Raw genomic sequence first — 55,080 nt, 5'->3', positions numbered from 1 at the left:
CATGAGCCTGGCCGCATTCGAAGGAATGCGAGAGGGGAGCCTCTATCTCAGCACGGGCGGGGGATGGTCGCCGACGACAGAAGCCGCGGTTCGCGTACTCGCCGCACGCCCCGGCGCGCAGCTCGTCGCCGCCACGGATGCCAACAGCCAGGGCGAGGCCTTTGCCGCCCGCCTCCGCGACATCGCCGAAGATGCCGGCTGCGACTGGTTCCGCCTGACGCCGCCGGCCGAGGACTGGAACGACGCATTGCGGGAGAGAAGAGGGCAAGAAAAGGAAAAATGGGAGAGCAGGAGAGGCCTGCCGCATGCCCGCCGGCCACGTCAAGGGTGAAGCTTCGCCCGGCTTTGCCGGCCCTTGACTCGGGCCGTCGGAGAGGCGGCCGCGGGGGAGGGGTCAGGAAGGGCTGAAGAGAAGATGGCGCCATCGCAAAGATGAGCCGCGCTCCAGCCCGACGAGGCCAGAAGGAGCCCATCATGAACCTCTCTCCCATCCGTAAAGTCTATCAGGGCATCGCCGATCGCCGGCAGATGTTCCGCATGTTCGACCGTCATGCGCAGCGCCCGAACCGGTGGGAGGGCGACGACAGTGCGCTTTATCGCGGCGAATGGTTCGAGATCGGTGAGGCATCCCACGATTACATGTTCGAGATCCTGCCTCCGCTCTGGATGAAGGCAGAGATGTTCGCCATGCGCGAGTTCCTGACCGATTCGATCACCAGCATCTTTTTCACGCTGTCGATCGACGGGCGCATCCGGCGCTTCCACGGTTATTGCGACCTCGCCGACAAGGGTTCGCCCGAACGCATGCGCGAAGCCATCGTCGAGCGTGAATCCCGTCCCGTCCGGGCGATGACGCGCGAGGAGAGGCTGGAACACATCTGGAGCAGCACGGCGGACGATTATCGCGGCTACTCCGGCGAGCGTTGGCCAGAGGCTGATCGCAGCAAGCGCACGGTCATGTTCTTCACTAGGGCAGGCGGCACCACATGCAAGCTGCTGGACGACCTGACGGACGTGGAGATCGCGGCGAAGCTGCCGGTACATCTGCGTTACCTGCCCGAGCGACAAGCGGCGTGAGGGAGAGTGGCATGTTCACTTTCTCTCTCACGGACATTTGCGCCGTGCTGGCGCGTGGCCGTGTCGACGCGGCCGCAAACGGCGGCTTTCGGATTCCGTATCAGGGAATATCCCCTCAAGCCGAGGCCAGAGCCGGCCTGTGGCTGGTCGGTGACGAGGGCGTCTACCTTCTCTCGAACGGAAAACTCGCTGAAGGACAACGGCCACTCGTCATCTATGCCGAGGAATGCGATCCGAAGACCAATCCGGATTACTGGCATTACAAGAGACGATATTTCGGGGGCGATGACGGGGTCGAATTCATCGACGCCGTCGAACTCGAAAAGCTCATCGCGGCTCAGCCCGAGGCGACGCACCTTCGGATCGTGATGGACGACACTTCCTTATCGATCAGCCTGATCCGCCGCTGACGCGGCGCGCCCTTCCAACAACTTCACGACCGTCCCGCCCGCAGGTCACATCCAGCGGAACGATGGCGCTCGCCCTTTTCCAAGGAGAGCATTTTCATGTCCTACGATCCTTTTTCGCTTGATCCGTCTGGCACCCTCGACATGTTCGGGAATACAGCCCTGTCCTCGCGCTTAAATCTCGGCGTGACGACATCAGGTGGTTTCGCACCCGAGGCAGCCAATGACGACGATCCCGATCCAACGCCCCCGGCGCCCGCACCGGCGCTGCCGATTGTACCGCCCCTGCGGTCAGCACCACGCCGGCAGGGGGAGCGCACGAATTTCTATCTCGATGACGGCGAGGATCGCGGCCTTGCCGCCTCGTGGAAAGAGCGGGCCAAAGCCAACGTCGCTGCCATCCTTCTTGCCGCTGACATCGAGAAGCAGGAGCGGCCCGCCACGAGAGGCGAGCAAGCGAAGCTTGTCCGGTTCACCGGCTTCGGCGCCTCCGCGCTGGCGAACGGCATGTTCCGCCGTCCGGGCGAGATGGGGTTTCGGGATGGCTGGGACGATCTCGGCTCGTCGCTCGAAAGTGCGGTGTCCGAGAGCGACTATTCCAGCCTGTTGCGTTGCACGCAGTATGCGCATTTCACGCCGGAGTTCATCATCCGGGCGATTTGGGCGGGATTGCTGCGCTTAGGTTGGCGTGGCGGTCGCGTGCTGGAGCCGGGCATCGGCACGGGCCTGTTTCCGGCGCTGATGCCGAGGGCGTATCGCGACAACGCTCACGTGACCGGTGTCGAACTCGATCCGGTGACTGTGCGAATCGTAAAGCTCCTGCAGCCGAAAGCCCGGATTATACGAGGGGATTTCGCGCGCACCGATCTTTCGCCGATCTACGACCTTGCCATTGGCAATCCACCGTTTTCCGATCGCACCGTGCGGTCGGACCGGCAATATCGCTCGCTTGGTTTGCGTCTGCACGACTACTTCATCGCGAGGTCCATCGATCTCCTGAAGCCCGGCGCCTTCGCGGCCTTCGTCACCAGTTCCGGCACGATGGACAAGGCGGATGCGACAGCCCGCGAGCACATCGCCAGATCGGCCGATCTGATCGCCGCCATTCGTCTGCCCGAAGGCAGCTTCCGCCGCGATGCCGGTACCGACGTCGTCGTCGACATCCTGTTCTTACGCAAGCGCAAGACTGGAGAAGCTGAGGGCGACCAGACCTGGCTCGACCTAGATGAAGTCCGCCCGGCAACAGAAGACGAAGGCGCCATCCGCATTAACAGGTGGTTCGCACGGCATCCTGATTTCGTGCTTGGCGACCACGCCCTGACGTCGGGCCCGTTCGGCGAGACATATACGTGCCGTGGTCGCGCCGGCGTCGATCTCGAAGTGGCGCTCAGTGCCGCCATCTCTCTTCTTCCGGAAGATCGCTACGACGGCGAGCCGTCAGCAATTGACATCGACCTGGAGGGCGAACTCGGGGAGATCGTCGATCTTCGCCGCGGAGACGGACAAGTTCGCGAGGGCAGCTTCTTCATCGACGCCAGGCACGGCCTGATGCAGATGGTCGACGGCTCTCCGGTTCCGATCAAGGTTCGCAAGGGGCGGTCTGCCGAGAGGCAGCCAGGCGAATGCCTGTCCGGAAAGCATGTCCGCATCATCCAAAAGCTGATCCCGGTCCGGGACGCGGTGCGCGACGTGCTGAAGGCCCAGGAGCAGGATCGCCCTTGGAAGGATCTGCAGGTACGCCTGCGCATTGCCTGGTCGTCATTCGTCCGCGACTTCGGCCCGGTCAACCACACGACGGTTTCGATGTCAGAGGATACCGAGACTGGTGAGGTGCGCCAAACCCATCGGCAACCGAACCTTCAGCCCTTTCGCGACGATCCCGATTGCTGGCTGGTCGCTTCCATCGAGGACTATGACCTTGAGACGGATACCGCCCGTCCCGGTCCGATCTTTTCCGAACGGGTGATCTCGCCACCGGCAGTCCCGGTGATCACATCGGCGGCCGATGCGTTGGCCGTGGTGCTCAACGAGCGCGGCCGCGTCGACGTCGACCATATCGCCGAAGTCCTGCATCGTGACCCCGATGCGGTGATCGCTGAACTGGGTGACGCGATCTTCCGCGATCCGACCGATGGCTCTTGGCAGACCTCAGACGCCTACCTTTCCGGCCCGGTCCGCACCAAGCTTGCGGCCGCGGAAGCCGCCGCTGCGCTCGATCCCGCTTTTGAGCGTAATGTCCGGGCGTTGCAGGAGGTGCAGCCGGCCGATCTGCGCCCGTCCGATATCACCGCTCGACTCGGAGCTCCGTGGATCCCGGCCTCCGACGTCGTCGCCTTCGTGCACGAGATGATGGGGGCGGAGATCCGCGTTCATCATATGCCGGAACTGGGATCATGGACGGTAGAGGCTCGGCAACTTGGTTATAGCGCCGCCGGCACTTCGGAATGGGGCACGAGCCGCCGCCATGCCGGCGAACTGCTCGCCGATGCGCTGAATTCCCGGGTGCCGCAGATCTTCGACACCATCAAGGACGCCGATGGCGAGCGGCGGGTGCTGAATGTCGTCGATACCGAAGCGGCGCGCGACAAGCTCCAACGGATGAAGGAGGCGTTCCAGACCTGGGTCTGGTCTGATCCCGATCGCACCGACCGGCTGGCCCGGGTCTACAATGACCGCTTCAACAACATCGCGCCGCGACGGTTTGACGGCTCCCATCTGCAGCTTCCCGGCGCCTCGGGCGCTTTCGTTCTTTATGGGCATCAGAAACGCGGCATCTGGAGGATCATCTCCTCCGGCTCCGCCTATCTCGCCCATGCCGTCGGCGCCGGCAAGACGATGACGATGGCGGCTGCGATCATGGAGCAGCGTCGGCTCGGCCTGATCGCCAAGGCGATGCTGGTCGTTCCCGGCCACTGCCTCGCACAAGCCGCGCGCGAGTTCCTGGCGCTCTATCCCTCGGCGAACATTCTCGTCGCCGACGAGACCAACTTTACCAAGGACAAGCGCCAGCGTTTCCTGTCGCGGGCGGCCACGGCGGTCTGGGATGCGATCATCATCACGCACTCTGCCTTCAGGTTCATAGGCGTGCCCTCCGCGTTCGAACAGCAGATGATCCGCGACGAGCTGCAGCTCTACGAGGACCTGCTGACCAGGGTCGATGATGAGGACCGGGTTTCGCGCAAGCGGCTCGAGCGGCTGAAGGAGGGCTTGCAGGAGCGGCTGGAGGCGCTTTCTACCCGCAAGGACGATCTGCTGACCGTCTCCGAAATCGGCATCGACCAGATCGTCGTCGATGAGGCGCAGGAGTTCAGAAAACTCTCCTTCGCCACCAATATGTCGACGCTCAAGGGCATCGATCCGAACGGGTCCCAGAAAGCTTGGGACCTTTATGTGAAGAGCCGCTACATTGAGACGAAGAATCCCGGCCGCGCCCTGGTGCTGGCTTCGGGCACGCCGATCACCAATACGCTCGGCGAAATGTTCTCGATCCAGCGGCTGCTTGGCTACGAGGCGTTGCGCGAGCGCGGGCTGCATGAGTTCGACGCCTGGGCCTCGAACTTCGGCGATGAGCGCACCGAACTGGAACTCCAGCCCTCCGGCAAATACAAGCCTGTGTCGCGCTTTGCCTCGTTCGTCAATGTGCCGGAGCTGATCGCCATGTTCCGGGCCTTCGCCGATGTGGTGATGCCGGAGGATCTTAAAGCGCATGTCAAGGTGCCGGAGATCGCCACCGGCAAGCGGCAGATTCTGACCGCGGCACCCACCCCCGCCTTCAAGGCTTATCAACAAATTCTGGAAGGCCGCATCAAGGCGATCGAGGAACGTGATCGTCCACCCGAACCCGGCGACGACATTCTGCTCTCCGTCATTACCGACGGCCGCCATGCGGCGATCGATCTCCGCCTGGTGATGCCGGCGATGGATGACGAGCCGGATAACAAGCTCAATCTGCTCGTTCGCAATGCCTTCCGCATCTGGAAGCAGACCGCGGAAAACACCTATCTCCGCCCGGACGGCAAGCCTTACGAACTTCCCGGCGCGGCGCAGATGATTTTCTCCGATCTCGGCACGATCAATGTCGAGAAGACAAGGGGCTTCTCTGCCTATCGCTGGATCCGCGACGAACTGGTCCGCATGGGCGTGCCGCCGTCGGAAATCGCCTTCATGCAGGACTTCAAGAAGACCGAGGCAAAGCAGCGCCTGTTCGGTGACGTGCGCGCCGGGAGGATCCGCTTCCTGATCGGGTCATCGGAAACCATGGGCACGGGCGTCAATGCCCAGCTCAGGCTGAAGGCACTGCACCATCTCGACGTGCCTTGGCTGCCGTCGCAGATCGAGCAGCGCGAGGGCCGCATCGTTCGCCAGGGCAACCAGCACGACGAGGTCGACATCTTCGCCTACGCCACGCAAGGCAGCCTTGATGCCACGATGTGGCAGAACAACGAACGAAAGGCGAGGTTTATTGCCGCCGCACTGTCCGGGGACACTTCCATCCGCCGGCTGGAAGATCTGAACGAAGGCCAGGCCAATCAGTTCGCCATGGCCAAGGCCATCGCCAGTGGTGACGAGCGCCTGATGCAAAAGGCGGGGCTGGAGGCCGACATTGCTCGCATCGAGCGTCTGCGCGCCGCCCATGACGACGATCTCTTTGCAGTTCGCCGGCAGCTTCGCGATGCCGAGCGCGAGATCGAGACGGCGACCCGCCGCATCGGTGAAATCGGACAGGATATCGAACGGCTGGTCCCCACATCGGGCGATGCCTTCACGATGATTGTGATGGGCAAGCCGTACACGGAGCGGAAGGATGCCGGTCGGGCGTTGATGAAGGAAATCCTCACCCTCGTCCAGCTCCAGAGCCAAGGTGAAGTCCACATCGCATCGATCGGCGGCTTCGATCTCGTCTATGACGGCGAGCGTTTTGGCCGGGGCGATAGTTACCACTATCAGACACTGCTCCGGCGCACCGGCGCCGATTACGAGATCGATCTCGCCGTCACTGTCACGCCACTCGGGGCCATCTCCCGCCTCGAGCACGCGCTCGACGGGTTCGAAGGGGAACGGGAGCGTTATTGCCAGAGGTTGGCGGAGTACCAGCGGCGGCTTTCCTCCTACCAGTCGCGGCACGGTGGCACCTTCGCCTTTGCCGACGAACTGGCTGAGAAGCGCCAGAAGTTGCGTGAGGTCGAGGAGGCGCTGGCGAAGTCTGCGCGCGATGATGACGAAACGCAAAGCGTCGTGGCCTGACCCGCTCTTGCTGGTACAGCGCCGGGACCAGCTCGCCTATGTGTCGGTTGTGATATTCAGCCGGTAGCGCGTCGCCTTGCGCTCGCCGGTGCGCAGCAACGCGCCTTTCTCGACCAGGTCGGAGAGGTCGCGGGTTATGGTCGAGGGTGGAGCGCCGGTGATTGTCGCGTAGTTGCCGGCGCTCAAGCCCCCGGTGAATCCTTCTGGCCCCTCGGCCAGCATCCGCAGCAGCACTTTTTCCTGTCGCTCGTTCAGCGCGCCACGCAGCCTGTCCATAAGCCGTGTCTTTTCGATCAGAAAGCGGACCAATTCGTCCGCGGACTTCTGGGCTTCGAGCGCCCGATCCGCGAACCATGAGAGCCAGTCATCGATGAAGAGCGTGGAGCTCGCCGCCTCGAGCATCGCGTAATAGTCCTTGCGGTGTCTCAGCAGCGATTTCGATAATGCGCTGAACGTCGGAGTGGAGATCGCTCGTGCAAGCGCGCTTTCGGCGATCGCACGGCCGATACGGCCATTTCCGTCCTCGAAAGGGTGGATGCTCTCGAACCACAGATGCGCGATGCCGGCGCGGGTAAGGGCAGCATGCGGGTCCGGTCCTTCCGGAGTGGTTTGTTGAAGCCATTCGAGAAGCCGGCCCATCTCGACCGCCAGGCGCTCGGATGGGGGTGCTTCGAAGTGTACGCGCTGGCGGCCGAAAGCGCCTGAGACGATCTGCATCGGTTCGTCATGACGGCGATAGCTGCCGATGTCGGCAATGTCCCGGCGGCCGTTCATCACCATCCGGTGCCATTCGAACAGCCGCTCCTCGGTGATGGGGTCAATCGGGTGGCGGTAGAGGTCCGCCATCATCTCGGCAATGCCTGCCTCTGCCGGACTGCTGCGGAGAGGTGCCGCAGACAGTCCGAGTTGCCGCCGAAGGGACGATTGAACGCTGTCACGGTCGAGGACTTCCCCCTCGATGGCTGATGTGCTCAAAGCATCGGAGCTGAGAAGCTCGATCACGACGTCCTCGCGATCATTCTTCCCGAGATGGCGCATGGTGCCGACGGCGATAGCTGCATTCTCCATGAATCCCTGCTCCCTGTCCCGCAGAAGCTCAGGGTTCCACTCGAACTTCGGCCACCCCGCCAATTCCCAATTCCACGCCATGGGCTATAAACTCCCTGTTTATCGCTCACAATGCCGCAATAATGTGAGCGATAAAAGCACTATGTTTCGCTCATCGCCCCAAAGCGCTTAAACGGGGCAGGGGATAAAGAAAAAGGAAGAGGAAAATCCCTTTCGCAGACCGGCCATCCCGTCGCCGCTTCCGCTCAACCGCCCCCTCCGCACCCCCAGCCGGTCGTTCTCGCAAGGCTTCGCCCCGCTCGCCCTGACCGGCAGGGCCGCTCGGGCGCAGTTGCGCCGGTCCGCCCGCCCTGCGGTCCGGGAAATGTCTTCGGAAAGACCTGAAGACGGACAAGAGCCGGCGATGCGCCGGTTCCGAAACCCCGGAAGGAGCAAATCCCATGCAGATCCTCAAACTCGATCCCCGCGCGCTGAAGGACAATCCCGACGACGCGCGCCGTTCCAAATCATCGCCGCAGGCTGACGCACTGCTTCTGGCGACGGTGAAGGCGGTCGGCATCATCCAGCCGCCGGTCGTCTCGCCGCAGACGGATGGCGGCAACGGCTATATCATCCAGGCTGGCCATCGTCGTGTGCGACAGGCGATTGCCGCCGGCCTCGAGGAAATCGAGGTGATCGTCCGCGAGGCGGCCAACGATAACGGCGCCATGCGCTCGATGGTCGAGAATATCGCCCGTGAACCGCTTAATCCTGTCGACCAATGGCGCGGCATAGAACGGCTCGTTGCGCTGGGCTGGACCGAGGAAGCGATCGCTGTCGCACTCGCTTTGCCGGTCCGGCAGATCCGGAAGCTCAGGCTGCTCGCCAATGTGCTGCCGGCCATGCTCGATCATATGGCGCTCGGTGACATGCCGAACGAGCAGCAGCTCCGCACTGTCGCCGCGGCTTCGCTCGACGAGCAGAGGCAGCTGTGGAAGGCGCACAAGCCGAAGAAGAGCGAGCGGGCCGACTGGTACAACATCGCCCGGGCGCTCACGAAGACGCGCATGTATGCGAAGGACGCGAGCTTCGGTGACGATCTCGCCGCGGCCTATGGCATCGAGTGGGTCGAGGACCTGTTTTCGCCGGCTGACGAAGATACGCGCTATACCACCAATGCCGAGGCTTTCCTTGGCGCCCAGCAGGAATGGATGACCAGCAATCTTCCGAAGAAGGGCACGATCGTCGAGGTCAACAACTGGGGCCAGCCGGAACTGCCGAAGAAGGCCGAACGCGTCTACGGCAAGCCCTCAAAGTCCGACCATGTGGCCATGTATCTTGACCGTGACGGAAAGGTGCAATCGGTTGCCTTCCGTATGCCGGAGGACAGGCAAGCGAAGGGCAAGGGCGGCGTCTCCGCGACAGGCGGGCAGGGCGATGTCCACGACGGCAGGGTCATCGACACGCCGAAGCCGCGCCCCGACGTCACCCAGAAGGGCCATGACATGATCGGCGATTTCCGCACCGACGCGCTTCACGAGGCGCTCGGCCGCGCGCCGATCGAGGACGACATGCTGATCGCCTTGCTCGTTCTCGCCTTTGCCGGCCAGAATGTCCGCGTCGACTCTGGCTCCAACGACAATGTGTTCGGACCGAAGCGTTTCCGGCGCCATGCCGCGCGTCTGTTTTCCCAGGACGGAAAGCTCGCCTTTGATACGGAGACGGTGCGCGTCGCCGCCCGCTCCATGTTGATCGACGTCCTGTCGTGCCGCCGTGGCATGTCGAACAGCGGCGTCGTTTCCCGTATCGCCGGCGATGCCATCGGCGCCGACGGGTATCTCACGAACATGGGCTCCGAAGATTTCCTGTTGTGCCTGTCGCGGCAGGCGCTCGAATCGGCGGCGAAGGAGGCCAATGTCCTGCCGCGTCCAAAGGTGCGCGAAACCCGTGCGGCTCTGGTCGACCACTTCAGGCAAGGTCATTTCGTTCATGCGTCGGCGCTCTTCGCCCCCGATCCGAACGACGTCGCCGATCTGATCAAGCATGCCGACACTCTCGGCGACGAGGAAGCCCAGGTTGACGCCGCAGAGAATGGCTTCGACGGCGCGACCATTGAAGGGGCGGCCTTCGATACGGAGACGGATGGAGATACTGGTGAAGGCGCTCCGGTTGGTGGGAGCGTCGTCGATGAAGGTGAAGCTCTCGATCCGTTCGAGGGTGAAGAGGATGTGCCCGACACCTTCGAGGACGCTCAGGCGGCAATCGATCCCGACGATGCGCAGGAGGCCTATCGCGTCGCGGCGGAATAGCCGCCCCCGCACTTTCCTTTCGGATGATGTTCTGCCGCCGGTGATCTCCATCGGCGGCGGTTTCGTTTTCGCAACCCCTCGAAACTTAGGGAGAACGTGCATGTCCGCGCATATCGCATTTACGGCACCCATCGGCTCGATCATCGCCTGGTCGGACGGCGCGCCGCGCCCGCCCGAACGCCATCGCAGGGAGCTGTCCGCATGGCAGACCAATAACAGCAGCGGCCGCCTGATCCGCAAACAGGGCGAACTTGGCTCAGGCAGCATCATCCTGCCCGCGGGCATCACGCTTCATGAGGCCGACCAAGGTGCTGCCGGCGTCATCACAATCCGCGTTCATCGGACCTTCTCGCTGGAGACCCGTCTGACGTTCACGATTGTCGAACGCCCTGCCATTGGCAGTTGCCGCGTGTTCGATCGCGCCGGCGACTATGCCGAGCTCGTGCATCTCGCAGCGAACCGCCAAGCCGCAGAGGAATGGCTGTCCCGACACGGCTACCCTCATGCCGTGCTGGAGGTCGTCACGGCGGACGAGGTCGCAGCCGACGTTGTGGAAGGGAGGGCGGCAGCATGAACACCAGCCCTGTCATGACCGAAGCCAATGATACCTCCGGATATCCGAAGGTTTCTTTTGGGCGATCCGCTGATGGCTTTCCGGTCGCCCGTGTCGCCGATACGGCGTTCGCAATGTTGCCCGGCCGTAATGGGCGGCACTATCTTGGCCTCGGTGGTAAGATCGCCCGGCCGCTCGCCGAGTGGAAGCGATCCGACTTCCACGGCCATTCCGGCGAACTCGCCGACGAGGCGGCGTTTCATGCATGCGTAATCGAGAACGCCGAACATCAGCGCGAACGACAGGCGCTCGGCCGCTGCGAGATCTTCACCCGTGTCCATACGCCCTGGGGAATGTCACAGCGCACGACCGTCTATGCGGAGGGCGTTGAGTGCCATTCCACCGCCGGGCACGGCGGCTTCAAGCTCTCGGCTGAGCGCAACCGAAAGGTTCACCCGCTGCTGCGGTCGAAGGACGGCTTCTATGAGGAGGACTCCGCCTGGGCGATCGTGGCGATCACGTTTCCGCATCTGTTCACCGGGTTTGAGCGGCGCTGCGCGGAACGGTCCGTCAAGGATTGGTGGCCCGACGCCTGGGAAATGATCTTCGTCACGACCCTGGAGCCCGGTGAATCCCATGTGAAGGACCGTCGCGCTTTCGAGGCGGCCCATGCCGATGACTGGATCGTCATCTCCGCCCTTCGCTCCGATCATCATTCCGGCATGATCGAAGTGATCGCCACGCGCGGCGGGAAGCGAGAGCACAATGCCGGGGAACGACATTTTCTCGTGCGGTCTTCCGAATACGAGCCGGGCCATTTCGGCTTCGTAATCGATGTCGATCGTCATCGGTCCTATGACGGGCCATCGAGCTTTGTCGTCTGGCAGGGGAGGGACTCATGACCCGGTCCCCGGAACGTCAGGCGTTGCTTTTCCGGATGGAAGAGGCCCGCCGCCAGACTCAACGCCAGCTCGACATGATCGAGCGGCAGATTGCCGCCAAGATGACGGCTCTCGTCCCGTCGCTCGGACGGCGCCGAAGCGGATACCGGCGGGGTAAACCGCCCGCGCCGGAAGCCTTCCTCGCCCGCTATCGCTCCAGTCTGGCGGCGACCACCGCAGAACGGCAGCCGGAGATCGATGCTCTTTCCCGCAAGCTCGCGCGCCAGGAGGCGGCCATTGCCGCTTTCCAGACGCGACCGGAATGCGGCGCTTCCGTTCGGGATCCGGAACGAGGATGCCGTCATCACCGTCATGAGAGGAGCGCGCCATGAGGCGCTTCGAGACCGAGCCGCTTCCACCTCTGACCGAGGAAGAACTGAATGCCCTTCAGGATTATGCCGCCAGACACGGCCGTTCGTGGAAGCGGATCCTGAACAACGCCTGGATGGGCGAAGCGCCTCATGACGATGGCGGGATATTGCGCCGACTTCGCAACACGCACGGCCCCACTTGGCTTGATCGTTACCGCTTGCCCAAACGGTAGCGCACCCCGTCAGCGCTTGCGCACGAATTCCGTGCGCAGGACCAGCCCCTTGATCGCGTCGTGGCGGCAATCGATCTCTTCCGGATTATCGGTGAGCCGGATCGACCTGATGACGGTGCCCTGCGTCAGGGTCTGGCCGGCGCCCTTGACCTTCAGATCCTTGATCAGCACGACGGAGTCGCCGTCGGCGAGCACATTGCCGGAGGCATCGCGGACTTCGGCGGCCTTCGCCTTCTCCGCGGCAAGTTCGGAGGCCGGCCGCCATTCCCCGGTTGCTTCGTCATAGACGTAATCGTCGTTGCTCTGGTCGCTCATCTGGAGCGCCGCCGAGAGCAAACCGCCGCCGCTTTCCCATCGAGAGCGCCCCGCAGACCAGCGGACATCAGGAGGGCGTCAAAGCATTCCGGCCCTGTGGGCGAAGCTCTTCCGACAGATGGGGAACTGGTTTGGCGCGGGCCTTGCCTGGTTTCCTCTTCGGCGCTGGCATCCGATGTCGATCCCCTTGGCCGGTCTGCCCTTCGGTTTCGTTGCGGTCTGAACCGGCTGCCGGTCGTTTCAAGGCCGCTGTCGCGCCGCGGGGCGGCCGGTCATGCCGCTTGTCGCAGAGCAGGAACGCGGGCCTCGCAGGTCTCAAAGACCCGCTTGCTCGCGCACCGGCTCCGCTCGATCTGGCCTGCCCGGACCCTGAACCGCCCGGCTTGCGCCGGCTCCTCTTGACCGCACCGAAGGGCAGATCGGCCAAGGGGCCGGAACCGCTTCGGGAAAACCGAAAGGAAACATCATGGCAAAGCCCGCAACCCAGTCCCGCCAATCCGCCCGCGTCCTCCAGCTCCGCAAGGGCGCCACGATCGAAATGGTCCGCCTCACATGCCCCGATGAAGCGCAGGCGCTCCGGATCGCCGAAAGCTTCGGGACCGCCATTCTCGACAGCGACGGCATCCGCGACATGCACGAGCGCCTGATCGTCGAGACCGCCACAGGCCTGTCCGACGGCTTAAGCGAACGGGCGATGCAGATCCATCTCCAGCGCATCGTTGGAGCGTATGTCGGATCCGCTCATGGCGCCGGCCAGTTCTACAGCCGCGCTGTCACAGAGGCGCGTGACGCCACCGCCAAGGGAGCCGCCGAAGCGCGCGACGAAGATCTCGACGGTCCCGTCGGCTATGACAGCGCCGCCCAGCGCAAGCGCGAGTTCGCGGCCGACATGGGCGTTCAGGCGCACGCGCTCAGGATGGCCGCCGAAGGTGCCGTCGCCGCCTACGAGCAGATCGTTGGCGAAGCATGGAAGCCCTTCGACCGGCCGATCGACAATCCGGGCCAGTCCCTCGACCGCAAGGCGGCCGCGGCGCAAATGTCGGCTTTCGACTGAGCTGTCACATCGCAATTCTGCATCGAGGCCGTCTCCGCCGGAGGCGGCCTTTTCGCGTGTCAGGCACGCGAGACGGCGGGAGGAAAGCGGCGAAAAAAGAAGAGGCGGAAAAACGCCCCATCGCAGCCCCGTCCCGTCCGTCGGTCCTGCAGGAGCCGACGGCAGGCGCAACGGCTACGCCGCCCTTCTCTTCGTTCCGGCCGTTCCGGTGCGAATGCCGTCTGACCGCCCCTGCCATCGGCCCTCCGCGACGGGGCCGCGATGGGCGCGGCCTCACACGGAGGTCAGAAGAATGAGCAGGAAATCAGAAAGCGCGAGGATCGACATCTATGCGCGGATCACGGACCGCATTGTCGCCGATCTGGAGAAGGGCCTGCGCCCGTGGGTGCAGCCCTGGAGTGCCGGCAATATGGCCGGGCGGATCACCCGGCCGCTGCGCCATAACGGACAGCCATATACGGGGCTGAATGTCCTCCTGCTCTGGTCGGAGAGTATCGCGTGCGGTTTTACGTCGGCCACATGGATGACCCTTCGGCAGGCGAACGAACTTGGCGCCCATGTGCGCAAGGGTGAGAGCGGTGCGACCGTCGTCTACGCCAGCCGCTTCACGAAAACAGAGAAGGATGCCGGCGGCGGTGAAGTCGAGCGCGACATTCCGTTCCTCAAGGCGTACACGGTGTTCAATTGCGATCAAATCGGGGGGCTTCCGGATCACTACTATCGCCGCCCGGAACCGGTCGCAGAGCCGCTCGAGCGCATCGAGCACGCGGACCGCTTCTTCGCCAATACCGGCGCGGTGATCCGGCATGGTGGGTCACAGGCCTTCTATCAGCCATCCAGCGATAGCATTCAGATGCCGGGTTTCGAGACGTTCCGGGATGCCGAAAGTTATTACGCCGTCCTCGGACATGAGGTCACCCACTGGGTTGGCGCAAGCCACCGGCTGAATCGGGATTTGAGCCGCTATCACAAGGATCGCACGGATCGCGCGCGCGAAGAGCTTTGTGCCGACATAGGGGCATGTTTCCTCTGCGCCGATCTCGGGATCGTCCCGGAACTGGAGCCGCGGCCCGATCACGCCAGCTATGTGGCCTCGTGGCTCAAGCTGCTCGACGGAGACCGCCGGGCAATCTTCCAGGCGGCCGCGCATGCGCAACGCGCGGTCGCCTATCTCCATGATCTCCAGCCCAAGGTGGAGGAGCGGCAGGCCGCCTGATGCCTTTCACCCCTAAGGTCGAAGGGGAGGGCGAGACGCCTTCCCCGGTCGGCGGTGCGACCTACGTGTCCCCGTTGGAGGAACCTTGCAGATATGGGCGAGGCGATCTACATTATTTTCAGAATTTATCTACATGGAGTTGCCATGCCGATCAACGTCAACAATCCCGAAGCGGACGCGCTCACGCGCAAGTTCGCGCATATGGCCGGCGTCAGCATTACCGACGCGATCGTGATTGCCATGAAAGAGGCGATCGAACGCCGCCGTCGCGAGGAGACCCCGCTGCAAACCGCCGCGCGGCTCCGCAAACAGCACGGCGTCGAACTCAGCACCGCTGCAAGACAGCCGCTTCCGCGCGAAGCCTATGACGAATTGTGGGAAAGCTGATGTTCGTCGATGCCTGCGCCATCATCGCGCTCCTCTCCGACGAGCCGGAAGCGGAGCGTGTCTCCGATGCGATCGCGTCGGCGAAGGCCGCCTTCACCTCCCCGGTCGCCGTGCTTGAGGCTGTGCTCGGTCTTGCCCGCCCCGACAAGTTCGGCCTCACCGTGGCGGAGGTGGAACCAATCGTCATCGAGTTCCTCGATGAGCGCGGGATCGAAATCCGCGATCTTCCGCCCGCGGCCGCGACGACCCGGATCGCTCTTTCCGCCGCGCATCGTTATCGCGCGGGTCGCCGGGGCCTCAATCTCGGCGACTGCCTGCATTACGCATGCGCCAAATATTACAACGTACCCATACTGGCGACGGCGGATGAGTTCAGACAGACAGACATCGACACCGTGCCCTGACGCGGCCAGCCACGACGGCTGGTTCCGGGCGAAAGTGCAGGCAGCTCTGGAAGATTCCCGGGCCGACACGCCCGACGAACAGGCCGAAGCACATTTCGCCGAGCGACGTCTAAGGGCGCGTTGCAGCGTCGGCGAGCGGCACTTGTAGGCCTTTCTGATCGAGCGGGCGCAGTCGGCAGGCACGCGGAACGAGCCCCGCCGCGCGACGGCGGATCAGGTGTGGTCGATATAGGCACGTCGCGAGCCTGTTGGTTTCGAAGCGCTCCCATCCTTTCTTCTCGACCGGCCTCCAGGGAGGTGCGGTGAGACCTCGGTCGCCGGCTTGTCCGAGAATACGCGGCCGATGCAACAGCCGTTATGCGATCGGCGCCGGTCAGCGCGTTTGCCATTGACATAATGCGGATGGGGCGTCGGTGAGGGATCGACTGACACGGCGGGCCGTGCAGACGGGAGCCATCGTGAGAGAGCGGTGCCATCACCGCGGTCGCCGTCGGGGATCGCCGATGAACTCCGGGCCATAAGCCGGGTTCCTTCCCGATTGAAGCGGGGCGCACCCGCGCAGACCTCGATGGATTGGGTGTGACCGAAGGACGACTTCGTCTCGATCGCCATCCCGCAACGGCCATCCGCAACTTTCTTCCCCAGCGAACTGCGTTCGCATTCCTCGCGGTCCAAGAAAGCCGCTCCCGGCCGCCCTCCACTTCGTTTCGGCCCAGAGGGTGCAGTGTCGATCGCCCCCGGTTCTTACACCGCCATCGAGGCCGCGACAGGCGCGGCCCGAACAAACCGGAAAGGATCACGACAATGGCAGTCATCGGCGAATTCACCACCAACGGCAACAACTCGATCATCGGCAACGTCCGCACGCTCACGGTCAGCATGAAGGCCCGCCTGAACCCCATCGAGCGCGTCTCGCGCGACGCCCCGGACTTCCGCATCACCGCCGGCAACGGCGTCGAGGTCGGCGCGGGCTGGAAGGCGGTCTCCAACGACGGCGAGGAATATATCTCTGTCAAGCTGGACGACCCGAGCTTCAACGCCCCGATCACCGCGGCGCTGTGGCCGAGCGAGAAGGAAGGCGAATACGCCCTCATCTGGAACCGCCCGAAGCGGGAAGCCTGATCCAACCCCGAGGAGCTCCGCCGGCAGGCGGGGCTCTTCTTCTCCCGGATGAGGAAGCCGGTCGCGGGCCTCGAACCCGCTTCCGGCTTTTCGGGTGTGATACGGAGAGGTGGGGGTCTGCTCAGAGCGCCCGAGGATGCCATGGCGGACCGAAGGCGTCCAGCACGAGCGGTACCCCCAAAATGCTGGCGCATTTCGGCTCCCCCGCTCGCCGCTTCCAGCGGTCGCGTTCCGCGCTCCTTGACTCCTCCGCTCCGCCATGACGCGCGGCGTCGTCTTTCACAAACGTCAAGGAGACGACGATGACGATTTCCCACGAGCAGCAAGTCGAAGAGCTTCGGGCCGAGCTCAGGGCGGTTCTGGACGCTGACGAGCGCCGCCAGATTGCCGCGGAACTGGAGATGGCGCTGGCCGACATTGCCGTCATCGAGGCCGAGCAGGACGGCCGCATCAGCGGGGAGCCTCCTTTCTAGGAGACTTCCATTGGGTTACCGATCTCAGCAGCCCACTCGCCTCAGCCGTTCAGTGCATCCTTGACAGCCTTGCCCGGCGTGAACGTCAGCTTCTTCGAAGCGGCGATTTTGATCGTCGCACCGGTTGCTGGATTGCGGCCATCGCGCTCCGGGGTTTCCTTGACCTTGAACTTTCCGAAGGACGGAATCGACGTTTCCGCACCGGCCTTTGCTGCCTCTGCGATCTGGCTGAACACACTTTCGACGATGGCCTTGGCCTGCGCCTTGGTCAGGTTCTGCTCGGATGCAATCTTGTCGGCGATTTCGTTGGTGGTGGTCATGAAGGACAATCTCCTCTGCTCATGGATGTCCTTCAGCTATGACGATGAAGGTGCGGCGCCGATAGAGGTGCGAATGCTGGAAGTGTTGCCAGACGCGAGAAAACCACAGGAAACAGCAGGCCCGGGATGTTCAGGGTCTGTTATTTGGCGCGGTGGGCGTCGCGATAGCCCCGCTTTCGTTTCGTGCGCTCCAGGCGCGATAGCGCCCTGTCTGCATCCTCCTGGCCGTCGAAGGTTTCCATCATCGTCTGGCCGTTAGATCCGATCCGGCCCCAGTTGCGGATGATGGAGGCGCCACCAAACAGGGTCGGCTGGATCGTGAGCGTATAGAAGCGACGCATGTTCTGGGCCGCGTCGATGCGGTGAAGATTAGCCTGGCCTGTCCCCTCGTTTTCCATGATTGGATTCTCGCTTCGTTTTGAAGCAGCGTCCAACGACTTCCATGAATCGATCCCGCGTGATTGATTCATCTCGCTGATGGTTTTCCCCCTGGAGGAAATAGGGAGTGGGCGAGGCGGCTTTGCCGCACGGCTCTATGCGCTGAAGCGCACCGAACCCGCCAAGCGGTTTCGTCCCATGCGGGTTGCGATCCTCCCGCGGACCGGCTTGCAGCCGGCACATGCAAGCCCCTTCGATCGGGGCTCTCATCCACCTCTCTCTTCTTCGCGATGAAACCTGTTTTGCCCGACACAGGCCTTCATGTCCTCACGCCGGAACCAGATCGCGCGTCCGCATCTGAGCGGTGGATTGCCTGCGGTGAAGACGATCTGTTCATCACTGCGCATGCGCAGGACCTCGTGCGGCATGATCAGCGGCCGACGGCTGAGCTGCTTCGAGTGCGATCGCGACGATCCCTTCATTCCGGTGGAGTGGTTTGTCTGGTTGACCTCGACCGTGGTGTCGCCGCAGCGCTTCGAAATGTACTCCGCCGTGTCCGGATCATTGATCGCGGCGAACGAAATCCACGATGCGGATTCGAACCATTTGCTGGTTGCGTCACGACCGCCATAGGCCTCGCGCATCTGGCCGATTGACTGGAAGATCATGGTGAGCGTGATGCCGTATTTGCGGCCGGCGTCGCGGGCCGTTTCGAGGATGCGCAAATAGCCGAGGCGGGCGACCTCATCGAGCAGGAAGAGCGTGCGTCCCTTGACCTCGCCATTGCGGTTATAGATGGCGTTCATCAGCGAGCCGATGACCACGCGTGCCAGTCCCGGATGCGCCTCCAGCACCTTGAGATCGAGCGCGATGAACAGGTCCGCTTCGCCCTCCGCGAGATCGTCGGTCGAGAAACTGTCGCCCGACACGAGCGCCGCATAGTTCGGGTAGGACAGCCAATGCGTTTCCTTCACAGCATTGGCATAGACGCCGGAAAACGTCTCCGGCGTCATGTTGACGAAGACGGCGACGTTCTCTTTCACGAAATCGGATTCCGACTGCTCGTAAATGCGCGTCAGGCGCTCGCGGAGCTTCGGCTCCGGCTCCGAGAGATTTGACCGGACGCGGCGCAGCGTCTGGTCCTTCTCGTCCGTATGCCCCGACAGGCAGACGTCGGCGATCAGCGCCGTCAGGAGCTGCATGGCGGATGCCCGGAAGAAATCGTCGCGGGCCGACGCGGTGCGCGCATTGTCGGTCATGATCCACGTCGCCACCGCGACAATATCCTCTTCTTTCGTGTTGCCGTGGCGTCCGATCCAGTCGAGCGCGTTGAAACCGATCGAGGGCGTGGCCGGATCGAGCACGATCACGTTGCGTCCGGCTTTGCGCCGATGATCGACGACCGTCGGCGCAACCTCGCTCGACGGATCGAGCGCGACGAGGCCGCCGCCCCATTTGAGCGCTGTCGGGATCGTCACGGATGTCGTCTTGAAGCCGCCAGACCCGGCAAAGACGATACCGTGCGAGGAACCGAACGAGCCGTCGAAGCACAACAAGGGGGACTTGCCACCGGCGCCCCAGCTTTGCGTTTCATCGGCGCGAAACGGTATGGCCGCCACGCTGTCCTTGTCGACGCGATACTGTTCACCGATCACGATGCCGCTGGCATCGGGAAACAGCCGGGCGGCGTCTCCCATCTTCATCCAGTCGGCCTCGCCATGCACGGCCCGCTTTCCAATGATCCGCCGCGGCGATGCTTTGGCAAAGGCGGCGTTTCCCTTGATCGCGACGCGCAGCGCGAAGACCCCGCTCAAAACGGCGGCGCATGCGCCGAGCGATGCCGACGGATCGGTATAGGCGAACACCGACTGGCCTTGAGGCACCCGGTCGGTAAGAGCAAAGAGCCGCCACCCTTCCCGTGCGATCGCTGCGATGCAGACGACTGAAGCGCCTGCCAGTACGCTCCAACCGGCGGTCTTGATGTTTGCTGCGCCCGCCGTCGCGAACAGGAAGATGACGCCGACCGCCGCCGCCGCGGTGTAGGGCAGGGCGAGGCCGATCCGTCCGAGCATGAGCTTCGCCTGAGGCGATGTCCCGAAACCCGAGAGCCAGTTCTCGATGCCGAACATCGCGAGCATTGCTGCGATCATGAATGTGGCTGGCAGGATTGTAAGAAGGAGCCTATTCATTGTTGCGACCGAACGCCTCCGCGCCGATTGCGGCCAGGCGCAATCGCTCGGTTTCGTCACCGCGGATGCGCCAAGCGGCATCGATCAGCAGCCCGAGCAACAGCGCCCGTTTTTCGCAGCGCAGTCCGGCTTTCACGATCAGGCCGCCCAGCTCGATTTTTTCGCGCGTGTCCTTCTTACGGGCATCGCTCGAATTGGTTCGCCGCATCCGCTCAAGCCTCGCCAGCGTCGCCCGCATCCGCGCCAGGCGCGACCGCTGCGGACGTGTCGCCGCCGGTCCTGTCGTCGCCGGCATTTCTTCTTCCGGTCGCAGCTCGCGTTGTTGCTCCTTGGCCTCCGCGAAACCGCCCGGCGATGTCTTCGAACGCTGCCTGAAGTGCGGCTTCCTCGATCTCGATTTCGCCGAGACCGGCCTTGAGCGCGATCCTGCCAATGCGCTCCGCCTCGCGTGTCTCGGCCGCTTTGAGCTGATCCTGCAATCTGGCGATTTCTTCCCTGATCTTCGACGACGGCTTCTTCATTCCGGTGGCACTCCCTGGCTGTCTTGGCGTTGCATGCGCGACGCCAAAACTCCTCCGGATGCATGCTCAAGGAAATGTGCAGATTTGCACGTCGGCAAGGCCGACACTTTGGAGGATGATCCCGGCCGTTCCGAAGGAGCGGTTCCAAGGGCGCAATTATACGTCGCGATGCGACGTGTTGCTTTCATGCCCTGGCGGGGCCCAGTGGCCTCAGCCGCTCCCGACGAACGCAATTCGAACCGGGAATTTTGTCGCCGTGGCCATCGCCCATTTCTCAGCCAGCATTGTCAGTCGCGGTGACGGCCGCAGCGCCGTGCTGTCCGCGGCCTACAGGCACTGCGCGAAGATGGAATACGAGCGCGAGGCCCGCATCATCGACTACACCCGCAAACAGGGACTGCTGCACGAGGAGTTTGTCCTACCGGCCGATGCCCCGAAATGGGTACGGACGCTGATAGCCGATCGCTCGATTGCCGGTGCTTCGGAAACCTTCTGGAACAAGGTCGAGGCCTTCGAGAAGCGCTCCGATGCCCAGCTCGCCAAGGATCTGACCATTGCCCTGCCGCTGGAGCTGACGCCCGAGCAGAACATCGCGCTCATACGGGACTTCGTGGAGAAGCACGTCCTGTCGAAGGGCATGGTCGCGGACTGGGTCTATCACGACAATAGCATTTCCAGTGGCGCCGATACCTTTGGTTCTCATCACGATGCGAACCGGATCGGCGCGCGCAACCCGCACATCCACCTGATGACGACACTGCGTCCGCTGACCGAGAACGGTTTCGGCGCGAAGAAGGTCCCGGTTCTCGGCGAAGACGGGCAGCCGTTGCGCAACAAGGCGGGGAAGATTGTCTACGAGCTGTGGGCCGGCGGGACGGATGATTTCAATGCCTTTCGTGACGCCTGGTTCGAGCGTCTCAACCATCACCTGGCGCTGAACGGGATCTCGCTGCGCGTCGATGGGCGATCCTACGAAAAGCAGGGCATCGATCTGGAGCCGACCATCCATCTCGGTGTTGGCGCCAAGGCCATCGGGCGGAAGGCGGAGAAGCAGGGTGTCCGGCCGGAGCTGGAACGGATCGAGCTGAATGAGAAACGCCGCAGCGAAAACGCCCGCCGCATTCTTCGAAACCCTGGGATCGTGCTCGACCTGATCACGCGGGAGAAAAGCATTTTCGATGAGCGCGATGTTGCGAAGGTGCTGCATCGCTATATCGATGATCCGGCCGTGTTCCAGCAGCTTCTGGCCCGGATCATCCAGAGCCCGGAGGTGCTGCGTCTCCAGCGCGACACAATCGACTTCGCGACCGGGGAAAGAGTGTCGGCCCGTTACACGACACGCGAGCTGATTCGGCTCGAGGCGGAGATGGCGCGTCGGTCGATCTGGCTCGCGGGAAGGGCGTCGCTTGGCGTCTCGGACAAGGTGCTTGAGGACACCCTCGCCCGTCATTCGCGTCTGTCAGAAGAACAGCGGACTGCCATCGAGCATGTTGTGGGTTCCGCGCGCATCGCGGCCGTGGTCGGCCGCGCAGGTGCTGGCAAGACCACCATGATGAAGGCGGCCCGTGAGGCGTGGGAACTCGCCGGATACCGCGTGGTTGGCGGCGCCCTTGCCGGCAAGGCGGCCGAGGGACTGGAGAAGGAGGCGGGCATCGTCTCCCGGACGCTCGCCTCCTGGGAGCTGCGGTGGCAACAGGGGCGTGACACGCTCGACGCCAGGACCGTTTTCGTCATGGACGAGGCCGGTATGGTCGCTTCGAAACAGATGGCGGGCTTCGTCGAAGCCGTCGTCAGGGCAGGGGCGAAGATCGTGCTCGTCGGCGACCCCGAACAGCTTCAGCCGATCGAGGCGGGTGCTGCCTTCCGCGCCATCGTCGATCGCATCGGCTATGCCGAGCTCGAGACGATCTATCGTCAGCGCGAAGAGTGGATGCGGCAGGCCTCGCTCGATCTGGCGCGCGGCAACATCGAACAGGGGTTGCTGGCCTATCGCACCCGCGGTCACGTCGTTGGAGAAAAGCTGAAGTCGGAAGCCGTCGAGAGCCTCATCTCGGCTTGGAACCAAGACTACGATCCCGCGAAGTCGATGCTGATGCTGGCGCATCTGCGCCGCGACGTTCGCATGCTGAACATCATGGCGCGCGCAAAGCTGGTCGAGCGCGGTATCGTCGGTGAGGGACATGTCTTCAGGACCGCTGACGGCACCCGCCAGTTCGACGCCGGCGACCAGATCGTCTTCCTGAAGAACGAGGGTTCGCTCGGCGTCAAGAATGGGATGATCGGCCGTGTGATCGAGGCCGCGCCCAACCGCATCACCGTGGCCGTGGGTGAGGGCGATCAGCGCCGGCTGGTGACGGTCGAGCAGCGGTTCTACAACAATCTCGATCACGGTTATGCCACCACGATCCACAAGAGCCAGGGCGCCACCGTCGACCGGGTGAAGGTGCTCGCTTCACTCTCTCTCGATCGCCACCTGACCTATGTCGCGATGACGCGCCATCGCGAGGACCTTCAGGTCTATTTCGGGCGCCGCGCCTTCGAGATGAACGGGGGGCTGACGAAGATCCTGTCGCGGCGAAACGCGAAGGAAACAACCCTCGACTACGAGCGCGGCACGCTCTACCGCCAGGCGCTCGCCTTCGCCGAAAACCATGGTCTGCACATTGTCCAGGTGGCGCGCACGCTGCTTCGAGACCGGCTCGACTGGACGCTGCGCCAGAAAAGCAAGCTCACTGATCTGACCAACCGCCTTCGCGCTCTCGGCGGACGGCTCGGCTTGCGGCAATCCCCGCCAACCCAATCAGCTAAGGAGGCGAAACCCATGGTCGCCGGCATAACCCGGTTCGAGAATTCCGTCGCAGATACGGTCAGCGAGAGACTCCACGCTGATCCGGCCTTAAAGAAGCAATGGGAGGAGGTTTCGATCCGCTTCGCTCACGTGTTCGCCGATCCCGAAACCGCCTTCCGGGCGATGAACTTCGACGCTGTGCTGGCAGATAAGGACTCGGGGACACAGGCGCTTCAGAAGATTGAGGCCGAGCCGGCGTCGATCGGTCCGCTCAGGGGCAAGTCCGGCATGCTCGCCAGCAAGACGGAGCGCGAGGCGCGCCGCATCGCCGAGATCAATGTGCCGGCGCTCAGGCGTGATCTCGAACGCTATCTGCAGATGCGGGAGAATGCGGTACAGCGGTTGCAGGCGGACGAGCAGGCGCTGAGGCAGCGCGTCTCGATCGACATCCCGGCGTTGTCGCCTGCGGCCCATACCGTGCTCGAGCGCGTGCGCGATGCGGTCGACCGCAACGATTTGTCCGCAGCACTTGGATATGCGCTCAGCAACCGCGAGACGAAGCCGGAGATCGACGCTTTCAACAAGGCCATCACCGAACGCTTCGGCGAGCGCACCCTGCTCACCAATGCCGCACGTGAGCCGTCGGGCAAACTGTTCGACACGCTTTCCGAGGGAATGCAGCCCGAGGTGAAGGAACGTCTGAAGGAAGCTTGGCCGATCGTGCGCGCAGCCCAGCAGCTCGCCGCCCATGAACGCACGACCGAGACCCTGCGGCAGGCCCAGGAACTGCGTCTCACGCAGCGCCAAGCCCCGGTGATGAAGCAATGAGGCGACGCGGCGCGATCATGCTGCTGAGCGCGACAATGGTGGCTACCGCTTGCCTCATCACGGCCGCGGCCGTCGGCGGCTATCGGCAAAACCTGACGCCGAGCGAGCCGCTCGGTCTCTGGCGCATCGAGGCGCTCCGCCGTTCGGCCGAGATCGGCGATCTCGTGTTCGTCTGCCCGCCCGCGACCGCGATGTTCGAGGAGGCACGACGGCGAGGATATCTCCGGAGGGGCTTGTGCGTCGGTGGGTTCGCGCCGCTGATCAAGACGGTCGCAGCGCTTCCCGGACAGCATGTCGAAATCACCGATCACGTCGCGATCGACGGCCGTCCCCTTGCCGCATCCGTCGTCCGGAAGGCGGACGGAGAGGGTCGGACCCTCACGCCATATCCTGGTGGCACAGTGCCGCCCGGACATCTCTATCTCCACTCCTCCTTTGCGAGTTCCTATGACTCCCGATATTTCGGACCGGTTCCGGACTGCGGCCTCCTCGGCCTCGCCCGGCCGATCCTCACCTTCGATCCGTGATCACGTTTCTGGCCATTGGCGATCTGCTTTGCTCATCCTCGCATCCGTCGCCTGCGGCTCACTCGGCTGGAGCGGCAATGTGCTCGCCCTTCCGGCCGTGATGCTCTTCCCGGCGCTCTGGGCGATGTCGCCGTCGCGCATGGTCGCGGCCCTGGTGTCGGCCGGCTATTTCCTGGCCGCCTCGCGCGGTTTGCCGCAAGGTGTCGCAAACTTCTATTCGTCCGATCTTTGGCCTGGCTTCTTGCTCTGGATGGCGGCTTCCTCCTCTTTCGTCGCCGTGCATGCGGTGGCGTGGACAAGACGACCGGGAAAGGAGAGGCCGCTGCGCTATCTGGCGGTGGCGGTGCTCATGGCATTGCCGCCCTTCGGCATCACCGGCTGGGCACACCCGCTGACCGCGGCCGGTGTGCTCTTTCCGGGATGGGGATGGTGGGGCGTCATCGCAGCCACAACCGGCCTCATTGTTATGACGACGAGGTTTTGGCCGACCGCAACTATCGCGCTTGGAGGGTTCTGGCTCTGGTCCGCCGCAACGTGGACAGGACCGAAGCTACCGGAAGGGTGGAGAGGTGTCGACTTTGAACTGGGTGAAAGCCTCGGTCGTGATGGATCGCTCGAGCATCACCGTGACCTGATCGACACGGTAGGGCGGATTGCTTTCTCGCACGCCGGCACCCGCGTTGTGGTATTGCCTGAAAGCGCGCTCGGCTTCTGGACGCCAACGGTCGAACGTCTCTGGTTGGAGGGGTTGCGCGGATCGGATGTCACTGTCCTCGCCGGTGCGACCGTCCTTGAGCCACAGGGCTACGACAATGTCATGGTGGCGATCTCGGCCGACGAGGCACGGATACTCTACCGTGAACGCATGCCTGTCCCGGTCTCCATGTGGCAGCCATGGCGGGTCTGGACCGGGCAGGGCGGAGGCGCGCGGGCGCACCTGTTCGCCAATCCGATTGTCGAGCTCGGCAGCACCAAGATCGCGCCGCTGATCTGCTACGAGCAGCTCATTCTCTGGCCAGCGCTCCAGTCGATGCTGCACGCCCCCGACATCATCGTTGCGACGGGCAATGGCTGGTGGACCGCCGGCACCTCGATCGTTGCTATTCAATGGGCGAGCACCATCGCGTGGGCGAGGCTGTTCAGCGTGCCCGTCGTTATGGCCATCAACACATAAGCCAAGGAGATATCAGGATGGTTGATGCCGCGCTCATTCAGAAATGCGCAGATCCTGCCCTGAAACCCGCGATCGTCGAATTGTTTATCGGCCTTGCAGGATCACAGAATCCGCTCGCCGTCACGGTAAGATCCGGAAACCGCGTGGTACTTGTCCCGAAGCCCGCCACGGCCGACGAGGCACTGGAGCTGATCCGCCAACATGTCGGGCGCAACGTCATTCGCGTCGGCATCACGCAATATCCGGCGGGTCTCGGCATCATGGCAGCCGGTGAACTGAAGCCCAATCTGGTCGATCCTTGTGAAAATATCCGGATGGGCACGACCCTCTTCGCCAAGGTCTATAGGATTGTGATGAAGTGGTATGGCAACCCCATAGAGAAAGAGGTTCTTCCGCAGGTGTTCGACGATGCGATCGTCGCCTGGCAGACGGGGTATTTCGAGGGAACGGCGGTGTTTCGGGCAGCGGATCCTGGCAAGGCCGAAGTGCCTGAACCAGACACCGAGGAGCATGTGAATGATACTGTTGAACGATCAACAGATGCCGCCAGCGAGGGAGTGAGCGTTCCTGTCAAGGACGGAGCCCGGAGCGACGATCCGAACAAGGCCGGGATCCGTGTCGATCTTTCTGAGATTGATGCTGACAGACCTTGATGCTCGCGAACCTCACCGCGCGCGCCGCGTGATCATGTGCATGTTTGCACTGGCGAAATTGGCCTTCGTTCTCTATAAGGGCGGATAGGGCAGTACGCGCTGCCCCGGGGTGTGGAAACCCCTATCTGGCGGTTGGGGCTGGCCGTTGCAGCACCAGAATCCTCTGACCGATTGGCCGGGGGCCTGTGACGTATGTCCAGGTGCTCCGGTACTAAAGGTCTCAGGACTGTCCAGGTACAGTTTCCAACCCCCGGCTTGGGATCAGGGATTAACGTTTGCGGGGGCGCACCGCGGACAAGCCGGAGACCGGATCGAATGACATCGGACGCGCCGACATCGGAAGATAAACTCGAAATGCGTCCCGTGTTCGGGCTGACGCAGGGTCTTTCCAAGGCTGATGTTGAAAGCTTGACGGTGGATGCAATTCGAACCCACCGGCGCCTGGTCGACGAGGCCGACCGGCTGTTCCAGGCTCTGCCCGATACCTACAAATCCGGCAAGGCGGTCGGCGGCGCTCAGCACCTCACTTACATTCAGGCCTGCATGGAGATGCACGCGCAGATGTATTTGGTGAACACGCTGGTCACCATTCTTGGCTATATCCCGAAAGTGTCGGTAAACTGAACCTCAGATCAGTTTTCTGCGAATGGCGATTGCGGTCAGATGTGTCAAAGTGTGGACGTTGAAGCGCTTTTTGGTTTCGGCGATCTTAACGCGCACGCTGTTGTATTTGACGCCTTCGAGGTCCGCTGCTTCCTCCATCGTTTTGCCGACAGCGATCCAGCTGAGATAGGCGGCCCCCTTGGGGTCGAGCGCAGTTGGCTCTTCGACACTCGGGGCCGGATCAGCGAGATTGATGCGGGCATGAAGCTGCGCTACCGCGGATGCAGCCTCGACAGGGTCGATCTCGCGGTCCAGATCGATTGCCGGCTTCTCCGAGGCGAGCGTGAATATCGCGAAGGAGCCGTATGCGGCTTTGATCGGGACTGTGATGCCGGATCGAATTCCGAAGTCTGCCGCATGCACGAAGAACGAGCGCTCCGCCGTGGAAGGTCGTGAGGTCTTCTCGCCGCTCCAGGTGAAGACCCGCTTCAGCGATCTGGCGCGTCGAATAACCGGATCGATCGCAAGATAGCCTCGCTTGAAATAGTTAGTCTGCCACTCCTGGTGATAGTTCGAGATTGCGATGGAGCGCCCTGGCTGGATATTGAGATAGGCATACCCTGCGAACCCAACCTGCTCGGTAAAGGTCGCCAGGGCGAGTTTCAAGATGCCTTCGTCGCCAGGGATGGCGGCGAGATCAGTCAACTTGTCCAGCCAGTATTGCATTTGAAATTCCTTGTAGATCGTCAGGTGGAGCAGATCATGCGATCCCTCTACGGGCAGATGAATCTAGATGCAATATGTGGCGGAGAAGTTGAAATGTCCTTTGTGGCGCAAGTTGAAATGTCACTGTGATCCGTCATAGGGCACGACGTCAGCCCCGATCTGACCGGCTGACCCGCGGGCACTCCGCCTGGCTCTCCCTTCTGGATTATGCCACACGCATCGGTCGATGCCCGGAGTGATGGCGTTGCCAGTCCGTTGATGGAGAAGCGGATCGAGGAAACCCTCTGCCTGGAACTGTTGCGTGGCTGGGCTGAATGCTCCGGGCTCAATCTGGAAACCGGCGCGCGAGGCGCGGCGCCGCGATATGTACGCGAGGCGGAGCGGCTGATTGATGATCGTGCGCAGGAGGCGTTGTCGATTACCGAGATCGCTGCGCAGCTCGACATTTCTGCGCGCAGCCTGTCCGAGGGCTTTCGACGCTTTCGCGGCATCACTCCGCATGACTATCTGACGACGCGGCGTCTCGATGACCTGCGTAAAGCATTGGAAGAAGCCCCGCCCGGAGAGACCATTTCTTCGATCGCCGGTACGCGGGGCTATGTGAACCTCACCGCGATGTCTGCCAGTTATCGGGGGCGTTTTGGCGAGAGCCCTTACCAGACGTTGCGCAACCGTCCGGGAAGGGCATGACGACCCGCCGATCATGACCTTTGGCCCCCTTAAGGATTCCGTCCGGAGCCGTGACTGCCGATCCGCTTCGGCTGGCGACTTTCGGATGCTGCGGTTTGCTTCCCATTTGGATCATCAGCTTCCGAAATGGATCGAAGCCAGGCCTGCGCCGTAACCCCACGGTGGGGACCGTCTTGCTCTGTGAGGCGGAACATCGGAAGTCCTAGTGGTAGCACTAGGAGTAGTCCTATGACGAAGCGGCAAGTTGAAGTGATCACGTCGGTTGAGCGCCGTCGGCGTTGGTCTCGCGAAGATAAGGAGCGCCTGGTTTCTGCCTGTCTTGAACCAGGGGCGGTTCTCTCCGAGATTGCGCGATCGGCTGGTATCCATGTGAGCCAGCTATTCCGCTGGCGCAAGGAACTCTGCCAGGTTCCTGCGGCTCCTGTTCAACAGCTTGCCCCCGTGCAGGTTGTCGAGGCTTTGCCAGTGCCATCGTTGACGGTGCGGCCGTCTGTGATACGTCCGCGCAAGAAGACCAGCGTGGTGACGATCGAGCTTGGCGGCGGCCGTCGCATCCGGGTGGAAAGCGATGTCGACATCGAGGCGCTCGGGCGCATACTGAATGTGCTGGAACGGCGATGATCCCGGTCCCCAGCGGCGTCAAGGTCTGGCTCGCCACCGGGCATACGGATATGCGCAAGGGCTTTCCGGGCCTTGCTCTGATGGTGCAGGAGACGCTGAAGCGCGATCCGATGGGAGGGCATTTGTTTGTCTTCCGTGGTCGCGGCGGCGGCCTGATCAAGGTGATCTGGCATGACGGCCAGGGAGCCTGCCTGTTCACCAAGAAGCTGGAACGCGGGCGGTTTATCTGGCCGTCGGCGGCCGATGGCACGGTGGTGATCACATCCGCCCAGCTCGGTTACCTGCTCGAAGGTATCGATTGGCGCATGCCGCAAAAAACCTGGCGTCCGACATCGGTTGGATAGAGAAAATGGCTGGAAAGATGGACACGAATATGATTCCATCTGGCCATGACAGAGGTGACCGATCAGCTTCCGGACGACCTTGCCAGCGCTCATGCGATGATCCTGGCAGAGCGTGCGGCACGTCGCGAAGCGCAAGCCGAGGCTGCCAGCGCCAAGGCGTTTGCCTCCCATTCCCGAAGCGTTGATTGCACGCCTGAAGTTGGAGATCGAGAAGGTCCGCCGCGAGCTTTACGGCAGCCGGTCGGAGCGCAAGGCCCGCCTTCTCGAACAGATGGAATTGCAGCTCGAAGAGCTGGAAGCCGACGCCGGCGAAGACGAACTGACGGCGGAGATTGCAGCCAAGGCCTCGACCGTCAGGGCTTTCGAGCGCAAGCGGCCGTCAAGGAAACCATTCCCCGACCATCTGCCGCGTGAGCGTGTCGTTATCGCTGCTCCCTCAAGCTGCCCGTGCTGCGGCTCGGTCAAGTTGTCGAAGCTCGGCGAGGACATCACCGAGACGTTGGAAGTGATCCCGCGCCAATGGAAGGTGATCCAGACGGTCAGGGAGAAGTTCTCCTGCCGGCAATGCGAGAAGATCAGCCAGCCTCCGGCTCCTTTCCATGTAACACCGCGCGGCTTTGCAGGACCGAACCTGCTCGCCATGATCTTGTTTGAGAAGTTAGGCCAGCATCAGCCGCTCAATCGGCAGAGCGAGCGCTATGCCCGCGAAGGTATCGGCCTCAGCCTATCGACGCTGGCCGATCAGGTTGGGGCCTGTGCAGCAGCGCTCAAGCCACTGCATGCGCTGATCGAGGCGCATGTTCTCAACGCCGAGCGCTTGCACGGCGATGACACCACTGTGCCGATTCTGGCGAAAGGCAAGACCGACACAGGACGCATCTGGACCTATGTGCGGGATGACCGGCCGTTCGGTGGAACCTCGCCGCCGGCAGCACTCTATTATGCCTCCCGCGATCGGCGGCAGGAACATCCCGAGCGTCATCTGAAGAGCTTCACCGGCATTCTGCAGGCGGATGCCTATGGCGGCTACAATCCGCTGTTCAAGGGAACCCGCGATCCCGGTCCGCTGACGCAGGCATTGTGCTGGGCGCACGCACGCCGCAAATTCTTCGTGCTCGCCGATATCGCTGCAAATGCCAAACGCGGAAAGAACGCGACACCGATCTCGCCGCTTGCGCTCGAGGCCGTCAAACGGATCGACGCCCTGTTCGATATCGAGCGCGAGGTCAATGGAATGTCCGCGTACGAACGCCGGGAGCGGCGGCAAAGGGACAGCTTGCAGCTCGTCACGGAACTCGAAGAATGGATGCGGACTGAACGAGCAAGACTGTCGCGCAGTTCCCCGGTCGCAGAGGCGATCGACTACATGCTGAAGCGCTGGAACGGCTTCACATCCTTCCTCGATGACGGCCGGATATGCCTGACCAACAATGCCGCCGAACGGGCGCTCAGAGGTTTTGCACTTGGCAGAAAGTCGTGGCTCTTCGCCGGTTCCGACCGTGGTGCCGATCGGGCTGCGTTCATGGCCACCTTGATTATGACCGCCAAGCTCAACGACATCGATCCGCAGGCATGGCTGGCCGACGTGCTCCTGCGCGTCGCCGACCAATCATCAGCACGGCTATCGGAACTGCTGCCATGGGAATGGAAGAACAATTTTGAGATTGGGCCTCCGGTTGAGAAGGCAATTGCTGCATGACCACATCCATCGCCCGCCTCAAGATCACGCTCGATGATGTCGAACCGACCGTCATGCGCCGCATCGACGTGCCGTTCGACATCAGGCTCGATCGGCTGCATCTGGTGCTTCAGGCAGCCTTCGGCTGGACCAACAGCCACCTCTACGAGTTCCGCATCAAGAACATCGGCTTCGGCATGCCGGACCCCGGCTGGGGCGACGGCCCGCTGAACGCGGCCAAGGCAACCCTTCTATCCGCGATCGAGGACACCGGAGCAAAATCCTTCAAATACCTCTATGACTTCGGTGACGGCTGGGAGCATTCGATCAAGATCGAGCGCATCGCTCCCGCACTCCCTGGGCTTCCGATGAGCCTGATCGACGCCATGGGCGCTTGCCCACCCGAGGATATCGGTGGACCATGGGGATATCAGGAGTTCATCGAAGCACTCGCCGATCCCACCCATGAACGCCATGAAGAACTCGTCGAATGGTGGGGTGGTGACCAGTTCGACACCCAGGCCATCGACAAGCCTGCTATCGAGCAGGCCTTTTGGGCACTTGCCAGAAAATGGACCCGCAAACCACGCTCAAAGGCCTGAAGCCCCGCGCCTGCGGTCTTCGCCGGATGGTTACCCTGCGCCTGCTCTCCCTGTTGTTCTAATGTCGCCACGGGTGCCGTTACACCTCACTATCCGGACAGGAGGCCGGTTTGTGCGATCTCTGTAATATCAAGCTGAGGGGCATACCCCCTAGGGAGGATCTGATGAAAGCGCTTGTCTATTACGGACCGGGCAAGAAAGACTGGGTCGAGAAACCCAAGCCGGTTGTGCTGGAGCCGACGGATGTCATCGTGAAAATCACGAAGACGACCATCTGCGGCAGCGACCTGCATATCCTGAAGGGCGACGTGCCGACCGTGACCGAGGGACGCACGCTCGGTCATGAAGGCGTCGGTATCGTCGATGAAGTCGGCAGCGCGGTCCGCAACTTCAAGAGAGGCGATCCCGTCCTGATTTCCTGCATCACGTCCTGCGGTTCCTGTCCGAACTGCAAGCGGCAGCTTTTTTCCCATTGTGACGACGGCGGTTGGCAGCTCGGCCATACGGTCGACGGCACGCAGGCCGAATATGTCCGCATCCGCCATGGAGACAACTCGCTTTATCCGATCCCGGCGGGGGCGGATGAGGAAGCGCTGGTCATGCTGTCCGACATTTTGCCGACAGGGCTCGAAATCGGCGTGCAGGCCGGCGGCGTAAAGCCCGGCGATACCGTCGCCATCGTCGGCGCGGGTCCGGTGGGCATGTCCGCACTTCTGACGGCGCAGTTCTACTCGCCGGGCAAGATCGTGATGATCGATATGGACCCCGCGCGTCTGGCGCTCGCCCGGCAGTTCGGCGCCACCGATACGGTTCAGGTCGGCGCAGAAGATGCCGCAGCGCAGGTCATGGCGATGACGGACGGGTGCGGCGTCGATGTGGCGATCGAGGCCGTCGGCGTACCCGCCACCTTCGACATATGCCAGAAGATCGTCTCGGCCGGCGGAAAGATCGCCAATGTCGGCGTCCACGGCAAACCGGTGGAACTCCATATCGACGATCTCTGGATCAAGAACATCAACATCTCCATGGGCCTGGTCAACACCAACACCACGCCGATGCTCTTGAAGACGGTGGAGGCCGGGAAGTTCGACCCGAGCAAGCTGATTACCCATCGCTTCACTCTCGACGAAATCCTCGACGCCTATGAAGTCTTCGGCAATGCCGCGCGCGAAAAGGCGATGAAGGTCATTCTCGCGGCCTGAAGCCTACCGGATGCCTAGGGCATACTGGAACTGAAATGACCACCGGGTTCCGATCGCGAACCCGGTGGCTTTCGCTTGTCCGCGCATCAGCGGCCCATCATGGTATCCGGCAACCATGTGACGATCACCGGGAAGAGGAAGATCAACCCGATCGTGAACATCTCCATGACCACGAACCACAGAGCGCCGCGGAAAACGTCGGAGAGGGACGTGTCGCGATCGATGCCGGCAATGACGAAGCAGTTCAGTCCGACCGGCGGGGTCATCAGTCCGATCTCGCACATCTTCACGCATAGAATGCCGAACCAGATCGGATCGAAGCCAAGGCCGGTCACGGTCGGGAAGACGATCGGCAGGGTGATGACTAGCATGGATAAGGCATCGAGAAACATGCCGAGCGGGATATAGAGCAACAGCAGGATGGCGACGACGAGATGCGGCGGCACGCCACTTTCGACGATGGCTTCGGCCACGATCTGCGGGATCTGCACGAGCGTCAGGAAGTAGCTGAAGATGCCGGCTCCGATCATGGTGAACAGGATCATCACCGTGGTTGTCGCGGTGGAGCGGAAGCTCTCGAGCAGGTTCGGCCCCAGTTGGGCCTTGTCGGACCGCGACAGAAGCAGCATCAGGAACGCCGCCAGCGCGCCGATGGCCGCCGCTTCCGTCGGCGTCACCAGTCCGAGATAAATGCCGCCGAGCACGAGAAGGAACAGCACCAGCACCTGCCACGCCTGGCCGGTGGCCCGCATGCGTTCGCCCCAGCCGGCACGCGGGCTGCGGGCGGCCTTGTTCATGGTGGACTGCCCCAGAATGGCGACGCCAACCATGAAGACGACTGTGGTGAGAATGCCGGGTATGAAGCCGGCGATCAGCATCTTTCCGGCGGAGACCTCGGTCAGGGCGGCGTAGAAGATCAGCAGCACCGAGGGGGGAATGAGAACGCCAAGCACGCCGCCGGCGGCAACCGATCCCGCAGCGAGGCGCGAATCGTAGCCGGCCTTCTTCATTTCCGGAATGGCGACTGCGCCGACGGTGGCGGCGGTGGCGACAGAGGAGCCGGAGGTGGCGGCAAAGCCCGCCGCGGTGAGGATGCCCGCCATGGCGAGGCCGCCCGGCAGATGGCCGACCCATTTGTTGGCCACATGAAACAGCCGTTTGCCGATCTGCGCGTGATGGGCGAAGGCGCCCATGAGGATGAACAGCGGGATGATCGTCAGGGAGTAATTGGCGGCGGAGGCGAAGGAAAAGGACTTCAGCCGATTGAGCAGAAAAGTGAGGTTTTCCACCATGACGATGCCAAAGGCGCCGGACAAGGCCAGGGCGGCAAAGACCGGCGTGCCGAGCGCCATGAGAACGAAGATGAGGCCGACGGCCAGTAGGGTGATGGCGTAGGTGTCCATGGAGTTTCCTGAAACGCTGCCGATCCGCGCGGCTTGCAGCCAGATGAAAGGGAACCGGGGCCATAACCCCGGTTCTGACGGTTCAGTGAGGGGCGTGGCCGGTTCGTGACGGTTCGGGCGGACGGCCTGTTACCGTCAGTGCCGCGCGAAGCAGGGCTTGCAGCGCGGCAAACCAGAGACCGGCGGCGACCGCCATCTTGGCCCACCAGATCGGCATCTGGAACGCGCCCCAGCGGAATTCGCGGATCGCGAAGGAATAGGCCGCCTCCGCGCTCGCCGGCCAGGCCAGCATTGCAAAGGCAAGCGCGGTCAGCGCGAAGGCGAGTGCCGTCGACAGCCGTGCGGCCCTGGTTGGCAACCGGTCGGTCAGCATCGTCACCCGGATATGGGCGTCATCGAGAAGCGTGACGCCCAGTCCCATGAAGGCGACCAGCACCATGGACATTTCCGACATTTCAAAAAGTCCGGGCACGGAGCGTCCCGCAACCGCCCGTGCGACGACATCCACCGAGATCCCCACCATCATGAAGGCGAGAAAGGCAAGCGCCACCCAGCCAGTGACGACGGCGATGCGCGTGAGGAAGCGGTTCACAACCAGCATGGCCGTCTCACAGCGCCGCCGCGATTTCACCCGGGCGCTTCAGCCTGCCGGAAGGCGCGTGCCTGGCGATCGACGCCTGGACCAGTTCCTGCATGGCCGCGCCATCGATACCGTTCGGCTTGGCCACTTTCTCGATCCACTGGTCGACTTCAGCCGGCTGGACGCGTGCGCGGGCCTTCGCCGTCTCCGCATCGGAAAGGGACGTGAATTTCACGCCTTCGGAAAGCGCCTTTTTCACGTAGTCGGTCAGTACCTGCTCGTAGATCTCGGTGAATTTTCCGGCGTAAAGCTCGTCGGCGAGATCGGTGCAGACCTTCTTGCCGGGGTCGGAAAGACCGTCCCACGCATCCCGGTTCATGACCGTTACGGCAGGCGCGTGCGCACCGTCGCCGATGTCGTAGAAGTTCGGCGCGATCTCGTGTAGCTTGTAGGCCACCGCCGTGACGAAGTCGAAACCGTAGACGCCGTCCAGAACGCCGCGCTCGAGCGCCTGATAAACCTCGCCGGCCGCCATCGGGACGGCGATGCCGCCGAGCCGTTCGATGACGTCGGTCGCGATGCCGTAGCCACGGATCTTCTTACCCTTGAGGTCCTCGATGGAATTGATCGGTTCCCGAAGCACCAGCGGCGCATAATTCCAGTTGGTCCAGTAGAGCACTTTGGAACGATGCCGCTGTTCCCATTCCTGCCTCAACGGCTCGAACTGTTCGTAGACGTCGCGGCAGACGAGTTGCAGGGTATCGGCGCGGTCGACGCGGTAATACCATTCCAGCCCGCGCGTCACCGGCACTTCGGCCTGATAGTAACCGGGTGAAATCAGGGTGATTTCGGATGTGCCGTCACGCACCGCGCTCAGGTGCTCGCCGACCTTGTTGAGGCTGCCGGCCCAGTAGCGCCTGATCGAGACCTCACCATTTGTGCGCTTCTCCAGCTCATCGAGGAACCAGCGGTCGATCCACGAGGGACCGGCGTTTTCCGTGACATAGCTGTCGAACTTCATCGACGTTTTGGCGCTGGCGCCGAGCGGTAGACCACCGGCAATGAAACTGGCCCCGGCCAGCAGGCTGGTGTTCTTCAGAAAATCGCGTCTTTTCATAGGTTATCCTCCCTTGTTGTCGCCGGGCTCCTCCGGCCCGGCGGTGATCATTGCGCGCTGGCTATGGCCCCCGCGCGAATTTCGGTTTTCAGGATCTTGCCGTAGCCGTTCTTCGGTAGGTCGGGCACGAAGACGTAGCGCTTCGGACGTTTGAAGGCGGCGATCTCGTTGCGGCACCAGCGGTCAAGATCGTTTTCGGCCGCGCTTTGACCCGGTGCGAAAACGACATAGGCGACAACCTGCTCGCCCCATTCCGGCTCGGGTTCGCCGATCACCGCCACCTCGAACACCGCCGGGTGGCGCAGGAGCGTCTCTTCCACCTCACGCGGGTAGATGTTGGTGCCGCCGGAGATGATGACGTCCTTCGAGCGATCGGTGAGGTAGAGAAAGCCATCCTCATCCATGTGGCCGAGATCGCCGGTGTGAAGCCAGCCGTCCCGCAGCGTTTCTGCCGTGGCGTCCGGATTGTTCCAGTAGCCGCGCATCACGGTCGGGCTTTTCACGCAGATTTCGCCGGTCTCTCCCGGTCCGAGCCGTTCTCCGCCCGGTCCGAGAATGCCGAGCGTGACGCAACCCTGAGCGATGCCGACGGAGGCGCGGCGCGCGCGCCAGCGCGGGTGAAGCTCATCCGCGACCATGTCGCGCCGCAGCACCGAGATCGTCATCGGTGTTTCACCCTGTCCGTAGATCTGCGAGAAACGGGGGCCGAACAGCTCCAGCGCCTCGTCCATGTCGCTGGCGTACATCGGCCCGCCGCCATAGATGATGGTGCGGATGCCTTCGCCCCGGTAAGCGCGCTCGCGGGCGGCGGCCACCAGACGTTTCACCATGGTGGGGGCGGCGAAGAACACCAGGTTGCCCCGGCCTTGCGCCAGATCGATGATTTCGCCGCAATCGAAGCCGCGCGAAGCCGGCACGATATGCGCGCCACCGGCGCGGATATGGGGAAGCATGTAAAGCCCCGCTCCATGCGACATCGGCGCGGCGTAGAGCATGTGGTCGCAGGCGCGCGCCTCGTCCACATCCAGCGTGTAGCACAGTGTCATCTGGCGGAGATTGTCATGCGAGAGCATGACGCCTTTCGGCTTTCCCGTCGTGCCCGACGTGTAGAACAGCCAGGCGAGGTCGTCGTCATCGAGAGCAAGCGGCGGCGTGACCGGCCCGCATGTCGGAACAGGCGCCGTCAGCGCCAGCTCCAGCCGGTCGGGACGAGGGACGAAAGTCTCGCCCTTGTCGGTGAAGGCCAGCGAAGCTTCGGCATTCTCCACGATCCACTCCGCTTCGAGCGGATGCAGCTTGCAGTTCACCGGGACGGCGATGGCGCCGATCCACCAGCAGGCATGCAGCACCTCGATATAGTCCGGTGCGTTCTTGGCGAAGATCGCCACGCGATCACCCTTGCGGATGCCGCAGGTTTCCGCGAGATGCCGGGCTCGGACGCAGACGGCCGCCAGCAATTCGCCATAGGTGCGGTGGAGCCGATCGCCATCATAGACCGCAGGCCGATCCGGCCAGACGAGGGCCGTCTGGTAAAGCCAGTGCGCGATATTCATGGCGTATCCTCAGGCCCGGTCGGCGTGCAGGATCGTGGCGTAGTTCGCCACCGCCGCGCCGCCCATGTTGAAGGCAAGACCCCATTCAGCGCCCTTGCGCTGCATGGCACCCGCCTGTCCCGTCAACTGCCGGAAGCCGAGCGCCAGCATGGATACGCCGGTCGCGCCGACCGGATGTCCCTTGGCCTTCAGCCCACCGGAAAGGTTGACCGGTGTACGGCCCTCCGGCATCACTGTGCCGTCGTCCAGTGCGGTGACGCCCTTGCCCTTCGGCGCAAGCCCCATGGCTTCGTAGATCAGAAGCTCGGCGGGGGTGAAGCAGTCGTGGACTTCGGCGAAGTCCAGATCCCCGGCAGTGATGCCTGTCTTGGCGTAGGCGGCGCGGATCGCCCGTTCAGGACCTTCAAAGGCGATGAAGTCGCGCCGGCTCATCGGTAGGTAATCGGAGACGTGTTCGGCGGCGGCGATGCGCACCCGGCGGCGTGCATCCCTTGCCGCGCCATCGGCGGAAGATAGCACGATGGCGGCTGCGCCGTCCGTCACCAGGGAGCAATCGCTGAGACGAAGCGGCGGGGCGATCAGCGGGTTGCGTTCGCTCACCTCGCGGCAGAATTCGTAGGGCATCGGCTTGTGCATATGCGCCAGCGGATTGTTCATCGCATTGGCGTGGTTCTTCGCGGCGATGCGGGCCATGGCATCCATCGGCGAGCCGTAGCGTTCGGAATATTGCTCGGCGGCGATGGCAAAAACCTGCGGAAAGCTCAGCGATGCCTCGAACGGGTCGTTCTGGTAGCCGGCCCCGGCGAGCGCCTGCGTGACCTCCTGGGTTGTGCGGTGGGTCATCTTCTCGGCTCCCACCACGAGTACGTTGCGGGCCTTGCCGGCTTCGATCAGGTTCAACCCGCCGTGGAAGGCCGCCGCTCCCGAGGCGCAGGCGTTCTCGCAGCGCGTTGCCGGCTTGAAGCGCAGGTCCGGATAGGCCTGATGGACAAGCGACGAGGGGAAGCCGTCGGCAACCAGTCCGGAATTGAAATGGCCGAGATAGACCGCGTCGATTTCCGTAGGGTCGATCGCAGCCTCCGTGACGGCCTCCCGAACGGCCTCGACGATCAGTTCCTCGAGTGTCTCCTGCAGCTTGCCAAACCGGGTGTGGCCGCTGCCGATGATGTAACTGCTGGATTTCATGTGCATTCCTCCCATGCCCGCAATGTTCCGGCGGACGGTCTCTGGAAACAATGCGTGAAAATACGTAGGTATCTACGTAGAAGTTACGTAGAAGCGAACGCAGCATGGGAGGAGCCCACCTTGGAAGACTATGCGATCCTGTCGGAAGAGACGCTCAATCTCACCGGCTTCATGGATGCGCCCATCGGCATCATGATACTGTCTGACCGGCGTATCTTGCGCGTGAATACCGAGATCGAGCAGATTTTCGGCTGGAACCGCGCCGATCTGGAAGGACAGTCGATTCGGGTGCTGTATCCCTCCAGCGTCGACTACGAAAAGACAGGCAGTCGCTGGCACCGTTGGCTGGAAAGCCGTCCGCGCTATGAGGACGAACGCTTCATGCAGTGCAGGAGTGGTGAGATCATCTGGACACGGGCGCGCGGTCGCACGTTGACGCCCGCCGACCCGTTCCACCTGATGGTCTGGACATTCGAGCATTTGCGGGACCGTCCGCCGAGTTCGGCGGTGTTGACCGCAAAGGAGCGTGAGGTGGCGCGCTATATCGTCAACGGCCACACCAGCAAGGAAATCGCCCAGTCGCTCGGCATCTCTCCGCGCACCGTCGAGGTCCATCGCGGCGCGATCATGAAGAAACTCGGCGTCCGTAATGCCGCCGAACTGGTCGCGCGGATGATCGTCGAGCGTTAACCTTCCCTCTTCCGGACGCCGCCGCCACGCGAGCGTCCGGAAACCGGACGTCCTCAAGGGATGGGTTTGGGATATGGCACCGCGTGCCTGCAAGGCGGGCATCAAGTATCGGCGCGGAGAAGATCGTGCTGTTGAATATGGACCTGCGTGCGGTCGGAGACGTGTTGACTGCCCGGATCGTGTCCCAGGAGGTGGTGTAGCTTCGTCGCTGGCTGTGCCTTCCGGACAGAGCCGGGAATGGATCAGCTTGCCGCGGGCAGGCTGATGAGCGGATCATCGCTCATCGTGGCGATGGTCTCAAGTGTCATGTAGCGGGACCGCTGGACGGCCCACTCGTCATTCTGTTCGAGCAATAGCGCACCGACCAGGCGAACGATGGCGTCATCCTTGGGAAAGATGCCGACGACCTCGGTTCGCCGCTTGATCTCGCCGTTGAGACGTTCGATGGGGTTGGTGCTGTGAAGCTTGGTCCAGTGCTGCCTGGGAAAGGTCATGTAGGCCAGGACGTCCTGCTCGGCGCTATCCATGAGAGTTGCAAGCTTCGGCACCTTCGGTCCGATTTGATCGGCGACGTTGCGCCATTGCTGGCTGGCGGCCTCCGGCGTGTCCTGGGCGAATGCCGCTCCGATGAAGGCTGAGACGACGCGTCGGCCCCTGCGGGTCAACTGGCGCAGAAATTCCGTCCAGATCGGCTCGGCTTCAGTTGTCCCGATCTCCATGCCCAACACCTCTCGGCGTCCGTCGGTGTTGACGCCGACGGTGATGATGACGGCGACGGAGACGATGCGACCACCGCGCCGGACCTTGAGATAGGTGGCGTCGATCCAGAAGTAGGGCCATTCACCTTCGATGGGCCTGTCGAGGAAGGCCTTCACCTTGTCGTCGATCTCTTCGCAGAGCCGGGACACCTGGCTTTTGGAGATGCCACTCATGCCCATGGCCTTGACCAAGTCATCGACGGAGCGGGTCGAGATGCCCTGGATGTAAGCTTCCTGGATCACCGCCGTCAGGGCCTTCTCCGCCATGCGACGCGGATTTAGAAAGCTCGGGAAATAGCTGCCTGTGCGAAGCTTCGGAATGCGTAGCTCGACGGTGCCCGCCCGTGTTTCCCAGTCCCTGTCGCGATAGCCGTTACGCTGGGCCAGTCGGAAGCTATTCTTCTCGCCATAGCCCGCGCCGGTCTTCGTGCCGACCTCCAGCGCCATCAGCTTCTCGGCAGCAAAGCCGATCATCTCGCGCAGCAAATCGGCATCCGCGCTCTTCTCAACGAGAGAACGCAGGTTCATCATGTCCTCGGTCATCAGTGGTCTTTCCATCAGGTTGGTCTTGAACAACCCGACCCTACCGAAAAACACTGGTGACCACCGCTACCCTGCTACACCACTCTGCGGGACACGATCTCCTACAACTCGGATCTTGCGCCTGAAACACACTCTCACCTTCAAACTTTCCGGTCTGCTAGGCGTGGACAGCATCATCGAACAACTGGGGAAAGACCTCCTCGCTCGTCGGGTTTCCATACCATCGCGCAACAATGCGGAAAATCTTGGCGAACATTGCAGTTCCCACACGCAGATTGGAGCAGGGGTCGACCAGATCGACTTTCAGTTCCGACGCGTCGTTTATTCCAATATGTCCGTCACCCCGGCCGCCAGCCAGACCCGCGTGTTGACGGGAACCGGGATCACGCCGTCAGGCCCCGGATCAGCCGCGCCAAGGCCTCGGGGTCGTAGCCGCCGCTGATCCGCTTCCGGTGCCCGCCCGCCAGTTCGATCTCGATCCGTTTCTCGGCGACGGGCGTCACCGGGGTCGCCTTCACCGCCTCGACGATCTCCACTGACAGAAAGCGCAAACCTTCCGACAAACCGGGCGCTGCCGCCGGGTCCGGCACAAAGCGGGGATCGCGCAGCCACTTGAAGATCAGGTTCGCATTCGCCGCGTAGCGCCGCGCCACCTGGGCAACCGAAACACCCGGCGCAGCCGTCTGGAAACAGATCGACCGCTTCTCCTCATCCGTCCAAAGCCGCTTCGTCCGACGCGCCACGCCATCACCATAGTGTCCACTATCGATGGTGGACGCTATCCGGCAATCTCACCCCGCAGCAGAGCGGTCAGGCCGGACGGTTACAGAAAAACCGCAACGTTTCAGTGCAAAATCAACAAGATGGATTTGTTCAGGGCGAACTGATTTGCGGTGCCCGCTGCGGCCCGACTGCCGAAACTGATCGCAGACCTGCGCCGCCGGAGCGCCATCGAGGCCGAGATCGACCATATGAAGACCGACCGTCGGCTCTCACGATGCCCCCTGAAAGGCACCGTCGGCGATGCCATCTTCGCAGTCCTCTGCGCCTGCGGACACAACATCCGCAAGATCATGGCCACCTCCGGGCTTGGCTTGCCTGGATCATTGCCGCCCTGTGGGCCGCAAAAAAACCTCCGCGGCCGCACTATCACGCCGCCGTTACGGCGTGAACGCTTTGTTCAGGGTGAAATCGGTAGCAAATGTCAGACTCAGAACGTTAGAAGAACATTCCCGAACTCTTCCCTCAACTTGCTCTTGATAACCTTGCCTGTCGCGTTGCGCGGCAATGCGGCCACGAAGACAACCGTGTCGGGGATCTGCCATTTTGCGACCTTTTCGGCAAAGAAGTCGATAACCTCCTGCTCTGTCACCGTGGCGCCGGGCGCCTTCACCGCCACGAGCACCGGACGTTCGTCCCATTTTTCATGCTTGGCCGCGATGGCAGCGGCATCCGCGATACCCGGATGAGCGACCGCGATGCCTTCAAGCTCAACGGTGGAAATCCACTCTCCGCCGGACTTGATGATGTCCTTGGACCGATCACGGATGGTCATGAACCCATCGGCATCAATAGACGCAACATCCCCGGTTTCAAACCATCCGTCCGCTTCCAGGGTCGTGCCGGGGTCAGCGCCAAAATAGCTTTCCACGACCCAATGGCCGCGGATGCGCAGATTGCCCTGAGCTTTCCCATCCTCCGGGAGGGCCTCGCCATCGTCATCGACGATCTTGAGCTCCACCCCATAGGGCGGGCGGCCCTGGCTTTCGCGAATCTTTGCCTGTTGCTCCGGAGACATGCCCATGTGACGTTCGAGCAGCGCATTGGCGGTGCCGAGCGGTGACGTTTCTGTCATTCCCCAGGCATGCACGACTTCCGTGCCATACTTGTCGCGGAACTCGGCGATCATCGAAGGCGGGCAGGCCGAACCGCCGACGACTGTCCTTGTAAGGGTCTCGGCCTTGGAGCCGAGCTTTTCCAGCGATGCAAGCAGGCTCTGCCAGATCGTCGGCACGCCGAGTGCCATTGTCACCCCCTCGGCGTCGATCAACCGCGAGAGACTGTCGCCGTCGAGCCCAGGACCTGGCAAGACCAGCTTGGCACCCACCATTGCCGCGGTATAGGGGACACCCCAGGCATTGACGTGGAACATCGGCACGACCGGCATCATCACTTCGCGCGCGGAAATGTTCAGCATATCGGGCAGCGCCGCGCCCAACGAATGCAGGACGGTCGAGCGGTGCGAGTAAAGCACCCCTTTCGGGCTTCCCGTGGTGCCGGAGGTATAGCACAGGCTTGACGCATCACTCTCATCGACATCCACCCAATCGACGTTTGCTTCCCCGGTGGCCAGGAAATCTTCGTAGAATACAAGCCCGGGGATCTTGCTCGCAGCCGCTTCGTCACGCGCGGACATGAGCACAAACGTGTCGACAGTCGTCAGCTTGCCCATGATCCCTTCGACGATCGGCAAGAATGTCTTGTCGAAGAAGATGACCCGATCTTCGGCATGGTTGATGATATAGACAAGCTGCTCATGAAAGAGGCGTGGATTGATCGTGTGACACACCATTCCGCCGCAAGAAATGCCGAAATAGCATTCCAGATGCCGTGCATTGTTCCACGCGATCGTCGCAACGCGGTCGCCCTTGAAGAGACCCAATTTCGCAAGCGCAGAGCTCAGACGCCGGGCCCGATCAGAAACGCCTTTCCACGTTGTTCTCGTCTTCGAACCATCCGTTTCAACCGAGACGATCTCTGTGTCGCCATGGTAGCGGGCACCGTGGTCTATCAGTGAGTGGATTGTCAGAGGCATAACCATCATTTGTCCGCGCATGGGGCTTTTTCCTCCGATCTGAATTTCGAGGCCGTATTCTGGCCGTATTGGGAAGCTTGCAAGCCGCTGGTCGCAGCTTGAAGTCTTGCGCAACATGTTCCGTCGCATCCCGGACACGATCTTTTTGCTGCTGGCTTCTCGTCATGCTCAGGCAACGGAACGACTCCGATCAAGAATGCGGATCTGACCTAAGATGATTTCCGCAGCGTTCTCGGCGATCACCATGGTGGGAGCATTAGTGTTTCCGGCGACAAGACTCGGCATGATGGAGGCATCCACCACGCGCAGCCCTGATACTCCGCGAACCTTCAGTTCTGGATCGACAACCGAATCCTTGTCCGCACCCATTCGGCATGTGCCGACCGGGTGATAGATCGTCTCGGCGCTTTCTCTGATGAATGCCGCGATCTCATCGTCGCTCTGCACGGATTTTCCGGGCTGAACTTCGTATTTGCTGTGCGATACCATTGCCGGTGCTTCGAGTATCCTGCGCCCTACCTTGAACGCTGCAATCATCGTCTTCAGATCTTCCGGATCTGAAAGATAATTCGGTTGGATCAGCGGATCGTCCATTGGATCCGGGCTCTTGAGCCCGATGTAACCGCGGCTCTTGGGCAGCAGGTCGCAGATGTGAAGGGTAAAGCCATAGCCGAACGCTATCTTGCGACCATGATCTTTCAGATAGGTCGGCAGGAAGTGAAACTGCACATTTGGCCTGTCGCGTTGAGGCGATGATTTGACGAACCCCCCGCTTTCCGCCACATTCGAAGTCAGGAACCCCTTGCGTCTGAAGATGTAGGAAAGAAGTCCGCCGACGCCACGCGGCAGGAAGCTGGGCGCGACACCGATCGGGCGTCGTGAATTCGCGGCATTCATGATGGTGACATCAAGGTGATCGGACAAGTTCTTGCCAGCTTCGGGAAGATCGTGGACAACCGAAAGGCCATGCCGCTTGATTTCCTCTGCATCCCCGATACCGGAAAGCAGCAGCAGTTGGGGTGAGTTTACGGCTCCACCGCACAGGATCACCTCGCCGCCGGTGTTGACGCGCAGCTGAAGGTATTCGCCGCCCCGCCGCAGCGTGACGCCGGTTGCTGTCTTGTCTTCCATGACGACCCTGGTCACGCGGGCGTCCGTGAAGATTTCAAGGTTCGACCGGGATTCTACCCCACGCAGGAACGCTTGCGCCGAACTCCAGCGCCGTCCGTCTTTTTGCGTGACCTGGTACATGCCCAGGCCTTCTTGTTCGCCACTGTTGAAATCGCCGTTATGGGGGATTTGCAGTTCTCGTCCGGCCTGGACGAAATCCCGGCTGAGCGGGTTCGCGGTTTGTAACTCGCTGACCGACAGTTCGCCGCCCTTGCCATGGTGATCGTTTGCGCCGAACCTGTGGTTGTCTTCGATCCGCTTGAACAATTCCGTCATGCGGTTCCAGCCCCAGACCTCGGTCCCGGCCGCTGACGCCCAGTAGTCGTAGTCGGCCTTGTGTCCGCGAATGTAGACCATAGCATTGATCGACGACGAGCCGCCCAGCGTCTTGCCGCGCGGCCAGAACAGCTTGCGGCCGTTCAGGTGCTCTTGCGGTTCGGTATCAAATGCCCAGTTCAGTTTCTTGTTGTTGGCCAGCAAGGCAATCCCGATGGGCATGTGGATCAGAGGGTTTTTGTCCTTCGGTCCAGCCTCTATAAGCGCGACGCGATTTGCGGGGTTTGCCGACAGGCGATTCGCGAGGACACAACCTGCGGAGCCTGCACCCACGATAATGTAGTCATACATTGATCTTCTCCCAGATAGTTCGGCGCGGCTCTAGCCAAGCACCCGAACCACGATGTTGATGAGGCGGCGCACAAGGCCCGTGTAGGGCGGAAAAAGCATGTGCGTGATGGAATACTTTTCCTCCAGAACAGTCTTTTCATGGGAAAACGACTTGAAGCCGTATTCACCATGGGCCGCCCCGATGCCGGAGTTGTTGACGCCGCCAAATGGCAGGTTCGGATGCAGGAAATGCACCACCGTAAGATTTATGCCGACCGCGCCCGAAGAGGTGCGTGCGATGATCTGATCCGCGAAGCTTTTGTTCTTGTCGAAGATATAGAGGGCAAGGGGCTTCGGGTTTGCGTTTATCCTGTCGATCACCTTGTCAATATCGACATAGTCAATGATCGGCAGGATCGGTCCGAAAAGCTCTTCTTGCGTGATCGCCATGTCATCCGAAACTTCGGCAATCAATGTCGGCGCGATGAAATTCTGGCTCGCGTCGGTCTGGCCGCCCTGAAGAATGCTTGCGCCCCTGGCGCGAGCGTCTTCGATCAGGTTGCGGACCCGGTCAAAGTGGCGTTCATTCACGATCCGGCAATAGTCGGGCGTTGCCTTCTGGGCCTCAGGCGTCTGCCCATAGACCCGTCGGATCTCGGCCTGGACAGCGACCTTGAAACCTGGCGATATATCGCGGTGCACGAACACATGATCCGGCGCTATGCAGGTCTGTCCGTTGTTTGCGAACTTGCCCCAGACGATATTGCGCGCGGCCTTCTTGATATCTGCATTCGGCCCGACAACGGTGGGAGATTTTCCGCCAAGTTCCAAGGTGACCGATGTCAGGTTCTTCGCGGCGGCCTCCATGACGATCTTGCCGACGGCCGGGCTGCCGGTGAAGAATATGTGGTCGAAGGGCAGGGACAGGAGCTTTTGCGAAACCGCAGCATCCCCTTCGATGACCTTGACGAGGTCGGGGGTAAAGGCCTCCTCCACGATGTCGCGAATGACCCGAGAGGCGTTCGGCGTCATCTCGGAGGGCTTGATGATGGCGCTGTTTCCCGCCGCGAGTGCCGAAACCAGCGGACCAAGCGCCAGATTCACCGGATAGTTCCACGGCGCAATAATGAGGCACACACCCTTGGCCTCTGGGCGAACCTGCGCCCTGGTGCCGAACACACCCAAAGTCGCACGCACCCGCTTTGGCCGCATCCACGCTTTCAGATGGTGCTTGGTGTGACGAATTTCCTGAAGGACAGGAAAGATCTCTGTCAGCTTCACTTCTTCGGCAGGCTTGCGAAAATCCGCGGCACAGGCCGCGATGATCTTGTCCGCGTTGCGCTTGATGGCGTCTGCCATGCGATCAAGTTGCTCGACGCGCGCCTTGCGGTCAAAACTGGCGCGCCGGGGGTGCTGCGCGCGAAGCTGGGTTTCGAATGCGGATGTGATGTCATCCGCGTTCGCCGGTCCGGAGGAAAATGATGCAAGTTGATTCATGATCCTTATCCTCTGTCTTCATAGAGGACGTAATCCTCTTTGGAGGCCCCACAGTCGGGGCAGCACCAATCGTCGGGGATCTGGCCGAACAGCGTTCCCGGCGGGAACCCTTCATGTTCGTCGCCCAAGGCTTCGTCGTAGACATGTCCGCATGTGATGCAAATCCACTTGCGATAAGCCGTTCCGGCAGCCGGGGCCGCCCGCGCCACTGGAGCAGGTTGAGGCCGTTGCGGTGCAGTCGGGGCAGCTGGTGCTGCGGCCACAGGTTCAGATGTCGGTGGCGCGGGCGCAACGACCTGAGAGGTCGCTGCATTGCCGGATGGAGCCGCGCCTATCAGGACAAAATCTTCCTTGTCGCGCACGGCACAATCGGGACATGAAAAGTCATCGGGCACTTGCGACCACGGCGTGCCTGGCGCAAATCCCTCATGCGGGTGTCCCAAGGTTTCATCATAGCTGTATTGACAGTCCGGACATTGGTATCTGGCCATTGTTCATTCCTCCCTCTCACACGAGCTTTGGTAGGCAACTCGTGTGCCCTTCTCAAGATTTTCTGTCTGTTTGTGTGTGTTTGCGGCGTCCGGTGCCAGATCAGACCGGCGGACGACTTTGACCGGTCAGAATTGGCCCCTAGGGGCCAATTCTTTCGTCCAGCTTCATCCGTGCAGTTTCATCCTGGGGTGAGCGGATGCTTACTCTGCCGCCATCGCATTCGGTTGCGCTGGCGCGACAGATCCAAACTTGCGATCATAGTATTCCCGCATGCCCGGCTCGATCTGAATCTTGTTCAGATCGCCTTTTGCCCAGTCCAGAACACGATGATCCATGATCGACCGGAACCACGCCGGATACATGGCCACAAAGAACATCCCCGGATAGCCCGAAGGCAGTGCCGGCAGATCCTTGAAATCGCGCAAGGACTGGTAAGACCGCGTGGGGTGTGCGTGGTGATCCGAATGCCTTTGAAGGTGAAACAGGATCAGGTTGGACATGATGTGGTTGGAGTTCCACGAATGGTACGGCTTCTGGTGCTCATACTTGCCGTTCGGCAGCTTTTCCCGCAGCAGGCCATAGTGTTCGATGTAGTTGGCCGAAGTCAGTTGCCACCATCCGAATGCCATCTGAATAGGAAGGAAGACAAGCATGATCGGACCGAAGAAGGCCAGAAGTGCACAGTAGAGGCCGAGAGTAAGGATCATGGGCTGCAGAATCTCATTTTCCAGGCTCCAGACGCTTTTGCCGCTTCTTTCAAGGCGCACCTGTTCGAGTTCCCAGGCGCGCTTGAAGGCCCCGGGAATTTCGCGAGTCGCGAAGGAATAGATGCTCTCTCCCATACGCGAGGTTGCCGGGTCGTCGGGCGTTGCCACGTCGCGATGGTGCCCCTTGTTATGCTCGATGAAAAAATGGCCATAGCCCACGACCGCCAGCACGAGCTTGGCCATCCAGCGGTCGAAGGCTTCCTTTTTATGCCCCAACTCGTGGCCGGTGTTCAGTGCCAAGCCGTTGACGATACCCAACGACAAAGCAAGCGCAAGAAATTCGAGCGCGTTCAACGAGTGATTCGCGATCCACCAGCAGGACCCGATCAAAGATGCATAGTGGATTGGCACGGTCAGGTAAGTGAGCACACGATAGTAGCGGTCCTTTTCAAGGTCCGACACTGCCGATTCGGGCGGGTTCGAGAAGTCCTCACCGAACATCACATCGAGCAGAGGCACAACCAAGTACCACAGAATCAACACGGTCCCGTACCAGATGCTCCAACCGGTTATTGAGACCAGATAAAGACCGATCAGCGGCGTTGCCGGCCAGAACACGGACAGGATCCAAAAATAGCGTTTCTTATCAACGTAAGCCGCATCGGTTCCGGCCGCGGTTTCGGCCGTTGTATCCAGATCCTTCGTCAGTTCTTCCATCAGTGGGTTCCTCCCTTTGGAGACAATTTTCGAGCGTTGCAAAGACCAGCGGCCGACCAGCTTTGCGGCGCCAGTTCCGACGCCAATTCCTGCAGGCAGACATTGCGCTACCAAGCTGCGCTGGCCACGGTGGGGGAGCAACTACACCCTAGTGTAGTTTCGGTGGCGGCGTGCTATCGTTAGAGATTTGGACGACGATGCATCACTTCGGGGAGGGAAGTATGATCAGTGCTCGCGACACAAGCTCTGCAGATTTGACTGATTTTCTGCAACGGATGAACGTCCGTCGGCAAAAATTGGTCCAGGGCTGTCTAAGACGCGACAGGCTGGACTTTGCGGGCCATCCAGATGCCAAATGCCTCCTTCTCAAGGCACCTCGTGGCTTTGGCAAATCGGTACAGATCGCCTGCTGCGCGCAAGCGGCCATCGAGCGAAGAGAACACTGTATCTATCTTGACCTGTCGTCCTTCCGCCAGGAGAGCCTTTCTGAGGCCGAACTTATAGCGAATGCGATTGCCACCGCGCTTTCGGGGCCAGAACCGTTCGACACGGACGCCGGTCCCAGGTTGAAGTCCATCGCGCTGCGCCTTCTGCTAAGCTGCAAAGAGCCCGTGGCGATTTGCTTGGACGGCGTCGCCGACTCTACCACTACCCAGAGCTTGCTGAAAACGATCGCCCTTGAAACCCCCAACTCCGTTCGCCTGGCGGTGAGTGAATGTCTGCCCGGCGCGCTGGCAAGCCTCTCGGTTCTATCGAATGTAGTGACAATCGGCGCCAGAGAGCTGAGCTTCACCTTTGACGAGGCATATTCCATTCTGCCGGGAGAACCCGGCCGAGCGAAGACGATATTCGCTGCAACAGGCGGTTGGCCGCTGCTCTGTGCCTTGGCCGGCAAGTTGAATGCATCAGGCGACGCGCTTGTTCACATGCCTGACGTACAGGCCTATCTTGACGCCGACGTTCTGGCCCAGGCTCCGCAGCCGATCCGGGAATTCCTGACAAATTCCAGCTGGCTTGAGGAAATCACCGCAGAGGCTGCCGGCTATGTGTTCAAGAACCGCGATTCAAGTCGAAAACTGGCTGAGCTTGCATCTCGTCACGGACTTTTGACGGCCTGTGCTGACAAACCGAACCGCTATGAGATGAACCATGCTCTTCAGAAATACCTGCGGATTCGTTTTGTCGAAGCCCACGGGGCCCGCCAATCCTATTTCCTGAAGCGCATCGCATTTTGGCATTGGCGGAGAAAGGAATACCGTCTGGCGATAGATGCGGCGCTGCGAGCGCATGATCACAGTTGGGCTCGACAGCTCACCGACGAAGTTCTTTTGGATCTTGCCCTGAGACAGGGCGAGATTGAAGCGCTGGCAGCCTGGTTCACCGGAATTCCCAGGTCCAACCTGTTTCAGATCCCATCGCTGGCTATCGGGTACGCCTGGGTGCTTTACTTCAGCCAGCGCGCAACAGAGGCACAGGATCTGCTCGCCAGCCTGCAAAACTTTCGGGTTTCCATTTCCCCGCAGCAGGAAGATCCAAACGGATGGGCGGACCTGGTCCGCGCTATCGGTCTTGCCACCCATGACGAGTTGCAAGAGAGCGACGAAAACTGCGCAGCCTGGGTTGACAGGTATGGTTCGGTCAATCCTATCGGACAGGCCGCGGCCCAGACGTGCAGAGCGTTTATTGCCGCATCCGGCAGGAACTTTGATCTATTCCCCAAAAGAATCTCGTCTGCCACTATCTTCAGTGGCGCCATTCGTCACCGTTATGCTTTTGGCTGGCTTGCTGCCGCTCGGGTTCAGGCCAGGCTCCATGTTGGTGATATCTCTGCCGCGCGCAGCGAAATCCGGCGCGCTAAAGAAGATGAAAACGTCGCGTATAGAAGGTCGCCCTTTGTCAAGGGGATGATGGCGGCCTTCGAACTTCAGGTGCAGGCAGAAGACGGGTCCACAATACCCGACGAAAAAACCGTGCATGACGCCCTGGAATTTGCAATGAAGTTTGGAGTGACAGATGTTGTCTGGGGCACCGTTCGATGCGCTGCCGAAACCTACATTCGACGGGGCGAGAAAACAGGTGCATTTTCGTTGCTCCATCGTTGCCGCCTGCTGGCACAAGAGCGCGGTTTGAAACGGCTGGGCATTCTGGTTCGGTTGGGCACCGAGGTCTTTGCCATGGGAACCGGGACCGAAACCGCGCTTGCTGCCGAGCCTCTTCCATCTGGCGAAGATCTGCAGTTTCTGCCAAGCCAGAACCGCGCCCTTCAAGCGGAAATCGCGCTGCTGGAAGCCTCGAGGTTTCTGCGCGATGGCAAATCGGGCTTGGCCGAAAGGCATGCGCGCAAAGCTCTGTCCAACTTTTCCACCGTGAACGACCAACGCGGCGAAGTCCGCGCGCACTATACGATTGCCACCGCACTCTACCTGATTGGACAAGAAAAACAGGCCTTGAAGCGGATGGTCGACGCCGAATTGAAAGCGCAACAGCTTTGCGCTTTCATGACCTTGAAGAACAGGCGCTACTTTCTGCGTGTCATTTGTCGAAAGGCGAGGGTGTTCTTAGATAGATCCACGGCTGAATTCTCCATGACCGAGCGGCCGACGCGAGGAATGCAGGCCAATGAACGCCGTACCGAAATGAGCTTTGCGCCGATCGGTCAAAAGCAAATCAGTGTCTTGCAGCACGCGGCACTCGGGCTGAGCAACAAGGAAATTGCAGTGCGAATGCATGTCACAGAAGACACCGTGAAATGGCACTTCAGACAGATATTGCGGGGTCTCAGAGCCAGCAACCGCACCGAGGCTGTGGTCGTCGCGAACTCACTCGGCCTCATCTAGAATATCATCATACCCGGAAGGAATGAAACGATGGAAAACATAGTCATCATCGGCGACGGGGTTGCCGGCACAAATGCCGCCGCAGAGTTGAGGAAAAGAGGTTTTGAGGGAACCATTCGGCTTGTTGGAGAGGAAGCGGCGCTACCTTATCAACGCCCCCCTCTGTCCAAGGCATGGCTACGTGAAACTAACAGACCACAAGCAACTCCCTTGCGATCAATCTCCTTTTACGCGGATAATCGCATCGATTTGATGCGGGCGCGAAAAGTCGTCAAGATCGACAGGAGGAAGCGGGAGTTGCTGTTTTCGGACGGGGGAACGACGCAATACGATACCCTGATCCTTGCAACGGGTGCGTCGCCTCGCCGTCTCGATCTGCCAGGAGCGGATTTACAGGGAATCCACTATCTGAGAGATCTCGGCGATGCCGCGGCCCTTCGTCAGGCCCTGACCAACCCTGACTGCCGCGACGTTTCCATCATAGGTGCGGGTGTCATCGGGCTTGAGGTGGCCTCTGCCGCAGTTGATCTTGGCAAGTCTGTCACGATAGTCGAGGCAGCTGCGCGCCCCATGGCTCGCGTTGCATCCCCCGCTACAACCAATTTTGTTACTCAGAAGCTGCAGGAAGCTGGGGTCATTTTCCTTTTCAACAAAAAGGTCGAGCGAATCGGGGCAGACCGTCAGCGTGTTTCTTCTGTTATCCTCGGCGACCGGACCCGGATAAAGACCGATCTCGTCATGGCCGGCATCGGCGCCAGCCCGAATGTTGATCTTGCCATAGCTGCGGGGCTGGAATGTGATGGCGGCATATGCGTAGACGCCGACATGCGCACATCCGAGCCAGATATATTTGCCATTGGGGATTGTGCTCGGGGCGGTACCATATTTGCGCATGGACAACCGCGAATCGAGACCGTTCACAATGCGACCATTCAAGCCCAGATGGCAGCAGCGGCTATTTGCGGCAAGGAAAGACCTGCGCCCGTGCCGCCGCGTTTTTGGTCTGATCTTAAAGACATGAGGGTCCAGACAGTTGGGATATCGACGGGTTACGATCTGGTTCAGCGCGATGTGTCAAAGCTTCCATCATCTTTGGAGGTGCATCTGATAAGCGGGGACCGCCTTGTCGCAGCTGAAATGGTGAATCTTCCCAATCGGCAGAGCGCACTTGCGAAGGCGATTTCTCCCCGGGCGTTTACAGCCGATCAAGAACGATAATAAAGTATCCGTTTTGATCAAGCCCGTTTTTAGGCCACTTCGGGGTGTCTCGGGTCAAAGCAGGGCGATGATGGTAAGTTTTCGCATGATGGCAGTGATGGCGAGTTTAGGCTGTTTACCGGCTTTTCGCAGTTGATTGTATTTGGCCTTGAGATCGGGATTGAAATGCGTTGCGACGAGCGCTGGCATACATAGAGCTTGTCGGACGATGGCCCTTCCGCCAGCAATGAAGGCGCGTCCAGTCGATCGTCCAGATTGGCGGTTCATCGGTGCGAGACCACACAGTACAGCTGTGAATTTTTCATCGAGTTCGCCAAGTTTAGGCGGCTCAATGAGAAGTAAAGACGGTAAGTTTGGCGGCCTTTCAACCGGGGGATTGTGTGTTGGTATTACACGCGGAGCTGAGCCGGCTCAGCTCCGCGTGTAATACCAACCGTCTCTAATCCTGACTCTTGGGATTCCCAAAAGCCGACGAATCTGAATCGATGGCGCAAACAGGAGGTTTGCGATGGGTTCAGCAATTTCTTTACGTTCAGATTTCGATGGGGCCATGTCGCGGCTTCTGGCTCGGCAGACAAGAGATGCCGACCAGGCGCGGCGTCTTCTCGCCCTTGCATCGATCTATGATGGCGGCTCTCGCGCCGATGCAGCTCGGCTCGGCAGCGTTACGGTTCAGATCGTTCGCGACTGGGTGGTGCGCTTCAACGCACGAGGTGCCGACGGGCTGATCAACGGCAAGGCTCCGGGCAAGCCTTCGCTGCTGAACGACGATCAGCGCACAGCCTTGGCACACGCCATCGAACGCGGGCCTATACCTTATCTGGATGGCGTCGTTCGGTGGCGTCTGTGTGATCTGGCTCAATGGATTTGGGAAGAATTCCGGGTCTCGGTGAGTGAAGAGACCTTGGGTCGCGAAGTGCGCGCAATGGACTACCGCAAACTCTCCGCTCGCCCCAGGCATCATGCGCAGGATGTTGAGGCGGCCGAGACATTTAAAAAAATTCCCCGCCGCAGTGGCAGAGATCGCTGCAGGCCCCGCCAAAGGCAGGATGATCGAAATCTGGTACCAAGACGAAGCTCGGATAGGCCAGAAGAACAAGATCACAAGACGCTGGGCCAAGCGTGGATCAAGGCCATCAGCACCGCATGACCAGCGCACACGCTCCGCCTATATCTTCGGCGATCTGCCCCAAATACGGCAAGGCCGCCGCCCTCGTCATGCCGTGGTGCGATACCCACGCCATGAACCAGCATCTGATCGAAATCTCCCGAAACGTCGCCGACGATGCGCACGCCATCCTCATCATGGACCAGGCAGGGTGGCACATGTCCAACAATCTTCTCGTTCCGGGAAACATCACCATCCTGCCCCTGCCGCCAAAGTCGCCCGAACTCAATCCCGTCGAAAACATCTGGCAGTTCATGAGGGATAACTGGCTGTCAAATCGCGTCTGTTGATTTCCACTGAGATCTGACCCGGCGCAGCGCGAATAGGGGATGCTCTCAGTGGAAATCAACACACTTGGGACAACATGCGTTCGACGGCTCTGCGCCGATACCGTTGAAAAAGGCGCGCTGTAATCTTGCTCCGCCGTTTCCGTCGTTTGGACGTGCAGAGATGTATTCCCCTTCACGCCGGCTCTGGCGTTGGTGCCGGGATCAGCTTTGCTAGTTTGCGGAGGTTTTGGGCTGCGGCTGCGAGGTGGAATTCATCACGCGCTCCGTTAGGACCTCGTAGTCGCAGGCGATCCAGTTTGAGGATGCGTTTGAGATGCGCAAAAAGCATCTCTACCTTTTTCCTCTGATGCCTCGACGTAACATAAGCTTCGGTTTTGGCGATATCGCGCGCCATGTCACGAGCGCCCTCATGGATAGAGCGTGGTACCTTGCGCGCCGGAGCGTTTGGACAGCATCGAGGTTTTAGGGCGCAGGCATCGCAGTCGAGCTTGCTAGCCCGATAGCGTACCATGCCATGTTCATCGACGAGCGGACGTTCGTTCTTGTAGGCGATCTGTCGCGAGCGTAACTCCTTGCCACCAGGGCAGGTATAGAGATCGCGCTCGTGGTCATAGGTGAAGTCGGCGCGCTCGAATGTGCCATCACGCCGTTCGGACTTGTCGAAGACGGGAATATGCGGCTCTATCCCGCGCTCGTGGACCAGCCAGCCCAACATCTCTGCCGAACCATAGGCGGTGTCGGCAGCCAGCCGTTCCGGATAGAGACCGAAGATATCCTGGGTACGGTCAATCATGGTG

The 55,080-nt window shown here is 61.4% G+C and carries 52 protein-coding genes and 4 pseudogenes (1 of these 56 only partly in view); 32 read left to right on the top strand and 24 right to left on the bottom strand.

The features are described 5' to 3' along the window. From RHIZ70P_RS18080 to RHIZ70P_RS18065, 4 genes are all read left to right on the top strand, one after another. Positions 1 to 331, top strand: partial view of a DUF3991 and toprim domain-containing protein gene (locus RHIZ70P_RS18080; RefSeq protein WP_328588196.1) — the end only. It extends 578 nt beyond the left edge of the window; 331 of the gene's 909 nt are visible here — the last part of the coding sequence; its start codon lies beyond the left edge, outside the window; its stop codon occupies positions 329 to 331. A gap of 143 nt (positions 332 to 474) precedes the next feature. After that, positions 475 to 1,077 carry a DUF1419 domain-containing protein gene (locus RHIZ70P_RS18075; RefSeq protein ID WP_115671882.1) on the top strand — a complete coding sequence of 201 codons (603 nt, stop codon included), beginning with the start codon at positions 475 to 477 and terminating at the stop codon, positions 1,075 to 1,077. 11 nt (positions 1,078 to 1,088) lie between these two features. Beyond that, a complete protein-coding gene (locus RHIZ70P_RS18070) occupies positions 1,089 to 1,487 on the top strand; it encodes a DUF3085 domain-containing protein (protein WP_115671881.1) in 399 nt (132 codons plus the stop codon). 96 nt (positions 1,488 to 1,583) lie between these two features. After that, positions 1,584 to 6,728 (top strand): DEAD/DEAH box helicase family protein, encoded by a 5,145-nt coding sequence (locus RHIZ70P_RS18065; RefSeq protein WP_115671880.1) that lies wholly within the window; start codon positions 1,584 to 1,586, stop codon positions 6,726 to 6,728. A gap of 36 nt (positions 6,729 to 6,764) precedes the next feature. Here RHIZ70P_RS18065 and RHIZ70P_RS18060 read toward each other — a convergent pair whose 3' ends face one another. Then, complete coding sequence (locus tag RHIZ70P_RS18060) at positions 6,765 to 7,877, bottom strand: Fic family protein (RefSeq protein ID WP_115671879.1); 1,113 nt, start codon at positions 7,875 to 7,877, stop codon at positions 6,765 to 6,767. 359 nt (positions 7,878 to 8,236) lie between these two features. Here RHIZ70P_RS18060 and RHIZ70P_RS18050 point away from each other — a divergent pair, with 359 nt between their 5' ends. The 5 genes from RHIZ70P_RS18050 (at position 8,237) to RHIZ70P_RS18030 (ending at position 12,122) form a co-directional block, all read left to right on the top strand. Further along, positions 8,237 to 10,084, top strand: coding sequence for a ParB/RepB/Spo0J family partition protein (locus RHIZ70P_RS18050; RefSeq protein WP_115671878.1), 1,848 nt, complete (start codon positions 8,237 to 8,239; stop codon positions 10,082 to 10,084). Between the two features lie 100 nt (positions 10,085 to 10,184). Further along, on the top strand, positions 10,185 to 10,658 hold the full coding sequence (locus tag RHIZ70P_RS18045; protein ID WP_115671877.1) for a hypothetical protein: 474 nt from the start codon (positions 10,185 to 10,187) through the stop codon (positions 10,656 to 10,658). Continuing rightward, positions 10,655 to 11,539 carry a DUF7007 domain-containing protein gene (locus RHIZ70P_RS18040; RefSeq protein ID WP_115671876.1) on the top strand — a complete coding sequence of 295 codons (885 nt, stop codon included), beginning with the start codon at positions 10,655 to 10,657 and terminating at the stop codon, positions 11,537 to 11,539. Before RHIZ70P_RS18045 ends, RHIZ70P_RS18040 begins: the two co-directional genes overlap by 4 nt. Further along, the gene (locus RHIZ70P_RS18035) at positions 11,536 to 11,910 is read left to right on the top strand and encodes a hypothetical protein (RefSeq protein WP_115671875.1); all 375 of its coding nucleotides are present in this window, start codon (positions 11,536 to 11,538) and stop codon (positions 11,908 to 11,910) included. Before RHIZ70P_RS18040 ends, RHIZ70P_RS18035 begins: the two co-directional genes overlap by 4 nt. Further along, on the top strand, positions 11,907 to 12,122 hold the full coding sequence (locus RHIZ70P_RS18030; protein WP_115671874.1) for a hypothetical protein: 216 nt from the start codon (positions 11,907 to 11,909) through the stop codon (positions 12,120 to 12,122). Before RHIZ70P_RS18035 ends, RHIZ70P_RS18030 begins: the two co-directional genes overlap by 4 nt. A gap of 9 nt (positions 12,123 to 12,131) precedes the next feature. Here RHIZ70P_RS18030 and RHIZ70P_RS18025 read toward each other — a convergent pair whose 3' ends face one another. Further along, positions 12,132 to 12,437: an alkylphosphonate utilization protein gene (locus RHIZ70P_RS18025; RefSeq protein ID WP_115671941.1), complete on the bottom strand. Its 306-nt coding sequence runs from the start codon at positions 12,435 to 12,437 to the stop codon at positions 12,132 to 12,134. 466 nt (positions 12,438 to 12,903) lie between these two features. Between RHIZ70P_RS18025 and RHIZ70P_RS18020 the strand changes: the two genes are divergently transcribed. The 7 genes from RHIZ70P_RS18020 to RHIZ70P_RS23065 all read left to right on the top strand — a co-directional run bounded on the left by RHIZ70P_RS18020 (position 12,904) and on the right by RHIZ70P_RS23065 (position 17,093). Further along, complete coding sequence (locus RHIZ70P_RS18020) at positions 12,904 to 13,491, top strand: hypothetical protein (RefSeq protein ID WP_115671873.1); 588 nt, start codon at positions 12,904 to 12,906, stop codon at positions 13,489 to 13,491. Between the two features lie 292 nt (positions 13,492 to 13,783). Next, a complete protein-coding gene (locus RHIZ70P_RS18015) occupies positions 13,784 to 14,707 on the top strand; it encodes an ArdC family protein (protein ID WP_115671872.1) in 924 nt (307 codons plus the stop codon). 144 nt (positions 14,708 to 14,851) lie between these two features. Then, complete coding sequence (locus tag RHIZ70P_RS18010) at positions 14,852 to 15,094, top strand: type II toxin-antitoxin system VapB family antitoxin (RefSeq protein ID WP_115671940.1); 243 nt, start codon at positions 14,852 to 14,854, stop codon at positions 15,092 to 15,094. Beyond that, a complete protein-coding gene (locus RHIZ70P_RS18005; protein WP_115671871.1) occupies positions 15,094 to 15,498 on the top strand; it encodes a type II toxin-antitoxin system VapC family toxin in 405 nt (134 codons plus the stop codon). The genes RHIZ70P_RS18010 and RHIZ70P_RS18005 overlap by 1 nt, the downstream gene beginning before the upstream one ends. Beyond that, positions 15,461 to 15,646 carry a hypothetical protein gene (locus tag RHIZ70P_RS23450; RefSeq protein ID WP_328588193.1) on the top strand — a complete coding sequence of 62 codons (186 nt, stop codon included), beginning with the start codon at positions 15,461 to 15,463 and terminating at the stop codon, positions 15,644 to 15,646. The genes RHIZ70P_RS18005 and RHIZ70P_RS23450 overlap by 38 nt, the downstream gene beginning before the upstream one ends. Before the next feature lie 656 nt (positions 15,647 to 16,302). After that, the gene (locus tag RHIZ70P_RS18000; protein ID WP_064334949.1) at positions 16,303 to 16,620 is read left to right on the top strand and encodes a DUF736 domain-containing protein; all 318 of its coding nucleotides are present in this window, start codon (positions 16,303 to 16,305) and stop codon (positions 16,618 to 16,620) included. A gap of 302 nt (positions 16,621 to 16,922) precedes the next feature. Further along, positions 16,923 to 17,093, top strand: coding sequence for a hypothetical protein (locus RHIZ70P_RS23065; protein WP_181904063.1), 171 nt, complete (start codon positions 16,923 to 16,925; stop codon positions 17,091 to 17,093). Between the two features lie 41 nt (positions 17,094 to 17,134). Here RHIZ70P_RS23065 and RHIZ70P_RS17995 read toward each other — a convergent pair whose 3' ends face one another. From RHIZ70P_RS17995 to traC, 5 genes are all read right to left on the bottom strand, one after another. After that, positions 17,135 to 17,413, bottom strand: coding sequence for an HU family DNA-binding protein (locus tag RHIZ70P_RS17995; RefSeq protein ID WP_115671870.1), 279 nt, complete (start codon positions 17,411 to 17,413; stop codon positions 17,135 to 17,137). A gap of 140 nt (positions 17,414 to 17,553) precedes the next feature. Continuing rightward, positions 17,554 to 17,811 (bottom strand): WGR domain-containing protein, encoded by a 258-nt coding sequence (locus RHIZ70P_RS17990; protein WP_115671869.1) that lies wholly within the window; start codon positions 17,809 to 17,811, stop codon positions 17,554 to 17,556. A 246-nt stretch (positions 17,812 to 18,057) separates the two neighbouring features. Continuing rightward, on the bottom strand, positions 18,058 to 19,980 hold the full coding sequence (gene traG / locus RHIZ70P_RS17985) for a Ti-type conjugative transfer system protein TraG (RefSeq protein WP_115671868.1): 1,923 nt from the start codon (positions 19,978 to 19,980) through the stop codon (positions 18,058 to 18,060). Further along, a complete protein-coding gene (traD, locus tag RHIZ70P_RS17980; protein WP_115671867.1) occupies positions 19,973 to 20,188 on the bottom strand; it encodes a type IV conjugative transfer system coupling protein TraD in 216 nt (71 codons plus the stop codon). The genes traG and traD overlap by 8 nt, the downstream gene beginning before the upstream one ends. A gap of 4 nt (positions 20,189 to 20,192) precedes the next feature. After that, the gene (gene traC / locus RHIZ70P_RS17975; protein WP_115671866.1) at positions 20,193 to 20,501 is read right to left on the bottom strand and encodes a conjugal transfer protein TraC; all 309 of its coding nucleotides are present in this window, start codon (positions 20,499 to 20,501) and stop codon (positions 20,193 to 20,195) included. A 256-nt stretch (positions 20,502 to 20,757) separates the two neighbouring features. Between traC and traA the strand changes: the two genes are divergently transcribed. The 5 genes from traA to RHIZ70P_RS17950 all read left to right on the top strand — a co-directional run bounded on the left by traA (position 20,758) and on the right by RHIZ70P_RS17950 (position 27,095). Then, positions 20,758 to 24,117, top strand: a complete 3,360-nt coding sequence (gene traA / locus RHIZ70P_RS17970; protein ID WP_115671865.1) for a Ti-type conjugative transfer relaxase TraA — start codon at positions 20,758 to 20,760, stop codon at positions 24,115 to 24,117. Beyond that, positions 24,114 to 24,644, top strand: coding sequence for a conjugative transfer signal peptidase TraF (gene traF / locus RHIZ70P_RS17965; protein WP_115671864.1), 531 nt, complete (start codon positions 24,114 to 24,116; stop codon positions 24,642 to 24,644). Before traA ends, traF begins: the two co-directional genes overlap by 4 nt. Beyond that, a complete protein-coding gene (locus tag RHIZ70P_RS17960; RefSeq protein WP_115671863.1) occupies positions 24,565 to 25,818 on the top strand; it encodes a conjugal transfer protein TraB in 1,254 nt (417 codons plus the stop codon). The genes traF and RHIZ70P_RS17960 overlap by 80 nt, the downstream gene beginning before the upstream one ends. Positions 25,819 to 25,835: 17 nt before the next feature. Continuing rightward, positions 25,836 to 26,471 carry a TraH family protein gene (locus RHIZ70P_RS17955; RefSeq protein WP_115671862.1) on the top strand — a complete coding sequence of 212 codons (636 nt, stop codon included), beginning with the start codon at positions 25,836 to 25,838 and terminating at the stop codon, positions 26,469 to 26,471. Between the two features lie 315 nt (positions 26,472 to 26,786). Continuing rightward, positions 26,787 to 27,095, top strand: a complete 309-nt coding sequence (locus RHIZ70P_RS17950) for a transcriptional repressor TraM (RefSeq protein WP_115671861.1) — start codon at positions 26,787 to 26,789, stop codon at positions 27,093 to 27,095. Positions 27,096 to 27,098: 3 nt separating this feature from the next. Here RHIZ70P_RS17950 and traR read toward each other — a convergent pair whose 3' ends face one another. Beyond that, positions 27,099 to 27,800, bottom strand: coding sequence for an autoinducer-binding transcriptional regulator TraR (gene traR, locus RHIZ70P_RS17945; RefSeq protein WP_115671860.1), 702 nt, complete (start codon positions 27,798 to 27,800; stop codon positions 27,099 to 27,101). 258 nt (positions 27,801 to 28,058) lie between these two features. Between traR and RHIZ70P_RS17940 the strand changes: the two genes are divergently transcribed. The 6 genes from RHIZ70P_RS17940 to RHIZ70P_RS17915 all read left to right on the top strand — a co-directional run bounded on the left by RHIZ70P_RS17940 (position 28,059) and on the right by RHIZ70P_RS17915 (position 32,937). Then, positions 28,059 to 28,490: a helix-turn-helix domain-containing protein gene (locus RHIZ70P_RS17940; RefSeq protein ID WP_181904062.1), complete on the top strand. Its 432-nt coding sequence runs from the start codon at positions 28,059 to 28,061 to the stop codon at positions 28,488 to 28,490. Positions 28,491 to 28,718: 228 nt separating this feature from the next. Further along, positions 28,719 to 29,111, top strand: coding sequence for an IS66-like element accessory protein TnpA (tnpA, locus tag RHIZ70P_RS17935; RefSeq protein WP_181904061.1), 393 nt, complete (start codon positions 28,719 to 28,721; stop codon positions 29,109 to 29,111). Beyond that, entirely contained in the window at positions 29,108 to 29,455 is a 348-nt protein-coding gene (gene tnpB, locus RHIZ70P_RS17930) for an IS66 family insertion sequence element accessory protein TnpB (RefSeq protein ID WP_115671857.1), read from the top strand. The genes tnpA (RHIZ70P_RS17935) and tnpB overlap by 4 nt, the downstream gene beginning before the upstream one ends. Positions 29,456 to 29,500: 45 nt before the next feature. Next, positions 29,501 to 31,154 (top strand): IS66 family transposase gene (tnpC, locus tag RHIZ70P_RS17925; RefSeq protein WP_115671856.1). Its coding sequence is split into 2 segments (ribosomal slippage): positions 29,501 to 29,629 and positions 29,631 to 31,154, totalling 1,653 coding nucleotides; the frame shifts between segments, so codons are not numbered across the junction. Further along, on the top strand, positions 31,151 to 31,735 hold the full coding sequence (locus RHIZ70P_RS17920; RefSeq protein ID WP_115671855.1) for a plasmid pRiA4b ORF-3 family protein: 585 nt from the start codon (positions 31,151 to 31,153) through the stop codon (positions 31,733 to 31,735). The genes tnpC and RHIZ70P_RS17920 overlap by 4 nt, the downstream gene beginning before the upstream one ends. A 164-nt stretch (positions 31,736 to 31,899) precedes the next feature. Next, complete coding sequence (locus tag RHIZ70P_RS17915; protein WP_115671854.1) at positions 31,900 to 32,937, top strand: zinc-dependent alcohol dehydrogenase family protein; 1,038 nt, start codon at positions 31,900 to 31,902, stop codon at positions 32,935 to 32,937. Positions 32,938 to 33,023: 86 nt separating this feature from the next. Here RHIZ70P_RS17915 and RHIZ70P_RS17910 read toward each other — a convergent pair whose 3' ends face one another. The 5 genes from RHIZ70P_RS17910 to RHIZ70P_RS17890 form a co-directional block, all read right to left on the bottom strand. Further along, on the bottom strand, positions 33,024 to 34,340 hold the full coding sequence (locus RHIZ70P_RS17910) for a TRAP transporter large permease (protein WP_115671853.1): 1,317 nt from the start codon (positions 34,338 to 34,340) through the stop codon (positions 33,024 to 33,026). 82 nt (positions 34,341 to 34,422) lie between these two features. After that, on the bottom strand, positions 34,423 to 34,941 hold the full coding sequence (locus tag RHIZ70P_RS17905; RefSeq protein ID WP_115671852.1) for a TRAP transporter small permease subunit: 519 nt from the start codon (positions 34,939 to 34,941) through the stop codon (positions 34,423 to 34,425). 7 nt (positions 34,942 to 34,948) lie between these two features. Beyond that, the gene (locus tag RHIZ70P_RS17900) at positions 34,949 to 36,037 is read right to left on the bottom strand and encodes a C4-dicarboxylate TRAP transporter substrate-binding protein (RefSeq protein WP_115671851.1); all 1,089 of its coding nucleotides are present in this window, start codon (positions 36,035 to 36,037) and stop codon (positions 34,949 to 34,951) included. 47 nt (positions 36,038 to 36,084) lie between these two features. After that, positions 36,085 to 37,590 carry a class I adenylate-forming enzyme family protein gene (locus tag RHIZ70P_RS17895; RefSeq protein ID WP_115671850.1) on the bottom strand — a complete coding sequence of 502 codons (1,506 nt, stop codon included), beginning with the start codon at positions 37,588 to 37,590 and terminating at the stop codon, positions 36,085 to 36,087. 9 nt (positions 37,591 to 37,599) lie between these two features. Next, positions 37,600 to 38,781: a thiolase domain-containing protein gene (locus RHIZ70P_RS17890; RefSeq protein ID WP_210209756.1), complete on the bottom strand. Its 1,182-nt coding sequence runs from the start codon at positions 38,779 to 38,781 to the stop codon at positions 37,600 to 37,602. Between the two features lie 114 nt (positions 38,782 to 38,895). Here RHIZ70P_RS17890 and RHIZ70P_RS17885 point away from each other — a divergent pair, with 114 nt between their 5' ends. Next, complete coding sequence (locus tag RHIZ70P_RS17885; protein ID WP_210209755.1) at positions 38,896 to 39,465, top strand: LuxR family transcriptional regulator; 570 nt, start codon at positions 38,896 to 38,898, stop codon at positions 39,463 to 39,465. A 242-nt stretch (positions 39,466 to 39,707) separates the two neighbouring features. Here the strand turns inward: RHIZ70P_RS17885 and RHIZ70P_RS17880 are convergent, their stop codons facing one another. The 3 genes and pseudogenes from RHIZ70P_RS17880 to tnpA (RHIZ70P_RS17870) form a co-directional block, all read right to left on the bottom strand. Further along, positions 39,708 to 40,766 carry an IS256 family transposase gene (locus tag RHIZ70P_RS17880; RefSeq protein ID WP_115671848.1) on the bottom strand — a complete coding sequence of 353 codons (1,059 nt, stop codon included), beginning with the start codon at positions 40,764 to 40,766 and terminating at the stop codon, positions 39,708 to 39,710. 160 nt (positions 40,767 to 40,926) lie between these two features. Next, positions 40,927 to 41,097, bottom strand: a pseudogene (locus RHIZ70P_RS17875) (conjugal transfer protein TraH); the annotation flags it as partial. 52 nt (positions 41,098 to 41,149) lie between these two features. After that, positions 41,150 to 41,509 carry an IS66-like element accessory protein TnpA gene (gene tnpA / locus RHIZ70P_RS17870; protein WP_115671846.1) on the bottom strand — a complete coding sequence of 120 codons (360 nt, stop codon included), beginning with the start codon at positions 41,507 to 41,509 and terminating at the stop codon, positions 41,150 to 41,152. A 186-nt stretch (positions 41,510 to 41,695) separates the two neighbouring features. Between tnpA (RHIZ70P_RS17870) and RHIZ70P_RS23495 the strand changes: the two are divergent. Beyond that, positions 41,696 to 41,845 (top strand): annotated as a pseudogene (locus tag RHIZ70P_RS23495) (IS5/IS1182 family transposase); the annotation flags it as partial. 131 nt (positions 41,846 to 41,976) lie between these two features. Here the strand turns inward: RHIZ70P_RS23495 and RHIZ70P_RS17860 are convergent. The 5 genes from RHIZ70P_RS17860 to RHIZ70P_RS17840 all read right to left on the bottom strand — a co-directional run bounded on the left by RHIZ70P_RS17860 (position 41,977) and on the right by RHIZ70P_RS17840 (position 48,770). Further along, positions 41,977 to 43,698 carry a long-chain fatty acid--CoA ligase gene (locus RHIZ70P_RS17860; RefSeq protein WP_328588192.1) on the bottom strand — a complete coding sequence of 574 codons (1,722 nt, stop codon included), beginning with the start codon at positions 43,696 to 43,698 and terminating at the stop codon, positions 41,977 to 41,979. A 51-nt stretch (positions 43,699 to 43,749) separates the two neighbouring features. Then, on the bottom strand, positions 43,750 to 45,378 hold the full coding sequence (locus tag RHIZ70P_RS17855; RefSeq protein WP_115671845.1) for a GMC family oxidoreductase: 1,629 nt from the start codon (positions 45,376 to 45,378) through the stop codon (positions 43,750 to 43,752). A 30-nt stretch (positions 45,379 to 45,408) separates the two neighbouring features. Beyond that, on the bottom strand, positions 45,409 to 46,854 hold the full coding sequence (locus tag RHIZ70P_RS17850; RefSeq protein WP_115671844.1) for an aldehyde dehydrogenase family protein: 1,446 nt from the start codon (positions 46,852 to 46,854) through the stop codon (positions 45,409 to 45,411). A 5-nt stretch (positions 46,855 to 46,859) separates the two neighbouring features. After that, positions 46,860 to 47,345 carry a rubredoxin gene (locus RHIZ70P_RS23490; protein WP_115671843.1) on the bottom strand — a complete coding sequence of 162 codons (486 nt, stop codon included), beginning with the start codon at positions 47,343 to 47,345 and terminating at the stop codon, positions 46,860 to 46,862. A gap of 201 nt (positions 47,346 to 47,546) precedes the next feature. Beyond that, on the bottom strand, positions 47,547 to 48,770 hold the full coding sequence (locus RHIZ70P_RS17840; RefSeq protein ID WP_235842269.1) for an alkane 1-monooxygenase: 1,224 nt from the start codon (positions 48,768 to 48,770) through the stop codon (positions 47,547 to 47,549). Positions 48,771 to 48,991: 221 nt separating this feature from the next. Between RHIZ70P_RS17840 and RHIZ70P_RS17835 the strand changes: the two genes are divergently transcribed. Together RHIZ70P_RS17835 and RHIZ70P_RS17830 are read left to right on the top strand one after the other, a co-directional pair. After that, complete coding sequence (locus RHIZ70P_RS17835) at positions 48,992 to 51,607, top strand: LuxR C-terminal-related transcriptional regulator (protein WP_115671842.1); 2,616 nt, start codon at positions 48,992 to 48,994, stop codon at positions 51,605 to 51,607. Positions 51,608 to 51,637: 30 nt separating this feature from the next. Further along, complete coding sequence (locus RHIZ70P_RS17830) at positions 51,638 to 52,825, top strand: NAD(P)/FAD-dependent oxidoreductase (RefSeq protein WP_115671841.1); 1,188 nt, start codon at positions 51,638 to 51,640, stop codon at positions 52,823 to 52,825. 54 nt (positions 52,826 to 52,879) lie between these two features. Here the strand turns inward: RHIZ70P_RS17830 and RHIZ70P_RS23410 are convergent, their stop codons facing one another. Next, the gene (locus tag RHIZ70P_RS23410; RefSeq protein WP_268877538.1) at positions 52,880 to 53,014 is read right to left on the bottom strand and encodes a hypothetical protein; all 135 of its coding nucleotides are present in this window, start codon (positions 53,012 to 53,014) and stop codon (positions 52,880 to 52,882) included. 9 nt (positions 53,015 to 53,023) lie between these two features. Then, positions 53,024 to 53,092: pseudogene (locus RHIZ70P_RS23295) on the bottom strand (hypothetical protein); the annotation flags it as partial. A 241-nt stretch (positions 53,093 to 53,333) separates the two neighbouring features. Here RHIZ70P_RS23295 and RHIZ70P_RS17820 point away from each other — a divergent pair. Beyond that, positions 53,334 to 54,277 (top strand): annotated as a pseudogene (locus RHIZ70P_RS17820) (IS630 family transposase); the annotation flags it as partial. 178 nt (positions 54,278 to 54,455) lie between these two features. On the opposite strand, the gene RHIZ70P_RS17810 reads toward RHIZ70P_RS17820, so the two are convergent. Continuing rightward, positions 54,456 to 55,080: transposase (locus tag RHIZ70P_RS17810; RefSeq protein ID WP_147294019.1), on the bottom strand; the 625-nt coding region annotated here is incomplete at its 5' end.

The sequence above is a fragment of the Paenirhizobium selenitireducens ATCC BAA-1503 genome, from assembly GCF_900492185.1.
In the GTDB taxonomy this organism is placed as follows: domain Bacteria; phylum Pseudomonadota; class Alphaproteobacteria; order Rhizobiales; family Rhizobiaceae; genus Allorhizobium; species Allorhizobium selenitireducens_A.
The sequence above is the reverse complement of the archived record's forward strand: the minus strand, read 5'-3'. Positions and strand labels throughout refer to the sequence as shown.

Excerpts from the sequence above, each read along its gene's own strand:
- RHIZ70P_RS18075 (WP_115671882.1), top strand. The coding sequence starts at position 475 with ATGAACCTCTCTCCCATCCGTAAAGTCTATCAGGGCATCGCCGATCGC.
- RHIZ70P_RS18070 (WP_115671881.1), top strand. The coding sequence starts at position 1,089 with ATGTTCACTTTCTCTCTCACGGACATTTGCGCCGTGCTGGCGCGTGGC.
- RHIZ70P_RS18065 (WP_115671880.1), top strand. The coding sequence starts at position 1,584 with ATGTCCTACGATCCTTTTTCGCTTGATCCGTCTGGCACCCTCGACATG.
- RHIZ70P_RS18060 (WP_115671879.1), bottom strand. The coding sequence starts at position 7,877 with ATGGCGTGGAATTGGGAATTGGCGGGGTGGCCGAAGTTCGAGTGGAAC.
- RHIZ70P_RS18050 (WP_115671878.1), top strand. The coding sequence starts at position 8,237 with ATGCAGATCCTCAAACTCGATCCCCGCGCGCTGAAGGACAATCCCGAC.
- RHIZ70P_RS18045 (WP_115671877.1), top strand. The coding sequence starts at position 10,185 with ATGTCCGCGCATATCGCATTTACGGCACCCATCGGCTCGATCATCGCC.
- RHIZ70P_RS18040 (WP_115671876.1), top strand. The coding sequence starts at position 10,655 with ATGAACACCAGCCCTGTCATGACCGAAGCCAATGATACCTCCGGATAT.
- RHIZ70P_RS18035 (WP_115671875.1), top strand. The coding sequence starts at position 11,536 with ATGACCCGGTCCCCGGAACGTCAGGCGTTGCTTTTCCGGATGGAAGAG.
- RHIZ70P_RS18030 (WP_115671874.1), top strand. The coding sequence starts at position 11,907 with ATGAGGCGCTTCGAGACCGAGCCGCTTCCACCTCTGACCGAGGAAGAA.
- RHIZ70P_RS18025 (WP_115671941.1), bottom strand. The coding sequence starts at position 12,437 with ATGAGCGACCAGAGCAACGACGATTACGTCTATGACGAAGCAACCGGG.
- RHIZ70P_RS18020 (WP_115671873.1), top strand. The coding sequence starts at position 12,904 with ATGGCAAAGCCCGCAACCCAGTCCCGCCAATCCGCCCGCGTCCTCCAG.
- RHIZ70P_RS18015 (WP_115671872.1), top strand. The coding sequence starts at position 13,784 with ATGAGCAGGAAATCAGAAAGCGCGAGGATCGACATCTATGCGCGGATC.
- RHIZ70P_RS18010 (WP_115671940.1), top strand. The coding sequence starts at position 14,852 with ATGCCGATCAACGTCAACAATCCCGAAGCGGACGCGCTCACGCGCAAG.
- RHIZ70P_RS18005 (WP_115671871.1), top strand. The coding sequence starts at position 15,094 with ATGTTCGTCGATGCCTGCGCCATCATCGCGCTCCTCTCCGACGAGCCG.
- RHIZ70P_RS23450 (WP_328588193.1), top strand. The coding sequence starts at position 15,461 with ATGAGTTCAGACAGACAGACATCGACACCGTGCCCTGACGCGGCCAGC.
- RHIZ70P_RS18000 (WP_064334949.1), top strand. The coding sequence starts at position 16,303 with ATGGCAGTCATCGGCGAATTCACCACCAACGGCAACAACTCGATCATC.
- RHIZ70P_RS23065 (WP_181904063.1), top strand. The coding sequence starts at position 16,923 with ATGACGATTTCCCACGAGCAGCAAGTCGAAGAGCTTCGGGCCGAGCTC.
- RHIZ70P_RS17995 (WP_115671870.1), bottom strand. The coding sequence starts at position 17,413 with ATGACCACCACCAACGAAATCGCCGACAAGATTGCATCCGAGCAGAAC.
- RHIZ70P_RS17990 (WP_115671869.1), bottom strand. The coding sequence starts at position 17,811 with ATGGAAAACGAGGGGACAGGCCAGGCTAATCTTCACCGCATCGACGCG.
- traG (WP_115671868.1), bottom strand. The coding sequence starts at position 19,980 with ATGAATAGGCTCCTTCTTACAATCCTGCCAGCCACATTCATGATCGCA.
- traD (WP_115671867.1), bottom strand. The coding sequence starts at position 20,188 with ATGCGGCGAACCAATTCGAGCGATGCCCGTAAGAAGGACACGCGCGAA.
- traC (WP_115671866.1), bottom strand. The coding sequence starts at position 20,501 with ATGAAGAAGCCGTCGTCGAAGATCAGGGAAGAAATCGCCAGATTGCAG.
- traF (WP_115671864.1), top strand. The coding sequence starts at position 24,114 with ATGAGGCGACGCGGCGCGATCATGCTGCTGAGCGCGACAATGGTGGCT.
- RHIZ70P_RS17960 (WP_115671863.1), top strand. The coding sequence starts at position 24,565 with ATGACTCCCGATATTTCGGACCGGTTCCGGACTGCGGCCTCCTCGGCC.
- RHIZ70P_RS17955 (WP_115671862.1), top strand. The coding sequence starts at position 25,836 with ATGGTTGATGCCGCGCTCATTCAGAAATGCGCAGATCCTGCCCTGAAA.
- RHIZ70P_RS17950 (WP_115671861.1), top strand. The coding sequence starts at position 26,787 with ATGACATCGGACGCGCCGACATCGGAAGATAAACTCGAAATGCGTCCC.
- traR (WP_115671860.1), bottom strand. The coding sequence starts at position 27,800 with ATGCAATACTGGCTGGACAAGTTGACTGATCTCGCCGCCATCCCTGGC.
- RHIZ70P_RS17940 (WP_181904062.1), top strand. The coding sequence starts at position 28,059 with ATGGAGAAGCGGATCGAGGAAACCCTCTGCCTGGAACTGTTGCGTGGC.
- tnpA (WP_181904061.1), top strand. The coding sequence starts at position 28,719 with ATGACGAAGCGGCAAGTTGAAGTGATCACGTCGGTTGAGCGCCGTCGG.
- tnpB (WP_115671857.1), top strand. The coding sequence starts at position 29,108 with ATGATCCCGGTCCCCAGCGGCGTCAAGGTCTGGCTCGCCACCGGGCAT.
- RHIZ70P_RS17920 (WP_115671855.1), top strand. The coding sequence starts at position 31,151 with ATGACCACATCCATCGCCCGCCTCAAGATCACGCTCGATGATGTCGAA.
- RHIZ70P_RS17915 (WP_115671854.1), top strand. The coding sequence starts at position 31,900 with ATGAAAGCGCTTGTCTATTACGGACCGGGCAAGAAAGACTGGGTCGAG.
- RHIZ70P_RS17910 (WP_115671853.1), bottom strand. The coding sequence starts at position 34,340 with ATGGACACCTACGCCATCACCCTACTGGCCGTCGGCCTCATCTTCGTT.
- RHIZ70P_RS17905 (WP_115671852.1), bottom strand. The coding sequence starts at position 34,941 with ATGCTGGTTGTGAACCGCTTCCTCACGCGCATCGCCGTCGTCACTGGC.
- RHIZ70P_RS17900 (WP_115671851.1), bottom strand. The coding sequence starts at position 36,037 with ATGAAAAGACGCGATTTTCTGAAGAACACCAGCCTGCTGGCCGGGGCC.
- RHIZ70P_RS17895 (WP_115671850.1), bottom strand. The coding sequence starts at position 37,590 with ATGAATATCGCGCACTGGCTTTACCAGACGGCCCTCGTCTGGCCGGAT.
- RHIZ70P_RS17890 (WP_210209756.1), bottom strand. The coding sequence starts at position 38,781 with ATGCACATGAAATCCAGCAGTTACATCATCGGCAGCGGCCACACCCGG.
- RHIZ70P_RS17880 (WP_115671848.1), bottom strand. The coding sequence starts at position 40,766 with ATGACCGAGGACATGATGAACCTGCGTTCTCTCGTTGAGAAGAGCGCG.
- RHIZ70P_RS17860 (WP_328588192.1), bottom strand. The coding sequence starts at position 43,698 with ATGTTGCGCAAGACTTCAAGCTGCGACCAGCGGCTTGCAAGCTTCCCA.
- RHIZ70P_RS17855 (WP_115671845.1), bottom strand. The coding sequence starts at position 45,378 with ATGTATGACTACATTATCGTGGGTGCAGGCTCCGCAGGTTGTGTCCTC.
- RHIZ70P_RS17850 (WP_115671844.1), bottom strand. The coding sequence starts at position 46,854 with ATGAATCAACTTGCATCATTTTCCTCCGGACCGGCGAACGCGGATGAC.
- RHIZ70P_RS23490 (WP_115671843.1), bottom strand. The coding sequence starts at position 47,345 with ATGGCCAGATACCAATGTCCGGACTGTCAATACAGCTATGATGAAACC.
- RHIZ70P_RS17840 (WP_235842269.1), bottom strand. The coding sequence starts at position 48,770 with ATGGAAGAACTGACGAAGGATCTGGATACAACGGCCGAAACCGCGGCC.
- RHIZ70P_RS17835 (WP_115671842.1), top strand. The coding sequence starts at position 48,992 with ATGATCAGTGCTCGCGACACAAGCTCTGCAGATTTGACTGATTTTCTG.
- RHIZ70P_RS17830 (WP_115671841.1), top strand. The coding sequence starts at position 51,638 with ATGGAAAACATAGTCATCATCGGCGACGGGGTTGCCGGCACAAATGCC.
- RHIZ70P_RS23410 (WP_268877538.1), bottom strand. The coding sequence starts at position 53,014 with ATGCCAGCGCTCGTCGCAACGCATTTCAATCCCGATCTCAAGGCCAAA.